We start from the raw sequence: 57,671 nt of genomic DNA on the forward strand, positions 1-57,671 counted from the left end.
GGCCGCGCTGGCGGCAAAGAAGGCGGCTGGAGCAAGCCTTGGTAACCCCCGCAACCTGGCTCACGCCGGCAACATTGGAAGGGCCGCGCTTATCGATGTCGCAGACGAATTTGCCTCGAGTCTAACTCCCGTGATTCAGGCAATCCGTGCCACCGGCGCGCTCACGCTGGCCTCGATGGCTATAGAGCTAAACCGGCGAGGTATCAGATCTGCCCGTGGTGGCAATTGGCACCGGTCATCGGTGCGAAATCTGCTGGAGCGCACGAAGCTGCTGGCCTGAATTCCCCTTTTTATAGTCGGGAATTTGAAAGGGCCGCCCGTTTCGACCTCCCGCAGACATCGTTACGGCCGACGATCATCTGTAACCACATCATGCGCGAATTGTCTAAGCCGACGGAAATTGCCTCGATATCGAAAGCGGTATCGTGCTTCCGATCGATCGTGGATGATAGAATAGGAAATCGCGGTGCCCGCCGTGCCCGAACTTGTAATGCGGTATGTTGTCGGGGTTCGTGTGGGGCAAATACTTATCTCCCAGCAACATGACCCCGAAATAGCCGAGACCTAGAAAGAACGAAAAAAGCTCGGGAGTTTCGGCGGCGACTGCCTCGAACTGCACAACCGGCCGATGACTGCGAATGGTTTGCTCGGCCCCGAGAAAAACATGCTGTTCGTGACCTTCCACGTCGCACTTGATGAATTTTAGATCGCAGAGGCTTCCCATATCGTCCAGCTTCGCGAGCGTGACCTTGATCGTCTCGGAATCTTCCCGGCGCCGGGATGGCTGCAACGACGCGCTGCCGTCCCCAATCCGCTGCCGGGCAAGCAATGCTACGCCGGGGGCGCTCGAAAGCGCGGTTTCGAGTATCGTCACGTTCTGCCAGCCGAAATCCGCCTTGCGGCGCTCAATGTAGCGTCGCATTTCCGGCTGTGGCTCAAATGCAAGAACGCGACCAGTCGCTCCAACAGCTTTGGACATCCAAAACGAATAGATGCCTTTGTTTGCTCCGATATCCAGCACTGTAGCCCCGCTCAAGTTGAGGCTCATCAGCGTTTTGATCGCAAGCCGTTCTGTCCTGTACCGATATCGCAGGCATCGGATCAGAAAGCGCATGTCGGAGTAGTTGAGCATTCTTGGCTCTCGATCATCTGCAGTTACATTACCAGGGTTCTCCAAGGCCCGCGCCACCATTGCGAAAGCAAGCTACTTGCCTCAGCGCCGGTTGGCGAAGTCTTGGGTATCCACCTAATACGACGTGCATCAATCATAGCCGCAATCTCGCTTGGAGTGGCGACAAGTTCATCCATCTTGAATTCGCCAACTGCGAAAGGCTTTCCGGCTTGCCGACAACCCAACTTTACAAAGCAGGCGGTCGATCCGGGCATCTCTGCGATGGCCTTCGCCTCTGGCAGGACGTTGCGCTCGCTGACGTAGAGTGACTGTCGAAACTCGGGACTCATGAGAAGCAATGCAGTTTCGTACCGATCAGCCACGCGCCTCCCGCACATGCTTGTATGCGTGTAGGCATCTACGGGAGGCGGCAACGCGGTACAGAAATTCTCCGTTGCACCGTCGGGCAAATCAGTGATTTATAGGGTGCTGGTCCAATAATCGTACAGGGAACCAGCCCAATGTCGCAGCAGTTCGACACGCCGTCCGAGTTGGTTGCAATTTCCAAGCTCAACGGCGATTTCAGAAGAAATTACGGCAAGCTAATCGGCGCAGTTCTCTATCTGCGTTCCATTAGTGCCGCGCGCGGCCGGTCGCTTCTCTGGTCCGGGCTGATTGTCGCGGCTTTTTCGACTTTGCCGCTGTTGGCGCAGAAGCTTGGGTGGCCGTGCCAACTGTTTCCATGATTTTTTGAATTACGCCTTCAAGGGAGCTAACCTGATACTTCTCGAAACGAGAGTAACGGCATTTCTCCCTTAGTGAGATCCGGAATTTGTTCATTTCGGTGGTGGGGATCAGAAAATAATCCACTATCTCTGAGTTTTCCTTGTCCAGGCGGAGCGCGAGCAAAAGGCCAGGAGGCAATTGCGCCCGACGATGGACATGCCAGACCGGCACCCTGCCGCTGTTGGGATAATATCGAGCAATTCGGAACGATACGGCCAACCTGTCATCGATGCTCAGTGTATGCGCCGCAGCGTCGAAGATCGCCGATGCGCCCAATGCCCTGATGCGTCTGGCAACATCAGAGGCCCTTTCCACCAGTTTCGTGTTCAGTAACGGGCGAGAGTCAATGAATTCACAGTTTCGCTGCGAACGATACCCGATGAGATCGAACGCTTTTCTCAAGCTGCCGAATCGCAACGCGTACAACCCCGCGCACGGCATGCCGCTCATCCTGCCCATGACCGTTGCGCTGAGCCGCCCCTTCTCGGTCAAGGCGTCTCTGAGCCGCTCAAGCAATTGCTGATCGGATCGCCTCACGTACTGCTGCTTCAAAAGCCGTTGGGCTTTCCAGAAGAGAGCATCCTCTATGATGGGCTCAAAGCCCCCGGTGCCTCGAACCCAATGCTCCGGCGGGTTGCTTCTCATGACCTGCCGCAGCCGGAACGACTTTCGGTTGTACACGATATTGCCGATGTAGTTCTCATTCTGCAGAAGATGATGGACAATCCGGCCGTTCCAAGGTTTGCCGCGATGGTTTGGAACGTGTTCCAGGTTTAGTTGACGCGCAATCTTCTCCTGGGAATGCCCTTTACGAACGAAGTTGCGGAAAACACGTCTCACGATGTCGAGTTCGTGTTGAGGCCCCGGTCGAAGTATGACGCGATCGGTTTGCAAATGCTTGCGCTGGCCCTTCTGGAGCGGCCCCTTGGGGCACCCGTTCTCGTCGACCAATTCGCGACGCAAGCCATAACCGGGAGTTGCGCCTGCGCGAAAGCCCAGGCTCGCAACTCGGCACGCGCCGGCATGAACCTTCACTGAAAGCTCTCGGCTATACTCGGCAGCCATGACTCTCTTGAGGTTCTTCACGATGCTCGACAACAGGCTGCCGTCATTGTCGAACTGCTCGGCGCAGTACGCGACCTTGACGCCCGCCTGCTTGCACACGAACTCGTAGTGCGCACTCTCATCGACGTCTTGAAATCGTCCCCACCGGCTCACGTCATAGACAAGGACATGGTCAAAATCCGCTCTGCCCGAGACAACGTCGTTGATGAGATCAATCAGGCCTGGCCGATTGCGAATTCGCAGCCCACTTTGGCCCTCGTCGGAATAGGTGCGGACAATTAAGAGATCGTGCTGGGCTGCGTACACAGCGATTGCTGCCGCCTGATTCTGTATCGAGTATCGCTGGCGCTCCGTCGACATGCGAACGTATTGGGCCGCTCGAAGCGCCCTTTGAGCCTTTGCAGGGTGTGTATTGCGGCGGACGACGAGCGCATTGACCATGGATCGACCCTCCGGATTGCCCGCGGCTAGGCGGACTTACAGCAGATCCAGCATTCGCCAGACGATCGCAACGGCCAGCATCACTGGCATAGCGTACACGGTCCTGCGGCCAATGCGGTTCATCAGTTGCAGTAGGTATGCACCCGCCCCATGCCGACGTTCATTGACTGGCATCTGGTTGGCTGGGCGATTGGTTGGAGCCCTGGGGTACTGGGCTGTGAGCCCCCGCTGTTGTTCACAATAACAGGTTGGGACGCCATGAAGGCGTTGTCTGCATCGTCGCGCGCCTTGGCTTGATGCATACGGCACTGGATGTAGATATCGGTCCCGGGCTTTGCGCCATAGCCCTTGCAGACCTCATCGTCTTTCCTGGCGAATTCCGCCTTCAGGGCGGCCATTTCAGCTTCTGACTGCCGACCTAGGCAGCCGGCCAACGGAAGCAGCAAAAGCAACAACAGCAACCTAACCGCTCGCATCTCGTCCTCCATCCCCTTTGCGTGCAAAATGGCATAAATGGCTGGGCGCCGAAATGACAATTTGTGTGTCGCTGAGCGGTCTGCGCGGCACGCAGCAAGATGTCCGCCTCCTGCCCAGAGCGGACATGCCGAGGTTGGAGCGGCCATGCTTTGATGAGCCGGGAGTGTCGGCCAGTGGCCGGCTTATGTCATAACATCTGATCGGCGAAGGAGTAGCACTGACGATTACGGCTCGCTCAATCTACAACATAGGTTCAAGATTTGACGTTGATGAAAGAGGCGGGCGGTATCCATTCCAAATTAATGCGAGACAACGTCCTCATCGTGCGAGACAGCTCGGATTTGTGGCGCGGGTCCTTTACGTATCCTATTCTTCGCGGTTCTCTTAGCCGCAACAGACGGTGAGGTAGGTTGCTGCAGTTGTTGCGACAGCATAAAGCGTGGGCCGGATGTGGAGAGAACGCTCCGCGGCGCTAGATTATTTTTCGGGTCATGCGAACGTTCATTGTCTGTTGAAGGCATTCGCTCGATTTCTTCGATGAGGATTTCATAAGGCGTTTCGTTTTCGGCGAGCGCGGGCACAACGAAATCGGCGCCCCATCCGTTTGATCCCTGCATTTCGGGAGCGCTCGAGAGCGAACCTCGAGCAACCTCCGCAGTGCAAACGATCTGTTTAACAGGAAGCCCGGCAGCGTTCTTGTGCCCACGCCGCAAAGTGATGAGCATCGTCGAGGTGGGCCCCTCATTTGGCGCCCGATGACTCGATGAATCTTTGGAAGCGATTAAGACGAAGTACTTCCACTTGGCGATTTCGTGTTGCGTCCCTCTGTTCTTCAATTTGTTACCTTGACCGGCGTTCGGCACAGCCTCAACATACACTTTCACTTCGCGTGGAGCGGGTATCTGCGCCCAAGAAGCCAGCGGCGCCGAACATTCAAGGCCGGGCAGCGAATGGTGTTGAAAGCGGACGAGACCGAAACGCACAAATGGTTCAGGTGCCGAACCTGGGTCGACATGCACATCCACGAACCATTTTTCGATATCTGGATGGAAGCGAGGTACAAACGTGCCGAGCGCCACCTGTAGCGTTTCGACCGGTTTTCGCTGTGCGCCCTTGTCTACCGTTTCATCGGTCGCCCGTTCAAAGCCGTCCTGAGCTGCCGGCAACGCGACGCAATCCACAAATGTCGGCAGTTCGTCGTCCTGCTTCAGCGGCACCGCAACCTTGCCTGTGATAGCAGACTTAGGACCGCAAGCTGGCTCTGCGCCTTGTTCGGGAGCGGCGGGTTTCGTACGCAGATCAAGAAAACTGTCGCGTGCCATGAACGGACCGATGGGCCGCGGCGCATTGCTGCCTGCCGTACCCCGCTCGAGCTTTGGATGGAAGCGGATCGGGTCGGCACCGAGCCGGGTAACGAATTTTCCTGCTTCACCCAGATCGGCGTCGTCGAAATTCCACAGGTCCATCTCTCCCATCGTCTTGTCCGAGCTACGTGGCACATAGCCATCGGCAAGATGCGGCGGCTCGATGCCGTTGATGCGCGGCGGCCACAATACGATGCCAAGACGTTCACCTTCGCCGGAGGAATACCAGGGCCGGTCGAGATAGATGCGAAGGCTCGGTTCGCAGCGATAGGTGCGCCAATGGCCTTCTATATGAATTGCTGGCGGTCCAAATACTGGATCGATGGCGTGAACAACCGGCTTATCCGGGCGGCGTGTCGCACGCAGCCAGATGGGCGTCGTCATCTCGGCACTGTCTGCCGTCAGCGACGACTCTCGTTCCGGCACATATTCATCTTCCGGCAGAAATGAATTGCGCTCTAAACTCGGAGTGGGCGAAGACGTGGCTGCCGCCGCGACGAAGCGGAAAAGCGGCGCATGCCGCGAGCCGGAACGCAACGTTACAATCAGCTTCCGCGCTAAATGATCGCCAAAAGGATCGAGGCAAAGCGATCGGTTTGCGGGATTGCCCGACGTGACCTGGCCAAGCTTTGCAGTGGAAGTCCCGTCGTCCGTCGTCCTAGGCAGCGCATTGAGTTGCTCCTGCACCAACTCGACGGTTTCAAGTGCGTGATTCTTTGGTTTATCCGCTCCCGGCGCCCCGATTGCATCGAGTTCAAGCAACGTCACCTCCTGGCGAGGCAGCAAGACGCAGCCCTGCGCATCGACCTCGAAACCATACAGCGCGCGCGTCGGGGGAACATCGCGGGTCTTTTTTTTACCTCCGTCTTGATATATCTGTTTCGGTGTGATCGGTATGACGCCTCGCCAATTTCCGGTCAAACGGTCGTAATGGCTACGGCCGCGTTCCGGATCGTCGATTTTGAGCCCGCGCACGGCGACTGCCTGCGCTCGCACGAGGAGCCGGCGCGACGTGTCACGGTCGAACAACACTTGGCCCGACAACACGAAAGTGGAATCGCCGGGCGTGCCTTTAACGGGTTTGCCTTTGCCAAGATCCTGCAAGGCGATCCTGCGCGCGGCGTCGTTTGCCGCAACGCGGTGAATGTCGATAGGATTGGCGTCGAAGGACGGTGCCGTCGGCTTGTCGATCGCATGGGTGAGGTGGATGGTCTCGACCGATGCGATGTCCGCGATCGGACGGCGTAGCATCGATTGATGCAAGTGGGCCGCAACCGACTTGACGATGTCGCCGTAAACAACGGTATCGCCATGGCCGACCCAGCTCTGCGGACCTGGAGTGGTGACTTTCTTGAAATCCTTGAACATCTCGCTCAAGATCTGATCGACGCCGTTCTCGTTGCCAAATTGTGCCCGGCTGCGCTCTAGTGCGCGGATCGCCAGCGTCTCCGGCAAGTCGAAACACTGTGTCAACATTCTCTCCGAAGGCACTGTCCAGCAGTCGAGCTCGAAAGCATCGCCGGGGTACAAGGCCAACGTCACGATGCGCGCGTCGATGTAAGGGGCATCGGCGGGGTCTACGCCATCGCCGATCTTGCCGGACCTTATGCTCTCAAGGAAATGGGCGTGCTCAGTGACTTTGTTCTCTGGCCGCTTCTTGTATACACCAGCAATCAGCTTCGGCCGTTTGAACACGATCGCAACCGGCTTCGGCCGCCCATTATCATCGGAGATTGCTACTGTGATCGGATCGCCCTCGAAATAAGACGTGCTGGGCTGTGTGCCCGCGGGACGGAACGCCAAGACCAGCGTATGGGCGGCGGGGTCGGCGTAATAAATTCCGCTGCCGTTGGCCTTCATCCGGCCGGCGCGGTTTCTGCTTTCATCGCGTGTCTGCAATTTGAAAACCGTCTCGCCTTGCTGCTTCGGCGGCTGCATCTTCGTTATCCCGTCAGCGCGTTTTTCGACCACGTGCGGCAAAGAAACGCGATTGTGGCGCACAATATCCCCCGGGGCGGTGTCGTCGCCGTAAACCGGAAAACCGCCCCACTCGGCGTCGAAATCGATATTAGCGAAATCACCGGAAGGGATGTCGCCGGTTACATTGCGATCAAAGCGACCGTGGCGCATGGCCTGTTCAAGGCCGAGCTGCGCGGGGAGGATGACGCGCCAGGTTTCCCCCGGTGCAGATCGCTCTTCCGACTCGGCCGGAAGTTTGGTGCCGCGCAAGGTCCGCAGCGTCACCGTACGGGCCGATTGTTTGGCCAGGCGATCCGCTTTCTTGGCGATGCCGAGTGGCAGCAATATCTGTGGTCTTAGCACGCGTTCCAGCCGCAGGAAGCGCCGGAAGCTGTTGGTCCCGCTGCGCGGCATTGGCAGCGCGAGGCCATTCTGTCCGTCGTCGTAAAGCTTCTTCGCCTCTGCAAGCGGAATGCAGGCGCCACCGAGAAAAACCGGCCGCATACCAAATGCATAGGCCCAGCCGAAGCGCAGCTTGGGCGCCAGACGTGGTTCATCTGCCGTATTTCCCCCGTCTCTGTCGCTCGCCGACGGCAAACCGATCCGCCGGCTGATTGCGAGACCCTTGCCGGGATCGATGACGATCCCTTTGTTTTTCTCATCCTCGATGCAGCTGACACCGAGCGGATCGCCCTCCCAGGTCGCGATACCTTCATCGGCATGCAGCATCTCGCTATTGCTATTTTCCATAAATCGACGGCGGCGCACCGTCGGAGCCATCACCGCAGCGTCGAGGTCGCGCCGCCGCGGCGCTTCAAATTTTAGAGCGCCGCTTCCAAGCCATTTCTCGATATCGTCAGGCGCCCCCGCACTTTCCTGGCCTGGTTTGAGGTAGCTGATTTCGCGCTCGCCAAGGCTACGCCACTCTAAGACTGTTCTCGCGACAGTTTCCGCGCCACGCAGCTTTTCGATTTTCGCAGTGCCGACATCAACCCGATAGCCGATCGTCAGGTCGTCGGCGTCCAGGATCACGATACCGTCCGTTTTCCAAGGCTCCACCGCACAGGCCAGTTCGTAGGCGATGGATGACGCACGCCAGCGATCGAGCAGCACGAAACCCCGGGTCATTGCGTTGCTTTCGCTTTCTTGTAGCGCGGCCGGAACCTCGACAGGTGCGCCGGCGTCATTGAGCGCCTTCAGCGCGTTCGTTGCGCGGGTGGCCGCGCGTGACCGAGTTTCTGCCGACTGTCCGGGATCGTTGGTCACGATCGCGAAGCGCCGCACCCGTGTAGACGCTAACTTGTCTTTGATTAGAACATTGGTCGTCGCGCCGAGATCGACCACGCCGTTGAGCGTTGTCGCTTCGCCGGTGTCTCTGATTTTCGAGACGTCGCAGCCTGCGCAAGACAAGTCGAGTTCCTCACGCGTCGCGGGGTAGAACGACATTTGCGGATTCATCTTGGCCTTGAACAAGGTCGCGAACGATCCGCCGACAGTCCGGGGTCCACGCAAGAATCCGAACCACTCTTGCGAAGTCTCCGCCGGTCGCGCCAGACTGCCGAGTTCAACTTCCATATCCACCACAAAACCAAACAGTCGAGCAAGCACTGGATAGCTGCGCATCGCGAAGAGCAATTCGCGCGCGCGCAACTTGGCCTTCGGACTGTAGGTTGAACCCCCATCGATTCTGGGGGAAAATTCTTCCTCAGTCGGCAGATCGTCCGGGTCTTTGCCTTTGGTATCCGGAAAAGTCGCCGCTTCGTGCAGCGAGCGAGTCTCAAAGCAGATCGCCCCAATTTGCGCCTGCTGAAAGATGTGATCGACAAGATATCCGAGCTCGGCGCTTGGTGTATCCTTGAGCAGGATATTGTTGGCTTTGGCCGCATCTCCCTCTTTTAGATATTGCGTACGAGTACTATAGGCGTTTGCCAGGCCCTCGAGCAGAGGGTGAAGCACAGGGTCCAACTCATTAGGCGGCGGCTTCGTGAACCCTTTCTTCTTCTCATCCTTGCGTCTATTCTCTGCTTCTTCCTCGCTTTTTTTGATGTCGTCTTCGAGATTGGTGTCCTTGCCGACTCGCAAAAGTTTTGCTTCGGCTGGTTTGCCGCCTGCCTCCTTTAGCGAAGCCGCTGCACGATCGGCGATATTGATCAGTTGTACCAGCGCCGATTCTTCGCGGCCAAGCGGCACGACGCGCGGTAATTCTTCCCCTGTCGATGAAATTTTTGCTGCGAAATAGGGCTCCTGAACCATATTTGTTTTTCCGAAGCTTGATTCCGCGATGACACTGTAAAGTGCGCTCCAGATATTCTCGTCGTTGCAGACTGATCCGTCGCCGGACTGGACCACTTGGCGCCAAAATTCTGCAATTTGTGTGCGATGTTCGATCGGCGCGTCGACCAATCTCACCTTAATCGAATTGAAATCACCTGGCGTGGCCCGACCTGTTGCCCTAACTCCTGCCACCTCGATTTGTTTCTCGCCGTTGCCGCCCCATTTCTGCACTTCCTCGAATATGGTCTCTGGCCACTTATCCAGATCGATTGTTTCCACATCGCCGTCATCGACTCTGGCCGTCGGGAAGATGTTGACCGTCAGCCGCACTTCGTTGTTCTTCGTCCATCCAGCGGCGACAACTCGCGTCGAGAAACCTACTTTGGTCATACGAACGTCCATTCATTTCCGGACTTACTGAAATAGTTCTTGTATTCGCGATAGTTTCTAGTCTTGCCGACCGCTTCGCTCTGAACTCTCGCGCGAACAACGGTCGTAGCCGCATTTGACGACGTATATTCCGTGGGTGAAAGGTCTAGCACCTTTCCGTCCATGGCATATGCATCGCCGTGCTGCGACAGGTCGGCGAACCGGGTATCGCTTTCTAGTGATGCCGTCTCGGTGCCACCGGAGCCTTTCTCATTGTGTGCGACGCGCACTGAGAACTTGATCGATGCAAGGCCGACGCGGAACGAAAAGGTGAACACGGCAACGCCCGTTAAATTGCCGTCCTTCTGCGTTAGGCGGACGTAAAGTGACGCGCAGCCGAGCGAGAAACCGGCGATCGTCGCTTCGCCGCCGGCAAAGAAGATGCCGTAAAGCTCGGTCGAGCCGACGCCGGTGCGAATGAAAACACCCACGGTGATGCGGCCCGCACCGTTCAAAGGTCCGAAGCTGAAGCCGCCTCCGCCGCCATACTCGAAAGAGGCCTCGAAGCCAACGATGCGCTTGGAGTTGGCGATCAATCCGAAATAGCCACAGCCGGCATACGGTGCAGCAGAAATCAAGAAGGGCGCCTCAGCGCGGCCGATGCCGATCAAGAACCGCGCGTCGCCCTTGTCGAACGGCAATTCAGTCGCCACCTGCAACGACAGATTAGAAATATACATATTGCCGATGCTGAGTGGATTGAGCGCGATGCCGTAGCCGGCGACGATACCGATGCCGCCGCGGCCCGACATCGGCCGAAGGTAGAAGCCGGAGCCGTCTTTCGGACTGCCGAGATACGACTCCAGCTTTTTGATGAAATCGACCAGTTTGCCGAGAATGACGTTGTCGATCTTGATGTTGAAATTGACACCCTCACCCGGGACGGCGGTGAAATGGCTCGGGGCGAATTGGAGCTTGACGATATCGAAGCCGCCGAACAGGGCCAAGGTCATGTCCGGCAAATAGCCTGCCGCCCGCACCGAGGATTGCGATGGATTGAACAGATCGATCACGCCGGTGGCTTCGAGAACCAGCTCTTTCGGTCTACCCTTGGGATGAACGCGATTGCCGAAAGTAAGCAATGGATTACTGCTTCCCGACGGTAGGGCTTCGAACAGCGGAACGCCAAAATCATAGCTTCGGGTGATGCGGGCCGGCACCATCTGACGGACCGCAATCTCGACTTCTTCCCGCAGGCGATCAAAATTGACGAATTGCGAAATGTCGCCGCGCACAGTGTTTCGCAACGTTTCGAAAATTCTCGTGGCCAGTTCGAGCGGTGCGGATTTTCCGTTGGCCCACTGGCTCAGAAGAAGCTTCAGTTTGTTGAAGTTGACGAGGCTAAGCTCCTTCTTCGCCGCTCGAAGCCACTCCAATTCCGACTCGATCCCGTCAAGATTGGGCCGTTCTAATTCAACGTCAGTTTTTCCCGCGAGAATGTCTTTGAACGGTTTATTGTCCTGCTTGAACAGAACCGCGATGAAGCGCAAGAATCCCTTTTCGCTGCTATTGCCAATGCGCGTGTCGAGGTCCTCGCGAGCTCTTATGATCTGCTCGTAGACAAGTTCGAGCGGCGCCAGCAGCGGATTGATCGCGGGCTGCACGATGACCTTGATCAGTGCATTGCAAAATTGCTCGTCGGCTCTGTCCGCGAGCCGCACCAATCGCTCGAACGGCGCGGCCACCTTCGAGCGGATTTCGGTTTCGACCAGACGAAGCTGCTTCTCGAACTGCTTCTGGAAGAGCTCCAATGCAGCGTCGTCCTGGATTACGTTCGGAAAGTCTTCGATCTTTTTTTGCCATGTCTCGACGACGCCTCGCAACGAAGCGGTGTCTGCGGACGCGATCTCGTTGGCAATGGCCTCCAGTTCCTCTCGCACTGGAGCCGGAAGGCCGCGGGCCTCGTCTTTGAGCTTGGTAGCAAGGGCATCGAGCTTGTTCGCCACCGTAGCGGTCACGGCCGTGTTTGCGTCTTTCGCCGCCTGTTTGGCCGCAGCGAGCCACGCATTTGCAAAACGCATACGGACGGCGATAACTACCGCAGGGTCTGTCAGCAGATCGCGGCTGACGTCTCGCGCGAGGGCCGTGACGCGCCGCAAGGCGGCCAGCGGTTCGGACAGGATCCGGAGCACGTCGCGCGCCGCATCCGGATTGTTGCAGGCATCCGGAAGATCGCTCACCTTCGTCGTCGCGAGTTCAAGCGTCTGCACCGCTACCCCAAGCTCCCTGAGCCGTGCAACGAGGGTCGTGGGGGCCGGTGGTTCGGGGATTGCATCGGCAACAGCGGTGATCTCAGTACGCAATGTGCCGAGTGCAGCCGTCGGCGGAGCAATGGCCACCAACGCACCTCTGATCTCGCTGATCAGCGAATTGCAGTATTGCAGCCATGTCCTGCTGACTGCGACCAGCGCGATGGATAAATCCTCGGCCATTGCATCGCCGAGCATTTTGAGCGCCGTCAGCGCGCGTTGAACGGGATCGTCTTTGCTGTCCTGAAAGGCTCGAACGGCTTCCGCAATTTTGCTGATGAGCCCCTCATTCGACAGCAGCGATTCGAGACTGCGCCCGGCAATGGCAACCACTGCCTGCTCGACGCTTCGGCGATCAAAGGGCGGCTTTAGCCGGTCGATGATCGTTTTGATCGCCGGTGCGTTGTTGTCCTTGAGCTTCGCGATGGTCTCGATCTGCGAGTGGTATTTGTGGAGCGTTGCAAGCAACACGTTGGCGGTTGCATCCAAAACCTCTTGCTTGATGTCTTCGATCGCTTCATCCGCTTTTCCGGATACGAACACGGGAAAGGAAGCAAGCTTGTTCTTAGCCATGGCCTGCAGCATCGCCAGCGCAGCAAGGGCTTTGGCTTTTTCCAGCGCGGCGCGCTCTTCCGGTGTTGTCAGTTCGACAAACATCGGGAGGCGCATCAGCGACGCGAGCAAAACCTGGGCGTCGCTCTCGACCTTGGCTTCCACCAATTTTAACACCTGGCCCGCGACATCCTTCAGCGGCTGCTGCAAGGTCGCTTCAAGTCTATCGCGTAAATCCAGTACACCGCCGAGCAGCGTACGCACGCGCAGGCGAACCTCGGTCTTGATTGGACCGACAGGATCGCGCGCGATGATGCGCAACGCATTGAGCAACCGGTGGCCGGAATGCCGGATGGTGGAGAATGCGACGATCGCCTCCAAGGCATCGCTGGTGGCGGCGACGTCGAGCGCTTTGCGCAGGTCGGTCAGACTCGCGTCGAGCTCGGGATACAGCAGTTTGAGGTCGAGTTTGGTGGCGTCGATGTCCGACGTCGTTGTCTTCAAGACTTCCGCGGCCGCCTTGTCCCAGCTCGTCCGGAAGGTGGTGATCGCGGTGACCAGAACCGGGAGCACCTCGCGCCGCAGCAGCGACAAGGTCTCCTCGATTGCAGAGTCGATTTTCTCGCTCATTCGGGGCAGTTGGTCGTTGCCTGTAAGATTTAGCAGGTCGCTGAACGTCACGAGTCCAAGCAGCTTGGCGTCGCTGGAGAAGAAGCTCTTGAAGTTGAACGCCGGCGGCGCGCCACCTGTGTCACCAATGGGTGCGGGAGTTGATGTCGATGCTGGTACAGGCGCTGGTTTCGATGGGGCGCCAACCGGCCCGACCTTGCGTGAGAGCCACTGGACATTCATTGCAGGCTGCGCGAGCCCGCCCGAGCGGTCGCCTGCGCTTCCCATATCGAGCGAAAGCTGTTCAATCAACTCCGCGTAGCCTTCGGGCACGACCTCGTCTTTATCGTCTTTCGAAAATCCCTTCTCGCGATAGAACTTGGGAAAGAAAATATCGACCGCGCGCAGAGAGCGGCCGACGAAGCGCTCGGCCGGGCCGGCTTTCACCTTGGCGCGGGCAATGAACGGATAGAATGGCGGCTGATCCGCGCCTTCGAGGATCGGATCTTTTTCAAACCGCATGTTGAACGGTGTGTCGGTATTGGGCGACTTCCGGTCCAGCAGTTCGATCGGGTCCAGCACATCGGCCTTGCTGCCGGCGCGGCCTTCCGCGCCGATGGTCCACGACAGTGTTTCGAGCGTGCATTGACCCTCGCGCTGCTCTTCAGCGTAACGGCGCCGCGCGCCATCGTGCCAAACCGTTCGAAATTTTCGGGGCGTCTCGTCAGCGCCATTGTAGTAATCGCTGAGCGCCGACAGCACCTCGGGGTCGTTGGCTGCGATGTTATCGACGAACAGCAAGGGCATCCGCACCGACGACGGATTGCCTTCGATCGTGAATTCGAACGAGATGGTGTCCGAGGCGCCGGGTCTCGTTCGCGGCCAGAACACCAGGCCGGGCTTCAGTTCGCTGCGAGGGACAATCGGGATCTCCTTGCCTGAGGCGAAGTCGATTCGTCCGCCGGGAAGCTCGCAAAACCGGAGCTGCTTTTCCACATTTTCTGAATTCTTGAAGCTACGAGGTAGCGGCTTTAATTCGCGGACTCTATCGTTTAGCGGATCGACAATGTCCGGCGTTTGTAGCGTCAGCATTTTCAGCCGCGAGACCGGGAAGCGCCGTCCGTCATCGGCTTGTCCCGCCGCCGGGTATGTCTTGTCGGGATCGCCGATGCGGATGAATTTGCGCTGGATCAGAAACGCGCTGACCTGATTGTTCGCAGGATTGCGGAAAAACAGCCGTTCGGTGAGTTTGACCAGCGATGCGCGTACGCCGAGCGGAAACAAATAGCCCTTGTAGACCACCTCGGTTTCGATATCGCGCCCGATCACGGTGATCTGCCGCCATCGTTCGACCGAGAAGCCGATACTCAGCGGCCGGCCCATTTTGTCGAGCTCGGGCGAAGGCGGCCGGAACGTGGTGTCGAGATTGAGCGTGCCGCCGCGCGCGCTAAGCCGCAGCGCGCGGACGCCCAACGGCTCGGGCATGTAGATCGCCGACTGATCGGTGTCCTTACCTAAGCCTTCGTTCTTGTAGGCCTTAATGCCGGGCAGTTTATAGTTCTCGGGCGGCTCGACCTGCGAAGAGTCCATCAGCCGCAGCGCGGCGCTCCGGCGCCCCATCGCCGGCATTCCGTAGATCGAACTGAGGCCAACAATCTCGTGGCGGTCAAACGCATCAAGGCCGGTCCGGAAATTTGCCGGCTCGCCCTCCTGATTGGCCAGACCCCAGGGCGCGCTGTTGTCCCGGACCGGCGGCGGCGCTTTTGCTGTCACTGTTCCGGGCCTGAAGTCCGGTGACCAGATCGCTCGGAGCGAAGGCGCGCGGCCTTCGAGATCGAGATTGGCCGACCACAGGCTCGGCGCGACGCTCCATTTTTCCCCGCTCGGCCATAGTACCTTGTTGTCGATCGGATGCGGTGTACGGAAGCGGCCGAACTGGCTTGGTGAAAGCATGAGCCGAAACGGCAACTCTATCGAAGTGACGTCCTTGGCCGGCTCTTGCAGCGAGCCTCCGATATCGTCGAATCGGCCCGCGATAGTTCGATCAGGTTGAATTCCCTGATAGCGCAAAATGCGCCCGATATCGGTTTCCGGCGCACGCAAAGTGTCATGGGGTTGCCGCCCGCCGGGGGCGATCTCGAGCATTTCGGCGCGGCGCGTGACGACGAGGTCATGCCGCCCCCAATCAGTCAGGCCGTCCAGCGTGAATGGAATCATCTCATGCGCGGCGTCGAAGGTCAGCGCAAAGACGAGCCGCGATGGACCAGACAGACGCGCCGGCGTAACCGCCTTGAAAGCTTCCGGAGCAAAATAGCACTCGTGGAGTGCAATCAGGAATTTGCGGACGTCTGCGCTGGCGAGCGCTGGCTCCTTTAGCAGTTTGGCAAGCGCGCGCGAGCCAGGATATTCGGCCGGTAGCAGACGCAATTTCGATTTCTTTTCGGGGTCGTCACCAACCCCTTTGTTCTTGAGCTTGGCATATAACGTCGAGACCCTTGCAAATTCAGCGTCGCGCTGCACCATGCCGCGCCGCAATTGCTCCTGCAAATCTTCGGACCAGAGGGTGACGTCCGCAGGAAGCTCGCGATTCAGCGTGTGCTCGAAAAGCGCTCGCAAAGAGGCCGGTGCATCCAGCGGCGGCAGTGTCCAGATTTTCTCCTCGGCAGTGCCGGCCCCATTCCTTACCTTGTCCTGCGCGCGGAGCAAAGCAAGGAAGAACCTGCGCGCATCGGGATCGAGCGCCAATGGATGGGTGCCAATATAGATTCGCTGCGCAGCGGTGAGTGCATCCCACTCCGGAACCAGGGCAAGATAGGAATCGACACAAAACGGATCGTCCCAAACCGCGCCGCTCGAGAACGTCGCGACCAGGTCCAGGAAGGAAGAGAACAATCCGCTGTCGCCCTTTAACGTGCGCTGCTCGTCCTGCAAAGCCCGGCGTCGCGCTTCATTTTGAAGACATCCGTTCTCGGCGAGTGCAGTGAGCTTGCCAAGATAGGTCGACGGGCTGGTGATCCACTCGGGTGCCGGCGGCAATGCGACGCCGTCGTTGATCTGCCGGTAATAGGCCTGCTCCGCGACATGCTGCGGTGGGAAATGCACCAGCAGACGGGGCCGGTCGTCGCTACGGCGAGCGTCGGTTTGTCCCGGCGTTGGTGTACTGGTGGGGCCCGCGGCGTGGCGAATTTGTGCGGGTACGATCCGCGCGTATGGCGTCGTGCTGCCGGCCTTGGCGCGCTTGCCAATTTCAAGAAACAGTCCCTGGAATCCGAACGACAGCGCTAACTGATCGCCGGCACGGCGAGCCGACAGGGTTGCGCCATCAAGCGCGATCCGGATCGGCGCGGTGATCGTCGTGAACTGGCGGTTCTTCACGCCACTGGTCGGGGTCTCGCTCAATGTCAGCGGCGGTTCGCCTAGTGGTATCCAGGCGCGCGCGAATGAACCATCGGCCGCGCGTCGCAGCGCGTCATTTCTCTCTTGCTCGCTCAGTGTCCGGTCGTTCTCGATCGCCAGCCGCTTGTGCAGGATGATCGGCCGTTTTTCGATGTTTGAGATGCTGAACAACGTTTCGGTGGCGCTGAAGTCGAGACGGCTCCACACGTCATCCGGGCTCGAGATTGCCTGCTTCGCCTCTCGCGACACGGCCGATGCCGGCTGCTCCAGCGCGATGTTGAAATTACGCAACAGCGCGCGGGCTTCGAAATTGACCAGACGGTCTGCCGACAGCCGCGCGTAAAATTCGGTGCGGCCGAGTTCGGGAAGATCGATGTCGGCAAAATCTGGTGGAAACTTGCTAGATTGTCCGGACACGACTTTGGGTTTTTCGGGCGGATCACCCTCGATGCCGACTGGCCCATAGGCCGTATCCAGAGTGAACGTCTTGTCGGAGATCCGGCCGCGGATTTCATCGATAACGCCGCCGCCCGCCCTTTCTTCCGCCGCGAGAGACCGCCGCGTCAACAATGCTTCGCGCAACTCGAAACGGCTGGGCGGCACCTGCTTGGACTCGGCGTGGATGAGCGTTACCGTCCCGGCCGCCTTCAGGAGAGACACGGCGTTTGCAGGATTGCCCCAATGCCGGAACGCAAGTTGCAACGGCACACACGGATCATGACTAAACGTAAGTTGAGGCGCAGACTTGTTGAGAGCGGGAGGGTCCTTGACGTTCCATTCCACTCCGTGGGCGACTCCAATTAGGGCTGTGGTGATCGGTTTCTGTGCCGCGGCGGAGTTGCCATCCCGCATTTGTCCGTTCTGCTGCGCTGCCTTTGCCGTCGGGTCGGAGCTTGTCGTGTTTCTCCGCTTTTCCGTGTCCTTACTGGTAATTTCTCCCTGCAACGCCGCGCCCGGCCCCTCGCCATCCGGGATGCGGTGGATTTTCAGATTGCGGAAGGTCACGGCACCCTCAAGCGCGACCAGCCGGTTGCGCGACGAGGGCTTCAGGTCGGTTTGAATTTCCCAATGCCCGTCGTTGAACAGCTTGAGGATGCCGCCGCCCTGATCGACGGAAATTCGTTTTTCGAAGAGACGCGCAAGAATTGCGTCCAGCTTCCTTTCCGAGCGAATGGGAAATTCGAGTGGGATGCTCTTCTTGACATCGAAAAAATCGAATGCAGCGACAGCATCCGACCTGAAACTGTCGTTTCCGAACGCGACTTTGGCCTGCAGATAGGCTACGCTGGCCTTGTCCAGCAATTCGAATGACAGTTTGAAGGTTGCTGTCTCACTGTCTAGAAAACGGGATCTGTTAATTTCAAAGGTACGAAATTTTTGTATTTCGGCAGGCTTGAAAACAATCCCGGTTTCGGCATCTGCAAACGGCGTCGCGTTGAACGCGATGCGGCGCCATACGATATTTTTCCAGACTCGACGTATTGTTTTGCGCTCTCCTGCGGTTAGGTTTCGGTTTTCCTCCGACGTGCAGATGCGCCAATTTGGAGGGTTATCTTTTATCTCGCATTGCTCACAGAGATAGTGTTCGAGCAGCAAGATTTCCGCGAAATAGCGGCGTGGCGCCAAGGGGCGGCCGCGATCATCTCGCACCGACGTAGGCCTTAATGTGAATGCCGGCGGCTTGCTTTCAAAAGCCGTGGGTTCGGTTGCTACCGCACGCGTTGTTGCCGCAATGGCCGAGACAGAAAGTCCGCCCACAATCGCGCGTCGCGACACCAACAACGAGTTCGATTTGCCCGCCCGCCCGCCGCGGGCGTTCACACGCTCGTCCACGCGCGCCCCCCTTTAAAAAAAGAAAGACGAAAAAAATCGCGGCACGGTTCTGCAAGCCGCGCTATCTACAATAATATTTAAGCTGCCACAGGATTTACGTGCGGGCAAGCAATTCTTACAATTGGTAATTGACTCGCGCGGAGATTGCGTTCTCAATGAAGTATATTGGTTTTTTAGGCACTCCATCGGCGGGAGATAGGCGTGCTAAGGATTCTTGACGGTTGCTGTCGCGATTTGCTTTCTAAGCCCGGTTCTGACGTGGGCGGCAGAAGTGAAAATTGAGGTCAAGACGTTCATTGCGAGGATGGGGCCCTCTCCTGATGCGCGAGTCGTACCTCCCGTCGGAAGCAACGAAGAAAGCGCTCGGCTTTGAAGGTCTGATAATGACCCGAACGCAGGCGCTTGCGTTCATGTGCCGGACAGATGATAGCTTTTCAGAGAATCCTGCGACCAGCGATCCCGCGGTGGCCAACTATCGTTTGTGGAGCCGGGTAAAGTTCGATGTGGCCTGTGAAGGAACGTCGATCAGTGAGTGGTCGGTGTCTTCGCTCGAAAGCCGCTTTGGGAAGGAGGGATCTTTGAATGCAGTTGGGGAAACCACGCGGGAGGGCTCACCTTCTCGTGTTCGTCAACGCGCGTGGGCGTTGCAGAACGGGTGCCGGCTCCAAGATGAGCAGCCGCGGGGCGGAGTGGTGCGGGCTAGGCTTTGCCGTGAGAGTCTTGATCTTAAAGCCTCACCGACGAGCAAAAATAGTGCACACCCAGGGAACGCAACTTCCGCAATTGAGGATTATGCAAAGCCGAAACACAGAAAGATGGAGCGTGATCATGCATAGAAGCCGTACAACTATCTACGTTAGCATTATCATCTCTTTGATTTTTCTGTCGGGATACGTGTTGATGTCGCCGCAGACGGCCGCAGCGCAACCGTTGCCGAACGATTGCCTAGCCAGCTTCAAGACCAAGCCGGATAAGTTCATCGTGTATTATGGTTGGTTGCCAGGCGGTTCTGGCGTGGTTAACGCTATGACGTGTACACGCGCCGAGGTCCTACGGGAGCAGCTTTTCAAACCTGGTGGGGCCGCCGCGTTTTCTGATGCCGATATTCAAACGGCCCTCGCTTATGACAGTCCAGCTGTACGCGCAAAGCAACTGCTTCAGCAAAAAATCAACGAGCTTCGTAACGACAAGCCAAGTAATCTGCGACTTTGGTTTGATACGCAAATGATAGCGATATCAAAGACCCAGATTCTGATCGGGTGCTTGGCGATTGAGACGGGAGTGGGTGCCGGCCTGTGCGGACTTGGTGCGCTACAATTCGTTGTCGCCGCATACGACTTGTGGGACAAGTTGCCGGGAGGGCCGGCTGAACAGCAACGAAACACACTTATCGCTGAAATGGAGAAGGCAATTCGTCAGCTAGATATGGCCATCGCTGACGGCATCACAAGGAAGAACAGCCTGAATAAGGCAAAGCAATTATTGCACAGCGCTCAGGTCGGGCTTTGTGTTGAGATAAAGAAATCTTGCCTCTAGCGGGTTGTTGAAGAAGTCTCTGATCGACGCGCGATCGAGCCGGGCCCTGAAGGTTGCTGAAAGGGACCTCCGGCTGGGGCGCCTTTTTCGAAGACCCTCAAGTTCGCCTGAATCCTCCAAGCTACTCTGGGATACTCGGAGAAGGTTCGACCCCAGTTCCTCTCCCTCCGCCAGCTTCATTTAGGCGCTTATTCTCCGTCTAAATGTATGGGCAATTTAGCCGGCAATCGCAGTGACTTCGCGCTTTGGCTCGTACTGCTCCCCGGCCGCGCGCCCGCATTCTTCTCCGATGGCCTATATATCTCTGAAGCTCTGGACTCCGCGGATTCGGTACGGTTCTCGAAATCCGAGTGTTTCGAGAGGCTTAAAAACACTAATGACGTTCTGCGACCATTTTTCGGCGGTGTTAAAAGAAACGACCCGGACCGGATTTCTGTACTGCCCACCCAGGTCAAGACCACGCCCTATGCCGCAGATGGCACCACTGTCAACGGGCCGGTCTTGCTGGTGTATTTCGACCTGCTCGATCGCGAGACCGCGCGCGAGACGCAAGGCTTTGACGGCGCAGCCGTCCGCGCCACGCGGCAATACGATGCGCTGGGGCGGGTGTCGCAGACCAGCCGACCCTACTTCCTGGCCGGCGGCACGCCGCAGCTCACCACCTACAGCTACGACACGCTCGGTCGCGTGGTAACCGAGACCAAGCCCGACGGCAGCGTGACGCAGACCGTCTATCACGGCCTGACCGTGATCGACACCAATGCGCTGAACCAGACCCGCACGGTGACCAAGAACAGCCAGGGCAAGGTGGTCGCGGTCACCGACGCGCTCGGCAATACCATGACCCACGCCTACGACGCGGTCGGCAACCTGGTGCAGACCACCGATGCCGTCGGCAATGTGGTGACGGCCACCTACGACCTGCGCGGCCGCAAGATCGCAAGCGCCGATCCGGATCTCGGCTTCTGGACCTACACCTACAACACGCTTGGCCAGTTGCTTACCCAGGCCGACGCCAAGGGGCAGATCACGAGCGTCAGCTACGACAAGCTTAGCCGCATGGTGCAGCGGGTCGAGCCCGACATGACCAGCGTCTGGACTTATGACACGGCGGCGAACGGTATCGGCAAGCTGGCCTCGTCGGCCATCGTTGCCGGTCCCGGCAGCGGCTTTGCGCGCAGCGTCAGCTACGACGCGCTGGGGCGGCCCCTGCAGGTATCGACCACCGCCGACGGCGCGACCTATGTGATGGGCGCGACCTACGACGCCCATGGCCGCCTGAGCAAGGTGGCGTATCCCTCGGGCTTCACCGCCCGCTACGGTTACAACAATCTCGGCTACGCCAACCAGCTGCTGGACGATGCAACCAACCAGGTGCACTGGACCGCGAATGCGATGGACGCCGAGCAGCACCTGACGCAGCAGACCGCCGGCAACGGCCTGGTCACCACCCGCAGCTTCAGCGCCACGACCGGACGATTGACCGGCATCGGAACCGGTGGCGGCAACGCGGTGCAAAATCTCTCCTACACCTACGACCCGCTCGGCAACCCGCTGTCGCGCAGCGACGCCAACACCAGCCTCAGCGAGACCTTCACCTATGACGCGCTCAACCGCCTGACCTCGGCGACGGTCAGCCTGAGCCCGGCGCCGCTGGTCAAGACCTTCTCCTACAGTGCGATCGGCAACATGCTGTCGAAGTCGGACGTCGGCAACTACAGCTATGCGCCGCCCGGCTCGCCGCGGCCGCATGCGGTAATGAGCACCAGCGGCGGCACGATCTCGACCACCTTCACCTACGACCCCAACGGCAACCAGACCGCGGGGCTTGGCCGCACCATCGCCTACACCTCCTACAACAAGCCCGCGAGCATTACCCAGGGTGCGCGCACTATCAGCTTCCTCGACGATACCGAGCACCAGCGCTTCAAACAGGTGACGCCGGAAGGGACGACGCTGTATATCGCAGCGTTCGGCGTGATGGCGGAGATCAGCAATCCCGGCACGGCGTCGGCGAAGTGGACCGAGTACCTCTCGGTCGGCAACGCCAAGGTCGGCATGCGCACGCTGCAGGCCGGCTTGGAGACGCTGGCCACGCGCTACTTCCACACCGACCACCTCGGCTCGATCTCCGTCATCACCAACGAGTACGGCGTGGTGGTGGAGCGGCTGTCCTATGACGCCTGGGGCAAGCGCCGCAATCCCGACGGCACCGACGATCCCGCCGGCAGCCTGACCAGCCAGACCACGCGCGGCTTCACCGGCGAGGAGCAGCTCTCGGTGTCCGGGCTGGTCCACCTCAACGGCCGGGTCTACGACCCCCTGCTGGCGCGGATGACCAGCGCCGATCCGTTCGTCACCGACCCGATGAACCCGCAAGGCTGGAACCGCTACTCCTACGTCGGCAACGACCCGCTCGCCTTCACCGACCCGAACGGATACTCATGGCTGTCGAGCTTCTTCCGCAGCGTATCGCACGCGATCAGCGGCGCCTTCCAGGCGGTCACCCACTTCTTCCAGACCAACCCGATCGCGCGGGCGATACTGCAGATAGGTACGACGATCGCGCTGAATGTCATTCTACCCGTGCTCGGCTTTGCCGGCATGGCCCTGGCCGCTACCGCAGCAGCAGGGGGCGCGGCCGTCGCCGCCGGTCTGTCCGGAGGAAATCTCAGCCAAGTGTTGCGATCGGCCGCTATCGCAGGGGTAACCGCCGCGGCGTTCTTCGGGGTGGGTAATGCAACCAATGCATTGGCGAACTACAACCCCGTCGGCGACATGCCCGCGCATTTCCAACCGGCGTTCGGAACGGAGATCCACGCATTCAACGTCGCAGGCCATGCTCTGGTAGGCTGTGCCTCGTCGGTCGCCTCAGGCGGCTCATGCCAGTCCGGTGCGCTTGCTGGTGCAGTCGGCGCCGCGGGGGGACCCCTCATGGGCGGTATGAACGGCGCCCAGAAACTGGTCGCCTCTGCCGTGCTCGGCGGTACCGCCTCCGTCGCCGGCGGCGGCAAATTCGCCAACGGCGCCATCACCGGCGCGTTCGGGTATTTGTTTAATGCCGAGGCAGGACGATTCATCGGAGGTATGGTTGGCGGCGCGGTTGCCGGGCTACTCGGCATCGAGACTGGCCCGGGCGCATTTGCCGCCGCATGGGCCGGTCGACTTATTGGAGGCGAACTTGGCAGCAGGCTGGAAGATGCGTTATGGGGAAACCCAAACTCGCTGCAGAAGCACTTCGATGATCATGGGTCTGATTTTGGCGCGACGGATCCAATCGACTATGCCAATAAGGCATCGCAATTCTTCAAGCAGTCCCAGACCGACGGTCTCCCAACCAAGATTGATTCGTATGGTGTCATTCGCGTTTATGAGCCGGCGACAAACACCTTCGGCTCGTATAACCCCGACGGCAGCACGAAAACGTACTTCAAACCGAGGTCGCCCACCTATTGGAGCAGACAGCCCGGCAAGCTACAGTGAGGGCTCTTCCAAAAAAAAGGCTTAGTCTTGAATCGACTGGTGGTTCGCACGCAATGAGGCACGGAAATCGAGAATACCCCTGCCCATGTTGTGGGTACCTGACTTTTGACCTGCCGCCGGGTTCAGATGAAGTTTGCAGGACTTGCGGATGGCAAGATGATGTTTCTCAGTTGCGGTTTGTTTTGAGCGATGGCGGCGCAAATAGTGCCTCGCTAGTGCAAGCGCAAAAGAATTTCGTTAGAGCGGGCAGAATTAGACGGCCGCGATTGAATGGACGAGACCAGCAAAGGATAAATGAACGAGATCCTTCTTGGAGGATGGTTGATCTAGATCGGGACAACGTTGAGCATGCCTTGTCAGGCGTCGATTACGGCTTGACCTACCCGACCGACCGTACAACCCTCTATTATTGGGGCGCCAACTATTGGAGGAAACGATAAGAGGGTGGCGAACTCCTCCAGTACGCGCTTTGTAGCAAGCAAGGGGATATCAGGGTATCGCGAGTAGCGAGTAGCCGAAACCATGATCGAGGCCAAACTTGAGTGATAAAAGGTTCGAAGTACTTCCAGGATTGTTGGGATCTGGCTGCACTGAGAGGGTAATCGGCTGACAGTGCCGCTCGGAGCGGGCGGCGTCAGGCGGGAGAGGCTTCTTGGCCGTTACAGTTTGGCGGGCAGGCCCCCTCAAAGTTGCTGAAGCGACTCTGGCTGGGGCGCCTTTTCAGAAGACCCTCAAGTCCGCCTGAATCCTCCAAGCTGCTACTGGCTACCCGAAGAAGGTTTGATCCCGGTTCCTCTCCCTCTGCCAACACGATCCTGTGCGACTGAGCACCCTAGTCTGCGATGGGCTACCCGGAGACGGTTCGATCCCAGGTCCTCTCTCTCCGCCAGCTTCATTTAGGCGCTTATTCTCCGTCTAAATGTATGGGCAATTTAGCCGGCAATCGCAGTGACTTCGCGCTTTGGCTCGTACTGCTCCCCGGCCGCGCGCCCGCATTCTTCTCCGATGGCCTATATATCTCTGAAGCTCTGGACTCCGCGGATTCGGTACGGTTCTCGAAATCCGAGTGTTTCGAGAGGCTTAAAAACACTAATGACGTTCTGCGACCATTTTTCGGCGGTGTTAAAAGAAACGACCCGGACCGGATTTCTGTACTGCCCACCCAGCAGGTCCTGGATAACGGTTTCGAGGTCCGTCGTTTCGGCATCGGTTTCCCGCCAGACGCGCCCGTGCCGGCCGAGATCGTCGACCACCAGGTAGACGTTTTGATCTTCGTCATTTGGAACGATCGATGGCGTTCAATGGGACCTACGCATTACAGCAACTCCACGCAACAGAACCGGGATTCAAGTACGGCTTTGGTGATTCGTTCCGCCGCTGGAACCCTCTGCGGCCAACCGAATTAGTTTTCGGCAACAAGGGAGGCGAGGATGGCAGTAAACAAGCCGAAGGGCGATAACGCTCGAAAAGGAGCGGAAAAAAGCGGACCCAGCTTAAAGCCAAGCTCGGCGGCGTGACAGCCTGGACCAAGCGCAGCAAGAAGCCCGGGGAGTTCATGGCTGTGAAAAAATCCGCCGCCAAGAAAACAGCCGCCAAAAAATTCAAAGGCGTAAGGCGGGAGAAGTAGTCCGTGAACAAAAGAGCTGCCGATCAACGGGGTTGAGCCCGACAAGTCTGAGGACGATATCCAGCGCGAACAGCTCGGACCTCGCGGCGTGCCAGTGCTTCTGATCCAGCAAAAATGACGTTTCGCTATCGTCCCGATAGAAGACAGGAGGGCGGATGTACCCCTCTTAGGAAAGGCCTCGTTCCCCAACGGGGCCTTTCGCACGAGTGTTAGGTCATCTCCGGCTTGAATAGCCCACTCGACTGCGCTTTGATCGCCCGGCCGTATTCCGAATACTCGCCGCCGGCCGGGACGGTCTTACGACGCGGATATGGTTTATTCGTCGGCCGTGTCTGCGAGCTCTTTCGATCCTTGCTCGCGCATGGCGATCAACTTTAATTCTAGCGCCCGGACGATCCCCTCGTAGCTCTCACGGGTCAGATGCTCGTCCACCAAATCGGCAAGGACTTCTTAAAACTTTATGGTCGCCTCCATTTTGGACGACGGGTTACGCCGGGCTACGCTCGCAATGGGCGGTCCACATCGCGCGATAGGCGGCATCGACGGCTTGCGCGTAGATCTGGGGATTGCCCGCTGGCGCAGCCTCAATGAGTCTGGGTAGTTCGCGGCGGAGACGTCGAAGATCGTCGAATCCTGTAGCTCGCGTTGCCGCGATTTCGACATAGGCCTGTCCGCTATTCGCGACCCAGTCCGGCAGGCCCAGCGCGGCGAGGATGGCGCCGGCGGCGCGGCCGGGTAAACTGTTGCCTAGCTTTGCCACAACCGGCACGCCCATCTGCAAGGATTCCCAGGTGCTGGCACCGCCATTTTGCGGGAAAGGATCGAGGCAGATATCAACGCGGTTGAATGTTGCGAGGTGGTCGGACCGCGAGCTAGCCCCAATCAGCTCGATACGTTCGGGGGGCAATCCGCAACGCGCGAACCGCGCCAGCAAATTGTCGCGGACAAGCCCATCGTCAAGCGCGAAACTCTTGATCAGCAGTTTCGACTGCGGCACCCGATTGAGGATCTGGGTCCAGGTTTCCGCGGCATTATCCGAAATCTTGCTGATGCGGTTGAATACGCCGAAGGTGATGAAACCGTTGGAGAGCGCCGGCGGTTCCGTATGCGGAATCCCGGATGGCAACGGTTCCAGTGTCACAAAGCAAGGCAGATCGACAATCGCTTCCGCGAACAGGTGCCGAACCTCGAAGGGAATCGCGATCGGGTCAGAGAACAAATAGTCGATCGTCGGCAGTCCGGTGCCGGTGCCATGGCCCCAGCCATGCACCTGAACCGGTGCCGGCTTGCGCGCAAATACGCCGAGCCGGTGCCCCTCGGTATGTCCGGACAGGTCGATCAGGATGTCGATGTTGTCGGCGCGGATCTGTTCGGCGAGACGCGCGTCGCTCCATTGCGATGCGTCGCGCCAACGGTCTGCAATCAGTTGAAACTCCGACGTCGTTGCATCCGCGAACGGCGAGCAAGAGTAGCAGACCGACTCATACAGCGCCTTGTCGTGGTGTTGCAGAACGGGCTTGAAAATGAGCGCCGCGGAATGCTCGCGGAAGTCCGACGAGACATAGCCCAGCACGAGGCGGCGCTGCGGATCGCGACCATTGTCGTGGGCGCCGACGTGCGCTGCCGCGACCTTCGCGCCGACCTGCTCCCACCATGTACGCCGGACCTGCTGATGTTGCGCAACGTCGGCGTCGGCGACGAAATCGAGGGCGAAGATCTTGTTGGAAATCGCTTCCGGGAAATCCGGCTTGATTGCCAGGGCCTTGTCGAAACTGGCGATGGCATCGTCGAACCGGCCAAGCGCCGCGAGGCATTGACCGAGCAGGCTGTGCGCACGAAAGGAATCGGGTGCGATCGCAAGTGCCCTCTCGCAATCGGGCAGGGCTTCGGCAACTCGCTTCGCCTGGATCAAAAGATTGGCGCGCCCGAACCATGCCTCCTCGTTGCCAGGCGCCAACGCGATCACCCGATCAAAGTCTGCCATGGCGTCATCATACCGGTGAAGGTCGAGAAATGTGGCGGCGCGGTTCGCCAGCGCTGGGATATAATCAGGCATGATCGACAGCGCGCGGCTAAAGCTCGCGATCGCTTCGTCATAGTTCCGAAGCTGGCGCATCGTCCCGCCTCGGCCGTTATGGGCCTCGGCAAAGCGTTCATCGATTGCCAGCGCTTTGTCGTAACTTGCGAGCGCCTCATCAAGACGATCAAGCACGAATAGCGCGTTGCCGCGATTGTTCAGCACATGAACGAGGTTTGGATTGATGCCGAGTGCCCGGTCGTAGGTTTCAAGGGCGTCAAGCGGGCGGCCCGCGTCGTAAAGCACGAGGCCTTTGTCGTTGATTATGTCGAGGTGGCGCGGATCGATTGCCAGCGCGCGGTCGAAACTCTCCAGCGCCTCTGTAATGCGCGAAAGTTGCGAAAGCACTAGACCGCGCGCGTGCCAGGCGTTGGCAAAGTCTGCTTTGGCGACGATCGCCTTGTCGTAGTTCTCGACGGCTTCATCGAGATGATTAACGGTTCGGCACAGGTTGCCGAGATTGAACAGGGCAGCGGCGTAATTGGGCCGCAAGGCGATGGCCTTTTGATAGCTCTCGCGAGCCTCCTCATGGCGTTGTAGCCAGTAAAGCGCCACCCCCCGGTTCAATTGGGCCTGGGCGGATCGCGGGTCCACCGTAACCGCCCGGCTTAGCAGGACTTCGGCCTGCTGATAGTTCTTGGCCTGCGACTCTATGGTTCCGAGCAAATGAAGCGCATCGAAATGGTTGGGCGCAAGCTCCAGCAGTTGGTGATAGACGGCCTTGGCATCGGGAAGCAGTCCCGTTTGATGCAGCTGGAGGGCGCGCTCGAGTAATCGCGCCACGTCGGCCTTTTGCCGTTTTTGAAGCCGGGCATTTTGAAATGCCCGCTGCCCTGCTCTGTCGCGCATCAATAGACAGCCCGAATCACCGAGCAACACTCTAGGTCAACGTGTAGAAAAAGGCGATCCAAGGCTTGATTAGAGAGTTCAGGCAACAAATTTGCTCGCGGGGCGCGGGGCGCGGGGCGCGGGGCGCGGGGCGCGGGGCGCGGGGGTGGCGGCATAACGCCCTAAAAATGGGTACTGGCCGAATTAGGCCACTCGCAGATTCAAGACAGGCCACTGAATTTGAACAGCCAGAATGCGAAGGTCCACAGCCCGATGACCACGACGGCCATCGTAGCGTTCTCGCGCCATGAGAGGGGCTTCCTGTCCATCCCGCGACCATAGACGAGAGCTTGGCTTTTCGTCTGTCCGATTTCCGTCTCAGGGGACGGTTAATAGGGCTGTTAAGCGTCCTACGGCGGCGGGGTCCATCCTTGCGGCGGGTCATAGCTCGGGGGTCGCGCGCTAAGGAGGCTGCTCGTGAAGCAGACCGAGCCGAGGCCTACGCCTGGTCGATCCGCATGGAGGGCTATGGCGGGCCAGCACAGCCGTCGCCGACGATCGGGCAATGCCTCAATGGCGGCTTGGGCTGGCTAGAAGTCGAATGCAACCGCTGCAAGACCAGGGCGAGCTTACCGCTCAACGCCATCCGCCGGCCGCGGGACACGCCGATCTGGAAACTGGAAGCCGCGCTGAAATGCCGGTCCTGCAAAAAGGGCCGGTATGCGCCGCCGGTGCACATGATCAAGCTGACCCGCGACGCAGGAGATCACGCCTTACAAGTGGGTGCATCCCGACGAGGGCAGATGAGAGCCCGGCCGCCGGCCCCACCCTCGTGGCAGGGCCTTTTTTTTTGGAGTGCCGCAACACAAGACCCCTTATTTCAGTACCGTTGGGGCTCCGCTTCGGGCCCCATTTGGACCTAGAATCGGAAGAATCCTCGCCCGGCCGCCAGGGGTCTTCTAAACTTGTCTCGCAAGCGGAGAAGGTTGGATCCCAGTTGCTCTCCCTCCGCCAGTCGCTCAATGTGTCCGGCCCGGACACATAGGTAACAATTTGGACCTGAGACATGGGTGACAACTCGTGCCGAACGGGTTGTCGAAGGGTTGGGATGCAGGCAGAGACGTCCGCAGACGGTGACGAGTACACAGTACCTCGCAGTCGTGGCGCGGGCATTCGAGCTTGAACTCGCGAAAGAAAGCGTGACGCCTGCCATCTTTTTTGGAGGCGGTTTCCGGTGCGGCCTTTGCGTCGCAATTCGCCGTCGCAATTCGCCGCTATCGCCGCTCGTCCGGCGTCGGAAGGACAAAGATCTGGCCGGGGTAGATCATGTTGGGATTGCGGATCTGTTCCCGGTTGGCCTTGTAAATGATGGCGTACCGCGTGCCCGCGCCATAGGTGTCGCGGCTAAGACGCCAGAGGCTGTCGCCACGGGAGACCGTGGTGGTCACGATCTTCGGCACGACCACGGTGGAAGTCGAACCCGCGCCCGGCGGGGCGGTCGCGACGGCCGCCGGCGGTGGTTGTCTTGCAGCGCTGGCAATGTCCGGCCGCTCGGCCGCCGCGGCCTGCGCCGGCACGGACGCGGTGACCACCGCGTCGGGAATATTGAACGGCACCTCGGCGCGTGCGCGGACCGCGCCTGAATTCGGCTCCACTTCGTCCAGCCGGACGCGGTAGCGGCCGGGCGTCGCCCCTTCCTTGATCGTGACCGCAAAACGTCCATCCGCGCCGGCCGTCACCGACGCCACAAAGCTGTCGTTGAGATAAAGCCTCACCGCGGCGCCGGGGCGCGCCTGGCCGCTGACATGGAGCTTGCCGTCCGGCTCGGTCTCGACCGTCTCCACGACCACGGCCCCGGCCGTCGGCGTTGGCGCGGCCGGCTGCGACAGCACGACGGTGGGTTTGCCCGGAGTCATCAGCGCCACGACCGGCCGGTCGGTCGGTCCCGGCTCAATGGCCACTGCGACGCTTTGCCTGGACGAAGCCTGCGTGCCGTCCGGCCGCTTCAGGCGCAACGTCAGATCGTAAGTGCCTGCGGGAAGCCGCGGCGGGACCATCACGAATTGTCCGGATTGATCGGCGACCGCGCGATCATGCACCTCGCCGTTGCGCAGCAGTTCCACCGTTGCGCCGGGAGTCGCCCGGCCTGCGATCACGGCTTCGCCCGTCGGCTCGATGCGGGCGACGTCGAACGCCGCCACGTCGTCGCCGCTGTCCGGCGGTACGGGCGATCCGGCCAGCGCGGCTGCCACGGCGTTTGCTTTCACTTGCGCTGCGGCCAGCGCGGCCGGACCCTGATCCCGCGCGTCCGCTGCCGGCTTTGAGACGGCTGGGGCCGCGGTTGCAGCGTTGGTGTCAGCAGGTCGTTCTCGGCGGACGTGCTGGATGGCGAAGACAAGCGCTATGCCAAAGGCGGCAAGCGCCGCAGAGAACACGACTACTCGGCCCATTGATTTCGAAGTCATCACGTTACTCCGTCGGTCGGAGCGTTGGCTCCCCGACATTATACAGCATTTTCCAGCGGAGTGCGTACCGTTCAAATGCCGCGAATCGGGCCAGACCCGCCTGCGCCGGGATGGTGCCAGGTGGTTGGCCTTAAAGACGGGGTTGTCGTTGTTTCGTCCGCCGGGGCCCATCGAAAAAGCCCTGCCGGCCGTTCCACGCTTCCAGTATGCCGGGTTACTCCCCGCCACGTCGGCCTACGCGGAGAGGTTCGATTCATGTTCCTCGCCCTCCGTCATCGCTCAAGAATCTATGCATGCGCCGCTCTGGCCGAGCGCCGCGGATGTTGCGATCCACGGTCGTTTTCGGCGCCATTGAACGGGTTGAACACGGATGCGCCCAGACCGGCGACGTTGCGGTCGTTGCGCGTCACCAGCGTCAAGCCATTGGTCAACGCAGTCGCCGCGAGCAGACCATCGATAGCCGGAACGGGCCTGATGGCGCTCATACGCCCCCATTGATCGGACACCGCGTTGTCGATGCCGAGCACGCGCCCATTGAATGCCGCCTCTATTTCCCCCAACCAGCGTTCGAGCGCGGCTGCCCTGCCCGGGTCCCGAGGGCGCGCAAGTTCAATGCCCTTTCGGATCTCACCAAGGACGAGCGTGCTCAGGAACAGATCCGCATCGGCAATAGAGGCATACCAGGCCGACACATGGAGGTCGCAACGCGCGCCCTTTCGGACCTCGGAAATGATGTTGGTATCGATCAGGTAGCTCATAGATCGACGTCACGTCCGGGAGCGGCGCTACGATCGAGGTCGATCCCGTCAAGCGGCGCGGACGCAAGAAGCGCTTTCAGACTCACTTTGGGCGGCTCGCCAAAACGTTGTTGAAGAAGCCTGCGCGCCTCAGACTGGCGCAAAGGATCGGACAAGGCCGCGGCAACACCGCGGACCAGGCTCGCATCGTCCTTGCGAACACGGACCTCGACCCGCACGAAACCCCGGCGCTCCATGCGTGCGCGGTGCGTCGCAAGAGGGGATTTTGCCTTGCCCATTTCTGTCCCTCCAGATTTCCGGAAATAGTACCGGAAATCGTGAGAAGGCGCAAGTCAGCAGTTGCTGCGCCTCGGCCAGTTCCGGTTAGCACCGGCTCGATCGGAAGCTGGCACGAGCCGCATCACACACTGCCGGATTGGAGAACGAGGCGCCAAACCATTTGCTGGTCAACGAGCCATCGTTGTCGATCCAGGGGATCGGGGGCATTTGCGGCAGGTAGGAGGCGTACGGCATTACCATCGCAAGCGTCACTCTGCCTGGAAACCGTGCGAGGAAAGCCTTGTTCATTCCGCCGTCCAGTCCGCTGTAGATCGGGGCAACTGGCAAATTGTCTTCAAGCAATTGCGCATAGGCGATCTCGTCGGCGCGCCTCTTCACCTGGGCTCGTCGCGCGATTTCCGGATTGACGACGAAGGGGGGGCATTTTCCGGCGGGATTGAACACCGGAGGGTGCGGCGAATTTGGGGGAGGCTGCGCATCGAATACATAGCGGCGGTTGCACACATCCACCTTGGGTTCGAGTTGCGTCGTCTCGAAATGATCGTTGCCGACCTTGAGCATTTTCCAGAAGGCCAGGTTGGGATTATTTCGATGCCGCGCCAGATTCGCCGGCGTCAGGCGGAACGGATAGGCCTGGACCTGGAACGACGGCCGGCCGCTGCGGAATGAGTCGCGCGCCAGCGAATAGATCTCGCTGATCTGCTCGTCGGTCATGGCATAGCAACCGCTCGACCAGCAGTCGCCGTGGATCATGAGGAAGCTGCCGTCGCGCTTGTTCGCCTTGTCGAATTTATTGGGATAGCCGAGGTTGATCGAAAGATAGAAGTTGGAGTTGGGATTCATCATCTCAGGTGTGACTGCATAGAATCCTTCCGGCGCCTGTCGGTCGCCCTCGTACAATTTCGGCCCGAGATCGCCCGACCACCGGCAGATCGGATAGGTCTTGAGGATCTGGAAGCGGCCGGTGGTGTCCTGTTTCCAGACTTCGAGCTCCGCCTCTTCCTTGAAAAGACGCACAACGATCGGCGAATATTTCGGCATCTTCTTCTGTTCGAGCAGCGCGAGCAGTTCGGCCGGCAGTTCCTGTGTCGCCTTGGCCGGCAACGGCTTCTTGCTTTCGCCAAGGCACGTGACCGGCGTCAAGGCCGCGGCAAGAGCCGCCGCCAATACGAGTGCACGTCGGGCCATGGTGAGGATCACTGCTGTATCTCCAGCCCTTCCGCCCGCGCGCCGCTATTTCTCGAACCCGACGAACACCGTTGCCTCCTCAACCGACTTCCGCTCCGACACCACCGCATTTGCCGGAAAAGTCTCATCCGGCCAGCCCAGCGCGATGCTTTTCATGATGACCTGATCGTCGGCTATTCCGGCGTGCTCGCGCACCACGGGGGATTGCATGATGCCCTGGCTGTTGATCACGGCGCCGAGCCCGCGCGACCAGGCGGCATTGACCAGGGCGGTCGCCACGGCGCCGCAGTCGAACGGCGTATCGTCGCTGCCGTCAAGCACGCGGTCATAGGTGATGATCACGCACACAGGCGCGTCGAACTGGCGGAAGCCGCGTAGCACCCAGTCCTGGCGCTTGTCCTTGTTGTCGCGCTCGATTCCCATCGCGGAGAATAATTGCTTGGCGACGCCGACCTGCCGGTCGCGGTGCTTGCCGGCAAAGGGCTGGCCGGTGCGGAACTCGCGCGACTGCGGGATGCCCGCCACCATCCGTTCGGTATTGCCGGCGCGGATCCGGTCCAGCGGCTCGCCGGATATGACATAGAAGTTCCAGGGCTGGGTGTTCATCGACGACGGCGCGCGCATCGCCAGGCCGATGATTTCCGCAATCAGCTCTTTCGGCACTGGATCGGGTTTGTAACCGCGGATACTCCGGCGGCCGAGGATGACGTCGTCAAACTGCATCGGTTTGGGATTCTCCGGATAACGTCTCAGAAGCTGCCACGATGCAGCATCCGATCACAGGTGAGGGGGCGCCCGACGTGACACCGGACAGCATCCGTTGCGTTCCTGCGGTCGTTCATCGGATTTTGCGATGATGAAATTGTGCTGCTGATTTGCCCGACGAGTCAAGTTTTCGGTCCAAACCGTCGGCCGCGGCCGCCGCCGGCTACTTTGCATGGGGTTGTTTTCGATATTTTGGCGGTACCGTGCCGGAGCGTACCCAAGAAACGTACCCAAGAAACGTATCCAAGACATGGGTGACAACCCCGTGCCCCCGGGTCGCCGAGGGATTGCAGGGCCATCCGCGCCAGGTCGCTTTCACAGCCACAGCACCTTGCGGCGGAGGTCGAGGTCGTGGCGGAGGTCTTTCGACGGCCCCTGATGGATCACCCGGCCGCGCTCCAGCGCCACCGTGGTGTCGGACAGCGCCAGTGCCAGATCGAGATGATGATCGACGATGATGATCGCGATCTCCCGGCGCAGCCGGTCGAAGGTCTCGAACAGCTGCTCGACGATGTTGGGGGCGAGCCCTTCGAAGGGTTCATCGAGCAGCAAGACCCGGACGTCGCCTGAAAGCGCGCGAGCCACCGCGACCATCTGCTGCTCGCCGCCCGAAAGATAATCCGCCGGGCTGTCGAGCCGTTCGCGAATCCGCGGGAAGTATTCGTAGATGCGCTCCCGGGTCCAGTGCACGCCATTGCCGGTCTGGCGCTTCAGCCCGCCAAGCTCCAGATTCTGCTCGACGCTCATGCCCGCGAACAGCCCGCGGCCCTGCGGCACGTAGCCGATCCCGAGCCTCGCATTCTGCGCCGACGATTGGCCTATAAGCTCGCTGTCGGCGAGCTTGATCGATCCGTTTGATGCCGGCGCGATGCCGACCAGCGTCTTCAGCAGCGTGGACTTGCCGGCGCCGTTGCGGCCCAGCAGGGCCATGATCTCGTTCTCGTGCAGCGTGAAGCTGACATCGTCGAGAATGTGGCTCTTGCCGTAAAAAGTGTCGACATGGCTGACCGTCAGCAGCGCGTTGGCGCGGGCGGCGGTTTCCCGCGGGCGCGCCGCAACCGCGGTGGCGCCGGAACCGATATAGACTTCCTGCACCTTGGCGCTGGCTCGCGCTTCCTCGACGGCGCCGTCGAGCAGGACCCGGCCTTCGTTCATGACCGTGACATGATCCGCCAGTTGAAACACCCGGTCGATGTCGTGCTCGACCAGCAGCACCGGCAGATCCGCCGAGATACGCTTGATGATGGCGCCGATCCGCTCCCGCTCCGCCGCAGCAAGCCCGGCCAGCGGCTCGTCCAGCAGCAGCACGCGCGGCGCGGTGGCGAGCGCCACGCCCATGTCGAGAAGGCGCTGGCCACCATAGGACAGGTTGCCGGCTTCGACCGTTTCAATGCCCGCCAGACCGAGATAGCGGGTCACAGCGTCGGTCTCGGCATTGATAGCGCCGATCGACAGCGCATTGGTGAGCGGATCGAAGCGGCGCGGATGCCGCGCCTGCACCGCGAGGCGGATGTTTTCGCCGACGCTGAGCGCCGGAAAAAGGTTGGTGATCTGGAACGAGCGGCCGATGCCTGCGCCGGCGATCTCCTCCGGCGTGTGTCCGGCGATCGGCCGGCCCATCAGCGACACCGCGCCGTCGTCCGGCGGATACATGCCCGACAGCAGGTTGAACGCCGTGGTCTTGCCGGCGCCATTCGGGCCGATCAACGCATGCAGCGTGCGGTCGGCGATCGAGATGTCCATGCCCTGAACGGCCTTGATCCCGCCAAAACTCTTGATGATGTGACGTGCGGCAAGCACCGGTCCGTCAATGCGGGTTTGCGGCCGCAAGAATTCAGGCAGCGGCAGGGCTTCGATGCGACGCGCGGACATCGCGGCATCTTCCGTCGTCTTCTTGCGAAACGGCGCCATCAGCCGCTCGCCGACACCGATCAAGCCGGTCGGTGAAAACACGATGAAGCCGACAAATACCAGACCGAACCAGAACAGCCAGTTCTCGGTATAGATCCCCAGAAATTCGCGGAACAGGATGAAGAACAGCGCCCCGAGCGCCGGGCCGAGAAAACTGCGCATCCCGCCGATCACCACCATCGCCAGCAGTTCACCGGAGAATGCGACCGAGATCGGATCCGCGGAGGTCATGCGGTTTTGATAGAGCAGCAGGACGCCGGCAAGTCCGGTGATCCCGGCGGACAGAACGAAGGCGGCCAGCTTGTAGCGGTTGGTCGGGTAGCCGAGAAAACGCGCGCGCTGCTCGTTCTCGCGGATCGCCACCAGCACGCTGCCGACCGGCGAGTTGTGGAATCGCCACAGCAGGACCAGCGCGGCGAGGGCTATTGCCGCGACCAACCAGTAGTAGTTGGTGGAGGATTCCAGATTGAAGCCGAACAACGTCGGCCGCGTGATGCCGCCGAGACCGTTTTCGCCGCCGGTGACCTCGGTCCAGCGAAACGCCACCGCGTACAGCATCGCCGCCAGAGCCAGTGTAAGCAGAGAGAAATAGACGCCGCGCCGTCGGAGAATCAGGAAGCCGAACGCCGCCGCGATCACGATGACGCTCAGGACGCCGACCAGGGCCGGGCCGAAGAAGGAGTCCGGCATCCAGTTTCGCTGCAGCAGGGCGGCGCCATAGGCGGCAAGGCCGAACCACGCGCCATGGCCGAAGGACACCAGGCCGGTGTGGCCGACCAGAATGTTCAGCGCCATGCAGGCGAGCGCGTAAATGACGACCTCGGAGGCCGAGGTCATGGTCAGGCCAAGCCCGAGCAGCACCGGCGGCAGCAGCAGCAGCCCGACGGCGGCGATCAACAGCGGCAATGGCAGGTGCTTGGACATTCCGGCGCCTACTCGAACCGCGTGATGCGTTCGCCGAACAGACCGCGTGGCCGGAACAGCAATACCAGCAGCATCAACAGATAGATCGCCGCGGTGGAGGCGGCGGAATAGCCGATCCCGACCATCACGCCCTTGACGAGCCCGACCAGCAACGCCGCCGCGACCACGCCCCAGAACGATCCAAGGCCGCCGATGACCACGACCACGAACGCCGGAGTGATGATCTCCTGGCCCATCGCGGGATGGATCGAATAGATCGGCGCCAGCAACACGCCGGCCAGGCCAGCGAGCCCGATGCCGAGCGCCGCCACGGCGGACATGTAGGGCTGCAACGAAATGCCGAGCGCGCCGACCATGTCCGGATTTTGAACGCCGGCGCGGACCACGCGGCCAAACGAACTCCTTTGCAGCAGCAGCCACAGGCCGGCGATGCAGGCCGCGGCAATGCCGAGCAGGACCACGCGATAGAACGAGTAGATGAAGCTGCCCAACTGCACCTGTCCGCGCAGCCATTGCGGAATCGAATAGGACAATGGCGGTGCGCCGAAGATCATTCGCAGCGCCTGCTCCGCCACCATGGCAAGGCCGAACGTCATCAGCAGCGAAAGGATCGGATCGGAACGATAGAAACGGCTGAACAAGGTGCGCTCGATCACCACGCCGAGCAGCGCCACCACGACCGGCGCCGCCACGAATGACCCGCCGAAGCCGAGATAGGGCGACAGTACCAGCGTGAGATAGGCGCCGATGGCGTAGAACGCGCCGTGCGCGAGATTGACGATGCCGCCAAGCGAGAAGATCAGCGAGAGGCCCAGCGCGATCAGCAGATAGTACACGCCGTCGAGCAAGCCGTTGAGGATTTGCTGGGCCAGTAGTACGGCGGACATCAAGCTGGTCCCGTTGCTGAATGTGCGGCGGCGCGCGCCGGGGGATTGTTGACGAGATAGGGAGGTGACGTCGCTCCGGAACTCCGGAGAGACGTCACCATCGGCCCGTCAGCTCGGGAACGTGCAGCTGTTCTCCTCTTTGGTAGCGGCGATCACTTCGAGTTCCTCGGAAGGACCCGGGACCGCCGGACTGGAAGAGTAGATGTCCCACTGGTTCTTGATCTTGTCGGCGGGCAGCGCTGTGACCGTGTACATCTCGTGCATCAACTGATGGTCCGAACCGCGGAAATAGCCGGGCCGGGTCTTGAGCAGGTCGAATTTCGCGCCCTTCTCGAAATGCTCGATGATCTTCGGCGATTCCGCCGATTTGAGTTCGTTGATGGTCTGCGCCACGATCTTCAGGGCGATGTAATCGCCCCAGGCCTGGTTCTCCGGCGGCTTGTTGTATTTCTTGGTGAAGGCCGCCACGAACGCCTTGCTGCCGGGGGTGTCGATCAGGTGATGCCAGACCACTGGCCAGGTGCCGACGAAGTTGCCCTTGCCCGCCGCCCAGGCCAGTGCGGTATCGAAGCCGAACCCCCCGACCGGGATGGTGAGGCCGAACTCCGCATACTGCTTGAGGAAATTGGTGGTCTGGTTGCCGGCCAGATTGATCGCGACGAGGTCAGGTTTGGCCTCGCGGATCTTCAGCAGATAGGCCGAGAAGTCGGCGGCGTCGGTCGGCACCAGGTCGTCGCCGGCGAACTGGCCTCCATTGGCTTCCATGAAGCGTTTGGAAACCTTGAGGAGATCATGGCCGAAAGCGTAGTCCGCGGTCAGCGAATACCACTTCTTGCCCTTGACCAGGCCATCGCGCAGCAGCGAGCGGCCGACGGTCTTGACGTACATCGAATTCTGCGACTCGACGTGGAACATATAGCGCTGGCAATCCTTGCCGCGCAACGCGTCGGAGTTGCCGCCGGTGTTGATGTAGAGGGTCTTGGTGCGCGAGGCGACCTGCGCGATGGTCAGGCACGAGGCTGATGAAATCTCGCCGATGATGCAGGCGACCTTGTCGCGCTCGATCAGCCGCTCCGCCTTGGTCGAGGCGGTTTGCGGATTGACCGAGTCCTCTTTCAACAGCTCGACCTTGCGACCCGCCATGCCGCCGGCGGCATTGATTTCCTCCACCGCAAGGTCGGCGGCCATCACGGCATACTCGCCGAGCGGTCCGAGAAAACCGGTGCGGGGAGTCAAATGGCCGATCTTGATGACCTCGGCGGTTTGCGCCCGCAGAACGGCCGGCGCGGAAATTCCTGACAGCAGCGCAATGCCGCCGGCGGTCTTCAACAGCCTGCGGCGCGTGACTTGATTGTTGGACATCGGCCTTCATCTCCCTGGTGCGGCCGCATGGGCTGCCGCTATTTGTTCTTTCGGCGGGTACCGCGCGGTTCGTCATGAACCGCTTTGCACCGCTTGCCGTGCTCTCCGTCTCAGCAGTACGAGGGTTGCAAAAGTCTGAGCCGTTGTCGAGGAGGATCATCCGCAAACCCGGATGCACGGGGCAAGTGAAACCGATCAAATCCCTCCCGCCTGATCGCGGCTGGACCTCCCATTCTGTCAACGAGGTTGCGGGCCTGCCGACCGTGGGGTCGTTCGCTTGCTCAGGTCTCTTGCACGGCTTCGATCGCCTGCACCATCGCATTGACGGCGGCGGCCTCCTTCAGTCCGGCCTCCTGCACCAGCGTCCGCCAGGTGTGAAAGCTGAGCGCAAGCTGCAGCATCGCGCGCTGCTTCGCATCGAGATTCGCGCCGAGCACCTCGTGCCAGCCGACGACAACAGGTGCAACCCGCAAGCTGACCACCTCGCGCGTCGTCGCATGGTGTTCCACGTCGCGCACCAGGCAGGTCATCAGCGAGGCGTGGCGTCCGTACCAGCCGTAAACCGCGGTGAGGCCGGCGCCAAGCCGCTCGCTGGTGCCGGTGATGCCGGACCATGCCGCAGCGTCGGGAAGCGGATCGAGCATGTAGACATGCCCCGAGCAGGCCATGGCGAGCGCGAGTTCGTCGGGGAAATGCGCATAGAGGGTGTGGCGCTGCACGCCGGCTTTTTCCGCCACCATGCTGAAGGTGGTGCGGGCCGGGCCGAGCGTCGAGTGCAGGTCGACCGCCGCCTCGACAATGCGGTTGCGGGTCTCGGCCTGCTGCTCGGCGCGCTTTTTTAGCGTGTAGGACCTCGCCATATTTTCAGTACACAATCTTGTGCAGTCATATTGACAGCCGCCTCAGATATCACTACACACATATGTACTGCCAAATTAGGCGATTGTCCACCCCTGGTGGCCGCCCCAATTGCTGGAGAAAAGTCATGGAAACCAAGATCGCTGAAATCGCCGCCGGGATCTACCGGCTCTCGACCTTCGTACCCGACATCGCGCCGCCGGCGGGCTTTGCCTTCAATTCGTTCCTGATCCGCGGCGAGCAGCCGCTGCTGTTCCACACCGGGCTGCGCAGGATGTTTCCGCTCAACCGGGACGCCGTCGCCAGGCTGATGCCGGTCGAAAAGCTGCGCTTTATCGCGTTCGGCCATTACGAGGCTGACGAGTGCGGCGCCATGAACGAGTGGCTGGCGGTGGCGCCGAACGCGCAGGTCATCCATGGGCAGACGGGCGTCATGGTGTCGCTCAACGACATGTCCGACCGTGCGCCCCGCGCGCTGGCGGACGGTGAAGTGACGGACCTCGGCGGCGGAAAGCGGGTGCGCTACATCGACACGCCGCACACGCCGCACGGATGGGATGCCGGCGTGATGTATGAGGAATCGACCGGCACGCTGTTGTGCGGCGACCTGTTCACGCAGCTCGGTGATAACCCGCCCTTGACCTCCGGCGACATCGTCGGTCCGGCGATCGCAGGCGAAAACCTGTTCCAGTATTCGGCGCTCAGTCCCGGCATGGGTTCGGCGATTCGCCGCCTCGCGCCGCTGAAGCCAACGACGCTCGCGCTCATGTACGGGCCCTCGTTCCAGGGCGACGGCGCGGCCGCCCTCAACGCGCTGGCCGACGACTACGAGCGGCGCGCCGGCGAGCGCTGGGCCGAACTGATGCAGACCAGGGCGGCGTAGCCGCCGCTCTTCCCACCACAGGAGAAATCCAATGTCTCGCAGATCCAAGCGTTCGATCGCGTCCGCGTTGGCCATTCTATTCGCGAAGCTGGCGCTGGCATCGCTGTTCATTCCAGAGGCAGGACGTGTCGACGCCTCGCCGTCACTGCGGTCAGGCGAACCGGGCCGCCCTCACGTCTGCCGCGGCAAGAAAATACACCGCGGCAGCGAGCTGGTGTTCGCTGAAACGTATATCCGCCTTCCCGCCGCAACGTGCGGGACCAACGGCGCGATGTGCAAGACGAAGACGCCGGACGCCATAGGGATCGACCCTGTCCGGCCTGAGATGCCCGGCACGGTGTATTGACGCGAACTGATGGAGAGCGAGGTGGTGCGCCTGTGATCACGCCCCGGCGCACCACGCGACGTCGTCACCAATCGGACCGACGCCGGCCAGATTCTCGCCCTTCAGAACACGGCCGGTGTAGCGCGAAATCAATCGCTCTCTGCGAGGCGGTGGCTTTACCTCGGCGCCACCAGCGCTGGGTTTTCGGTGACAATCGGTGCGATGGACGCCGTCGTCAAATCGGGGTCACTGTCGGGGCTGAAGTGCACGTCCTCCAGGAGCGAGGAGGATACCGACGGCATCTGCGCGCCATTGGAGGAGCGAAAGACGGCGACGCGGGTCTTGTTGAAGACGCCCTCAGCGCTAACATGCACATTGAGTTCGTTGAGCAACTCAGTAACGAGCACGCTGTGATCGCCCTCCGTGTCATCGGCGACCTTGCCAGGCGTGTTCGACGAGATGATGAGCGCGTTGTTGGGCGCGTTGACTGGCGCAAGCCCGTGCGAGTAGGAGCGGAAACGGCGTTCATAGGGATTGCGCCGAGACGCGTCGAGGACGGCCAACGTGGCGCGAGCGCCCCGCTCCTTGATGGCGTGGAGCACGGTTTCGACGGACATGCCCTCGTGGCGCACATCAGCTTCCTTCCAGATCACCGCATCGGTCGGGATCATGTAGGTTTCGTGGCGGGACTGCACCCCATAGCCGCCGAAAAACAACATCACGACGGATCCCGGCTTGATCCTGGATTTTAGCCGCTCGACCGCGCGAGCCATATCTGCCTTGGTGGCGTCCTCCACCACATCGACATCGAATCCGTGGCGGCGCATGGCATAGGCCAGACCGGTGGCGTCGTTGATGGGTTGGTTTAGTGGTTCGGCGGCGTCCGGGTAATTGCTATTGCCTATGATGAGCGCGAGCTGGATCGCGCTGACGGTTTCCTCGGTAGACACCACCTTTGTGGCTTCTGGGGTGTGCAGGTCAAAAGCTGCACTCGCGCCGATCGCCAGCAATGCCACGCCGATAAAACTGCAAGTAGCGGCAAGCAAGTGGCGAACACTGTAGAGCTGCGTCACTTTCATTTCATCCCCCAACTGAACTGCGAGAACTCCCATACTTCAAAAGCGTTTGTGGCATGATCGCGCACGAAGATCACAATCAGTCGCGAACAGCCATTTCCCCCGTCACTCGAAGAGCATGCGTCAAATTTCTTGCGCCCAGGTTAGGCAACGTGGTTTCCCGTCATCTGCAGTGTTTGGTAAATAAACCATGCGAGATGCGCTACCTGGACGCTCGCAGCGGCAATAACACCCCGGGCACAAAGGTGAGTTCACCGATGTGCCCGGCGGCGCCGATGGCCGGATCAAGCCGACTGTTTTTGACGTTCGCCACGATCCTTTGCCATTGCCGGCCCAGTCCCGTGCGGGAACATGACGACCTTGACGCAGCCGTCGTCCTTGGCACGGAAGGTCTTGTACAGATCAGGCCCGTCGCCGAGATCGGCGGTGCGGTGGCTGATGATCATGGTGGGATCGACCTTGCCCTCCTCGATTAGCCGCATCAGCTTGTCCATGTACTTGTGGACGTGAGTCTGACCGGTCTTCATGGTCAATCCCTTGTTCATGAAGGCTCCTACCGCGGTCGGCACCGCGGATCCCATGTAGACCCCGGGCACCGAGACGACGCCTCCGGGCCGGCATGTCAGGATAGCGTCATTCAAAGCGTAAGGACGATCCGCTGCGGAGACGGTCTCCTGCACAGCCGAGGTCACCTTCTGCATCATCGTTTCCGTCGCCGTGCTTTCCATGCCCACCGCCTCGATCACGGCGTCCGGCCCCATTCCCCTGGTCAGCGCCAGGATCTGCTCGTGGACGCTGCCCTTCGTGAAGTCGATGACCTCGGCACCGAGCCTGCGCGCCAGGTCCATCCGTTCCTTGATCGAATCCACGGCAATTACCCGGCCCGCCCCGAGCACGAAGGCCGACATGATCGCAAACAGGCCGACCGGACCGCAGCCCAACACCGCGATGGTCTGCCCCTGCTTGATGTCGCAGTTCTCGGCCGCCATGTAGCCGGTCGGAAAGATGTCCGACAAGAACAGGACCTGTTCGTCAGAATACCCATCCGGGACGATAAAGGCGCCGAAGTCGGCAAACGGGATCCGCGCGTATTCCGCCTGCCCGCCGGCATAGCCTCCCGTCATGTGAGAATAGCCGAGGGCGCCGGCCACGCCGTAGCCCAGCGCCTTCGCCTGTTCCTTGGCGTTCGGGTTCGACCGTTCGCAGCAGGAATACAGTTCCATCCTGCACATCCGGCATTTCGCCGCAAGCTAGGCAGAACGGTATCACCACCCGGTCGCCAACCTTCAGGCGCTTGTTGTCGCGACCGACCTCGACCACCTCGCCCATGCATTCGTGCCCAAGCACATCGCCCGACTTCATCGTCGGGACGAAGCCGCCCATGAGATGGAGATCGGAACCGCAAATCGCGCACGCGGTCACCTTGATGATGGCGTCGCGTCCGTCCTCGATTTTGGGGTCTGGAACGGTGTCGCAACGGATGTCACCGCGACCGTGGTAGACCAAAGCTTTCATGACTAACTCCGGGATTGAGCAATACCCCGGAGCTAACATGGACGTACGAACGAGGTTCCTGTCGCGGCGTCCGATTTAGCGATAGTCGCCGTGGGCCCTATTTCGTCACGGTACCCTGCAGCAGCCTGATGCCATGGGCGAGCGCTCCCTGCATCAACAGAGTGTCGACGCCGTAGGCGATCATGCGAAAGCCCTTGCCGCGGAAATCGCGCGCCCATTGCTCGTTGCCGGCGAGAAAGCCGGGCGTCTTGCCGTGCTTGCCGCAGGCCTTGACCAGTCGGTCGACAGCCGTATGGAACTTCGGATGGTCGAATTCGCCCGGGATACCCAGAAAATTGGTCAAGTCGTAGTGACCAAGCCAGACCACATCAACGCCGTCGACCGCCGCAATCGCATCGACGTTCTCGATGCCTTTGGCGGTCTCCACCAGCGCGATCACCATCGTGCGCGCGTTCGCTTGCGCGATTTTGTCGGCTTCGGGCCCGCCCGAATAGTCGTCGTGCGCGGCCACATTGAAAGCGGCGCCGCGCCGCCCCGCCGGCGGATACCGGGTGCAGTCAACGATTGCCCGGGCCTGCTCGGGTGTTTCGACCATCGGCACCATGATGCCCATCGCGCCGATGTCGAGCGCGCGCGCAATGTGATGGTAGTCGCCGGAGGGAACGCGCACCAGCGGCACCAGGTCGAGCCCGCGGCAGAATGCGAACTGCGCCTTCATGGTTTCGAAGCCGACGCCGGAGTGCTCCATGTCGTAGAGGATGAACTCGGCGCCAGCCTCGCGGCAGATCGCGGGGTAGCCGGGCGTGAAGAATTCGAACGTCATCGTTCCGAACGCACAGCCGCCGGCCGCAAGGCGAGGCTTCAACAGGTTTGGGCGCAACGCATTTCCTCCGAGCTGCTCCATGGTCACCCGGTTATGGCGAAGAAGGTGACGATGATCGGCAGTCGAAGCAACTTACGTGGGCCGCTCATTTCGATCAATCCTTCGGTTTCCGGACTGGCGGCCACGCTTTGCATTTGATTTTCCGGGGTGCATTCAGCATGATCGCAGGCCAGCGGCCACGCAGCCTGCCGCGGCGGGACTGCGCACGCAGGCGCGCGCCGCGACAATGCGATGCGGCAAGAAAAAGAAAAACCTTGGAGGGCGCCATCGTGTTCAGCCGGTCTTGCGGAAGCGCGTTGATAGTGCTCGGCCTGTGGTTGGCGGCGCTCTCGGCGCAGGCCCAGGCGCAATCACCCTCCAGGACGGTGACGCTGGTCGTCCCCTACGCGGCGGGCGGTGGCACCGATACGGTCGCGCGGCTCATTGGCGAGCGGATGTCGCGCGCGCTAGGCCAGAACGTCATCATCGAGAACGTGGTCGGCGGCGGCAGCACTCTGGCCAACGATCGTGTTGCCCGTTCGGCGCCTGACGGCTCCACGGTGCTGATCAATCACGTCGGGCTGCTCGCGGCGCCCAGCCTGTTCACCAACCTGCGGTACGATACCGCGACCGCGTTCGAGCCGGTGGGCCTTGTCAACACCGCCCCGATGGTCTTGATCGGCCGCAAATCGATCCCCGGCGCGGGGCCAAAGGATTTTGTGGCCTGGATCAAGGCGCAGGGGGACAAGGCGAATTTCGCGCATGGCGGCCTCGGCACCAACAGCCATTTGTGCGCGGTGATGATGGGTAATGTGCTCGGCTTCAAGCCGACGGTTGCGGCCTATCGCGGATCGGCGCCGGCGATTACCGACCTGCTGGCAGGGCAGATCGATCTCTTGTGGGATCAGGTCACCAATGCGCTGCCGCAGATCCAGGCAGGAACGCTGCACGGCATCGCCATTACCTCACCGGAGCGGCTCGAACAGTTGAAGGACGTGCCCACCACCGCCGAACTCGGCATGCCCGAGGTCAGCTACTCGATGTGGCATGGGCTCTACGTCGCCAAGGGCACACCCCGAGAAACCGTCGGCGCGTTGAATTCGGCGCTCCGCAAGGCGTTGTCCGACCCCGGCCTGCTGGAGAAGCTTACCCAGCTCGGAACCCTGCCGTTTCCCGAGAACGAGCTGACGCCGGAGGCGCATGCGCGCCTGTTCGCCGCCGACCTGCCGCGGGTGGCAAAGCTCGTCGAAAGCTCAGGTATCAAGGCAAGCGAAGCCAGGTAGGCGCCTCGCACGACCCCCAAACAGGAATGCTGAGGTCGGCACGGATCGGTCACACCAGGAGGTCGTGCCATCCATGTGAAGCGCGGTCATTTCCGGCGTGATCGAAATCGAAAGTGTCGGATGAGGAATGCCTCGATGCGAACGACTCGCTCGTTGCCTCTGGACCCTCCCGTGGTCCGCCAGACCCTGACCTGTCTTCATCGCGGTCGCTCGACCTCGGAATGCGGTGGGCATCCGCGAAGTCTGAAGCCTCGGAGCTGGAAAACCTGCCCCGGAAATGGAACGAGTCGTCAAGCCTGTGCGCAATATGATCGTTCCAACCGCCCGCGTTCGACCTGTGATCTTCCGATCGGTGATCCTCGTTGTGCCACCTTGTGTGGCTGCGCGTTGCAAAACCGAACGTCCAGTCGGTGTGAGATCGCGCGGTCAAGCTATCCTCATCCGGCGTCTGGCCATGTTCGATCCGCCCCGACGCGAACCTGCCGTCGTGCGGCGCGTCAAAATCCGCGCCACGGCTGGCGCAGCCGCGCGCCGGCGTCTGATCCGGCGTGAGGTTGCTCTCCGTTGACGCCCTAACGTGAACGCGCGTCAGTTCGGCTGACTGCCTGCCGACCGAAATGATATCGGCGTCGTCACTGCCGCATTCGCCCGCGGGGGTCCGGACTTCGCCGTTGCCGGAAAGATCGGAGTCGCCACCCGTGCCGGCCATTCGCGTCGTCCAGTTCCCGCCGGCGAGGTGCGCGCCGTCACCGTCGGTCCAGTCGAACGAAGCGTCGGCCTTGACCGTCGCGTCGATTTCCACCGTGGCCGCGAACTCGGGATGGACGGCTTCGCCGGCGGCCTGCGTCGCGGTCGGCTCGGGGGCGAAATCCGCGGCCTGAAGGGCGACAAATCCCTCCAGATGAATTTCCACCAGGGCGGAATCGCCGATGCTCAGGGTGTGGTCGGTCGAATTGACGTACACGATGGTTTGATTCGCCGTGCTGTCATAGAACCAGGCGATCGTATGCGCCGGCACCGATGTGCTTGAGGACGTCAGCGCCAGAAACGCGAGCGCGCCGAGGGCGGCCAAATCGATCCTGTCGTAGCCCGATCTGAAATCGGAGACGACGTCGAACCGGGCGGCGTTGGAATCCGCCGCGGACAAGAAGACGAAACGGTCGTTTCCCTCGCCGCCGGCAAGCTTGTCCGCGCCATATCCACCGACGATGACATCACAGCCATGGCCGCCACTGATCACATCCCTTCCCGAACCGCCATAGATCGTATCGTCGCCGTCGTTGCCCTTGACCCTGTCATTGCCGGAGCCAGCGTAGATCAGGTCGCATTTCCCAGTCGCGTCGATGGTGTCGTCGCCGGCGCCCGTGTAGATGATCCGACCGTGGTGACCCCACTTCTCGACGACGTCGTTGCGGGGGGTGCCGAAGATGTATGGCGGATCGGATACGATGAATTTGCCCGCGGCCAAATGGTCGAAATCGTTGGGGTCGGCGTCCGATGCGCCGTGGATGGTAATCGTCACTACCTGCGGGGTGCCGTCGATGGAGGTGACCGTGAATGTGTCGGTCAGCGTGTCACCGAAGTCGAGCGCCTGCACCGCGCAATTGTCGTCATCCAATTTGTAGGTCCACAACCCGTCCGCCGTCATCGTGAAGGTGCCGTAGCCGGCATCGCTCGCCGTCGGGCAACTGACCGCCGTGAAGGTATCGGGCGCATTGTCGACGTCGGCGGCGGTGAGCGTGCCGGTCGCGGTCGGGCCGGCATACTTTTCGCCGCCGTCCTCGGTGACCGCGCCGGTCTTGGCCCCGGAAATGACGGCCGCGTCGTTGGCGCCCCGGATCGTGACCGTCACCACCTGTGCGGTGCCGTCGATGCTGGTCACCGTAAAGGTGTCGGTCAGCGTGCCGCCGACATTGAGTGCCTGAATCGCGCTGTTGTCCTGGTTGATGGTGTAGGTCCACACGCCGGCCGCCGTCATCATGAACGTGCCGAAGCCGCCCGCGCTCGCCGTCGGCGAGCTTACCGCCGTGAAGGTGTTGGGTGGATGGTCGACGTCGGCGGCTGTGAGCGTGCCGGTGGCGGTCGGAGTGCCCGGCGAGCTGTTGTCGACGTCGCCGGCCTCGATCGCCGCGCCGGTGATGGTGCCGGAAATGAGCGCGGCGTCGTTGGTGCCGTTGATGGCGATCGTGAAGGCCTGGCTGGCTGACAGCGAGCCGTCGGAAACCGTGATGATGAAGAGTGTCGTCGCGGGCTCCGTAAGTGCGTTGATAGCATCATTGTCGGGAACAAAAATGTACGCACCGGTCGAACTGGCGACGTAGAGCGTGCCATAGGGCCCGACCTGCGATACGTCATAGGTCACCCCCTCCACCACCGTTGTCCCGGCGGTTCCCCCGCTGATGCCGAAGGTCAGCGCGGCGTCGCCATTCGGACTGCTGGCCACGAAAGCTCCGGTCGTCGCGGTGAAGACGTCAAATGCCACGGTGTCGATTTCGGTCGGCCCCGCAATCGCGTTCAGCGTCGGTGGTTGAGGCGGCGGAGGCGGTATACGTCCGACAATGATCTCCGGTATCGAGACGAACAGCACCGAGGGCGCGGCAAGCGGATCCAGATCCGGGAGAGAATTGTCGGCCGGGATAAAATTGATCGGCTGCACCGGCAGCGACTCGACCAAAGGAGGTGTGCTTGACCCGGTTGAGTTCAGTCCTCTCTCGAGGGTGGCGCGCGCCTCCTGCTCGGCCGCCTGCAACTCGGCCATTCGCGCTGCGGAATTAGCGACCTGGTTCACGCTGATCGTGGACCCTTCCGGCCGCAGGACGATGGTCTGTCCGGGATCCTCGACGAGAAAGCGCCGCGGGATCGCCTCCTTGGTGACAAGCTCGAACACGCCGTGCTCGAAATCCTTGTAGGTGATGCTGCCGTCGTCGAGGACGGTGGCGTTCGGATCGGCCGCCCGAACCTCCTTCGGCAGCGAGAAGGTGAGGGCCGTGAGCCAAAGCATGCCGAGCCCGCCGGCATGGACACGGCTTCGAGGATCGCTGATGATGCGGGGAAGTGTGGCCTTCGCGGCCCTGCGTTTGTTTCCGGTTTCGGCGCGGGACCTGATGGGCATGCTTGCAACCCCGTTGTGCAGTTTCAATACCCCGAGGTCTGGCTTCGTCCAGGCCATCGGACCAACACATCCTGCCCCGCCAGCTCAAAAGCCGGCGAGAGCGATGGTTTTGCGATCCAGAGTAAACCAGGCCGTGGGACCCAGGCTTTAGGCTCAAAAGGCGTAATCCTCTTGAGCAAATGGCGGGCGATGCCCGTGCCTGACATAATTCATGGCGTTGACTCGGCGTTCAAAGAGCCGTTTATCGCCGCAGCCAGACGAGCAAGATCTTCCCGCCAAGGGGATCACCTGCATGCATGGGTTTGCTGTATTGTCGATGGGCTTGGTTCTGGCGACGGCCGGAATTGTCGCTTCTGCGCCTGCCCTTGCACAGGCCGATTCCGCCGGGCCCAGTTCGGTCAGGCCCGCTGTCCTGAATCTTGAAGTCAAACCAGTCGGAAGAGTTGTTGTCGCCACGGGCGAGGTCACCCTGGAGCGGGCGAGTGCGGCGGTCGTTCAGGCAAGTATCGCCGGTCCGGCCGGTCGAGCGAGAGTGGGCGACCTCGTCTATCAGGGCGACGTGGTCGCAACCGGCGCCGACGGGCGGGTTGGCATCAACTTCATCGACGGCACCTCGTTCAATCTGTCGAGCAACGCGCGGATGGTCCTGAACGAGTTCGTGTACGATCCCGGCAGCACGTCAAACTCTACCTTGCTCAATCTCACCAAGGGGACGTTCACTTTTGTCGCCGGCAAGGTCGCCAAGACCGGCGACATGAAGGTCGATACCCCCGTGGCGACGATGGGTATTCGCGGCACCACGCCACGTGTCGAAATTGCGGATGATGGGACGGTCAGGTTTTCAACTCTCATCGAAGAGAGCAAGAGCAAGCCGGAGCGCAGGTCGGCGGCGACCCCGGCGCGGCAGCCAATGGAACAGAAGCCCGGTCCCAGGTGGAATCCGAGCATCTGCCGGGGGTGCTAGCCCGAGAGCGTGCGTCAGCCGTTCACGCCGCGACATGATCGAACGGTCAACGAGGTCCGGGCGAGCTGCGTTGATTTCGACAACCGCCCTCGGTGAACATCGGAAAGCTTGCTATGGTATCTGCTGCACTCCGGCGCTTTCTCTACGGGTTGGCGATTGTTGCTGTTTTGCCGTTGATCGCATCGATGGCCGTCGCGCAAGATCCGGGGAAGGGCGACTATCTCAGGAACATTGAACTCTGCAACGGCTCGGGCCGCACGTCATTCGCAGCCCGGATCGACGGGTGCACGGCCCTGATCGATTCCGGCCAAGCCAGGACGGCAGCCGTAGCCATCGCCTACAATAATCGCGGTAATGCCCACGCCGCGAAAGGTGATCTTGATCGCGCCATCGAGGATTACGATCAATCCATCAGGCTGGATCCGGCTTACGCCAAGCCCTTCAGCAATCGCGGTGCGGCGTACTTGCGGAAGGGCGATTACGATCGCGCACTGCGGTCCCTCGATGAGGCGATCGGACTCAATCCGAACTACGGCGGTGCGTTTGCCAACCGCGCCGGGGCCTATCTTAAGAAGGGCGAATATGATCGCGCGGCGCAGGATTTCGACGAGGCGATTCGTCTCCAGCCCAACCTGGAGGCCGCGTGGAGCGGACGTTGCTGGGCCCGAGCCGTCGTCGGGGCGTTACAGGCGGCGCTCGGGGATTGCGACAGGGCGCTTCAATCGCGGCCAGACGACGCCGCCGCGCACGATTCCCGCGGGCTGATACACCTGAAGATGGATCAGTATGGCGCTGCCATCGCTGACTTCAATTCCGCGCTGAGGTTTGATCCGAAGCTGGCGAGCGCGCTCTACGGGCGCGGGCTTGCCAGGCTGAAGAACGGCGACGCCGCTGGCGGCGACGCCGACATCTTGGCGGCAAAGACGATCCAGGCCGGGATCATGGACGACTTCACGCGCTACGGCGTGCGGGGCATCAACTGATTCCACCATTGCCAGCGTTTCGAAGCGGCGGGCCCGCCATGAAACAAATACGTCGGGCACCGCGTCTGCAGGATTAATCCAGCTTCACATTCGCCTCGGTCACGACTTTCTTCCAGCGCGCGATTTCGGAGGTCACCATGGCCGCAAACGCGGGGCCGGTCACGTTGGGAACATCGGAGCCGTTGCGCTCCCAGGCTTCCTTGATCGTCGCGGCCTGCATCGCTTTCTGCAACTCCCGGGTCATCTGCTGGATGATTTCCGGCGGCGTGTTCTTCGGCGCGAACAGGCCATACCAGGTCGCCACTTCAAAACCGGGCAGGCCCGCTTCTGCGGCCGTAGGCAGATCCGGAAAGGCCGCTACCCGCTTTGGCGCGGCGACCGCCAGCGCGCGGAGCTGGCCGGCCCTGATCGGCCCGGCCGACGAGCCCATGCCGTCGAACACCACGGGCACATGGCCGGCAATCAAATCCTGCATCGCAGGCCCCGCCCCGCGATAGGGGACGTGCTGGATGTTCGTCTTGGTCAGAATCTTGAACAATTCGCCCGCAAGATGATGCGTGGTGCCCGCGCCGGCGGAGCCGTAGTTCAACTGGGCCGGGTTGGCCTTGGCGTAAGCGATGAACTCAGCAAGCGTCTTGGCCGCGACCTTGTCCGGATTGACGACAATGACCTGCGGCGGCCGCGCGATCAGGGCAACCGCAATGAAATCCTTCTCGATATTGTAGTCGAGGTTGGGATAGAGCGATGGCGCGATCGCGTGGTGCGCTGCGCCCATGAAGAAAGTGTAGCCGTCCGGTGCGGCCTTGGACGCGGCCGAAGCGCCGACGGTGCCGCCTGCGCCAGCACGGTTTTCGATCAGGACGCGCTTGCCCAACTGGGTGTCGAGCTGGGCCGCGAGCGGGCGGGCAAAGGCATCGGTGCCGCCGCCGGCCGCGAACGGCACGATAAAGGTGATCGGCTTGTCCGGCCATGATTGGGCATCCGCCTGGCTTGGGGCACTGAGAACGCCGGCGATGAGCGCAAGCACGGCGAAACGAACGATCTTGGAATTCACGGCATTCCCCTCCCGAATACTGCACGATTACATCCGCGCCTTGCCGCGCGGTTTGATGTGGCCACGTTGTTCCAGGCGATCATTGTTCCAGGCGATCATTCGGAAATCAACAAAGGCGACGACGCACTTTGAGTGTATGCAAGATACCACGGGTGATCCAGCGGAAATGAGCCGTCCTGACGAAGCGCTTCGCTCTCGCGCCTGGTGGACTTCCAGGCCCATGGGAGCCGACTCCCGCTTGCCGTTCTGAAATCAAAACGTGACTGCAACATGACCTGTCGTTGTCCGCCACGCCTCAATCTGCCAAATTATCGGTTTTGGAGCCTTGCACAGCGGTTGCAAGGCTTAATATGCTCGCCCAGGCTTCATTGGGGGGCAGTTTATGAAATGCCGGACTGTTGCAGCCGCCGCGCTGTCGGTGTTTTTGCTTGTCGGAACGGGCGCGTCGGCGCGCGGGCCCTACGGTTCGATCAGCGTCGGAAACTGGAAGGGTGGCGCCTACACCAACGACCAGACCGGGGCTTTCACCCATTGCGCGGCTGGCGCCCAGTACGACAGCGGCATCTATTTCATGGTGACCATCGACGAAAAGGGCGGGTGGGGACTGGCGTTTGCGCATGACAAGTGGACGCTGGTTCTCGGGCAGGCGTTTCCGCTCACCCTGACCTTCGACGGCCAGCAGCCGTTCAACGTCCATGGTGTGCCGATTGCCGACAAGCTGGTTCGCGTTCCCCTGCCGATGAACTCCGCGCTGATCGCCCAGTTCCGGCGGGCGAAGGCCATGACCGCCTATACGCAAGGCCAGCTATTCCAGTTCAACCTCGACCAGACCGGGCAGCTGTTGCCGGTGCTGGCGAATTGCGTCGCCAAGACCAAGCAGTTCGGCGTGGCCCATGCCGGGGATTTCTCGGTGCTTCCCGCCGCCAAGACGGCGGTCGCGGCGACGCCTTCAGATCCTTCGCCGGCCAAGCCCGACAGGCTGCTCGATAATACCGGCACCGGCTTCCTGGTGAGCGCGAATGGACACCTCGTGACCAATCAGCACGTCGTCCAGCGATGCGTCGGCGACATCCAGGGCAATCTGTCAGGCGAGGCGCCGGCCAAGCTGCGCCTGGTGTCGAGCGACGAAACCAACGATCTCGCGTTGCTTCAGGTGCAGGGTTCGTTCAAGGACGTCGCCAAGATCAGGGACAGGGCCATTCAGTCCGGCGACAGCGTGGTGGCGATCGGCTATCCCTACCATGGCCTGCTCACATCCGATTTCACGGTCACGACCGGCATCGTCAGCTCGCTCAGCGGCGTCATGAACGATACGCGGTTGCTGCAGATCAGCGCGGCTGTGCAGCCCGGCAATAGTGGCGGGCCGTTGCTGGCCGCCAGCGGCGACGTGGTCGGGGTCGTCGCGGCAAAGCTGAATGCGCTGAAGTTCGCAAGGGCGACCGGCAACATTCCCGAAAACATCAACTTCGCCATCAAGACGGGAGCCTTGCGCGACTTTCTCGACAATAGCGTGGTTCCCTACCAGGTGTCGGATGCCAAGACCGAACTGAAGACGGCCGAGATCGCCCGCAATGCAAGGGCCTTCACTTTCCTGATTTCCTGCAAGGCCAAGGCGAAGGAGAGCGCCAGGAACTAGAGCGCGAACCGGAAAAGTGTGAAGCGGTTTTCCGAAAAGATCGTGCTCAGACAAAGAGCTAAAGCGCGATGAAGATTCATCCCAATCTCATCGCGCTTTAGACCGGCTGCGGTGGCCCGCAGCCTATCGCGAATTGTTGCTGCGGGTGGGGGCAGCCTGGGCATTCCAGTTGCTCCAGCTCGCGCTGGCGAGGGTCTGCCGGTCCGTCGTCAGCGGCCGTCTGGTCTGGCGCTCATGGGCGGCGATGATTTGCTGCGACTGCCGGATTTTCTGCTGGAGGTCGGCAATCGTCCGTTGGGTCTTGCCGGTCCTGGTCGAATGGGCAGGTTCGCCGACCGTAAAAAGGGCGGCGTCGATGTTCTTCAGGGTTTCGCGGAGCTTCCTGAGTTGGGCCCGGTGCCAAGCAATGGCGCTGTCGCTGTCTACCGCCATGAGGGCTCCTGATTCGTCGCCAAATCTAGAGCCTTTTCCGCTTGGATGGAATCCCGCATCTGGCGAGGGGGCAGGTTTTCGCCTGAAAACGCTCCTGCCAAACATAAGGTCGGCCTTGCCGGGGTCGGTCGGCGACTGGATTGCGCAGATCCAGCCTTCCCGATTTAGACCCGATTCTGCCACCGAAGCGACCGCGGCCGAGCCTTCTAACAACAAACTTGCGTGGCGATCTCTCATCAGCGCGGTTCTCTCAACGTCCTGGCGGCTCAATGCCGGCCTGGCGCAATGGAGCGTGCGATGTACGAAACTGACTTCGATCGGATTATCGACGCCGTGAGAAAGGAAATGGCGCTGGCTCCGGGGCAGATATCACTGCTCAGACTTTCCCGCGCCCGCGAGTCAACAATGGCTGCCCACGAGACCGGCGCGACGAGGCATCAGGCGCGCAGCGTTGCCGTGACAAGAATCCGCCGGTTGGGCGAGAGGCAGAAGCGTTACAGATGAGGCAACGGAGCTTTCGGGCGTCGCGGTTTCAGTCAAACGGCGAAAGCGCCGGGCTGCCGACGCGCATCCGCTTGATCCGACGCACCTCCATCAGCGCGCCGGCCGACTTGTACTGCAACTCGTACGTCTTGCCGTTGCGGTCGGTTGCGGTGCAGGAGATGGTGGAAACCTCGAGCGTCACGAAATTTCCCACTTGCCTGCACAGGCCGGCCGTCGATTCGACGAACGGGATCGGCAGCCCGTAGGCTTTCGGCCGGTGCTTGGATTTGAGCAGCATCCGGTCGATCGGCAGTTCGTACAGGTTGGCTTCCGGCCTTCGTCCGTTGTCACCGGAGAATGTGATGGTGTGACTGTCGTCGTTGGGATCGTCGAGCGCCACGGTAAAGTGGGCGCGGCCTTCCTCGGTCTGGAAAAAGGCGACCGCCCTGCAGGCGAACTCCCGTCCCGCCACCTTGAACCCGCTGCACTTGCCCGGCATCATCGCAAAGATGACGGTATCGGGGGCCTCCGAGGCGAAGGTCGGCGTCGCAACGACAAGACCGGCGAGGACCAAAGCCTGCCGAAAGTGGCGGATTTTCATGTTTAGCTGATACGCCATCGGGAGCCTTGTGACCAGAGAGGCAGGGTTCGGAACCGAGTTACAAGGCGAGATTCAGGCCCAGATAACGTCCGTTTTGTGGTGCCGGAGGGCGGGGTGGTCTCAGCAACCGACGGGCATCCACTGCCCGCGTGCCGGACCGCGCTCAGGCGAGCGCCTCTCTCACCAGCAACAGCAATTCGTCGCCGTAATGTTCGAGTTTCTTGTCGCCGATGCCGGGGATGCCGCGCAGTTCGCCCAGCGTGGCCGGGCGGGCGGCGGCAATGCCGTCGATGGTCGAATCGTGCAGCACCACATAGGCGGGCACGCCGCGTTGACGCGCGATCTCGGACCGCCAGGCCCGCAGCGCCGCCTGCAGCCCTGCATCGGCGGGGCGGCCTTCGCCGGCGGAGCGGGGCGCCAGGTCGCCGCGCCTTGACCTGACGCGGCTGGCGCGACTGCGCGTCCCGGCGGCGGCCTCGCGCAGCATGATCGCGGTTTCGCCCTTCAAGACGCCGCGCGCGCTTTCGGTCAGCTTCAGTGCGCCGAAAGCCTCGCTATCGGCCTGCAGGTGGCCCATGGCGACCAGCTGACGAACAACGGCGCGCCACTGCTTTTCGTTGAGCTCGGCGCCGATGCCGAACACGGAGAGCTTGTCGTGTCCGAATTGCGTGACGCGCTCGGTGACGCGGCCGATCAGCACGTCGATCAGGTGCATGGCGCCGAAACGCTGGCCGGTCCGATAGACGCAGGAAAGCAGCTTCTGCGCGGCGACCTTGCCGTCGCGAAGCTGCGGCGGCGAAAGACAATTGTCGCAATTGCCGCAGTTGGTTCCGTGCCCCGCTTCGCCGAAATAGCCGAGCAGGCGGCTGCGCCGGCAGCCGGCGGTCTCCGCCAGCGCCACCAGCGCATCGAGCTTGCCGATCGAGACGCGCTTGAAGGCCTCCGATGCCGTGGATTCGTCGATCATGCGGCGCTGTTGCACGATGTCGGATAAGCCGTAGGCCATCCAGGCGCTGGAGGGCTTGCCGTCCCGCCCGGCGCGGCCGGTTTCCTGATAATAGGCCTCGATGCTCTTGGGCAGGTCGAGATGCGCCACGAAGCGCACGTCCGGCTTGTCGATGCCCATGCCGAACGCGACGGTGGCGACGATGACGATGCCATCCTCGTTGATGAAGCGGTCCTGGTTGCGGGCGCGCAGCCCGGCGTCGAGGCCCGCGTGATAGGGCAGCGCCGCTATCCCGGCCTTGGTCAGCGCATTGGCGGTATCCTCGACCTTGGCCCGCGACAGGCAGTAGACGATGCCGGCGTCGCCGGCGTGGCGTTCGCCGATAAACGCCTTGAGCTGGACCGGCGCATTCTGTTTCTCGACAATCTCGTAGCGGATGTTCGGTCGGTCGAAACTCGCGACGAACGCCGGTGCGCCGACAAGCCCGAGCCGCTCGACGATCTCCTTGCGCGTCACATCGTCGGCGGTCGCGGTCAGCGCGATACGCGGCACGTCTGGAAAGCGCTCGGCGATGGCCGAGAGCCCGATGTATTCGGGGCGGAAGTCGTGGCCCCATTGCGATACGCAATGCGCCTCGTCGATCGCAAACAGCGCGATGTTGGCCCGGCCGAGCAGGGCCAGGCAGCGCGGCGTCAGCAGCCGCTCCGGGGCGACATAGAGCAGGTCGAGATCGCCGGCCAGCAGCCGGCGCTCGACTTCGGAGGCCTCGTCAAACGACAGCGTGGAGTTCAGCACCGCCGCGTTGACGCCGGCCTCGAGCAACCCCGCGACCTGGTCGCGCATCAGGGCGATCAGCGGCGACACCACGATGCCGCAGCCTTCGCGCAACAAGGACGGCAATTGGTAGCACAGCGATTTGCCGCCGCCGGTCGGCATCAGCACCAGGCAACTACCGCCCGAGGTGACGTGCCGGACGATTTGCTCCTGCGCGCCGCGGAAAGCCGGCAGGCCGAATACGGAATTGAGCACCGACAGCGGGTCAGGCGCACTGCCAACGGAACGCGCTGCGGGAGCCGGCATTACTGATAGCTCGCCACGATATCCGAAACCGCGCGTTCGAGTTGCCGGGCGGTCGCGCACTGGCGGACGACGCTGCAGAAGGTCGAATAGCGCGGCATCTCCGAATCGCCCCAGCCCCAGGCCATGCGTCCCTCGGGATTGAGCCACACCAGCCGCTTCGAGCGCTCGGCGATGCGGCGCAGAATGTCGGCGCGGGGATCGAGGTTGTTGCTGCGGGCGTCGCCGAGCACGATCACGGTGGTTTGCGGCGTGATCGCGCTCATCCAGCCACGCTCAAAATCGACAAAGGAGTTGCCGTAGTCGGACGAGCCGAAGCCGACCTTGGACATGATCTCGGCCATCGCCGCTTCCGGTGATTTGGATTCCAGGATGTCGCTGACTTCGATCAGATGTCCCGAGAACGCAAAGGAACGGACGTCGTCCACGACCTCATGCAGGCTGTGGATCAACAGCAGGAAGAAATCCGAAACCCGCGCCACCGAACCGGAGACGTCGCAGATCGCGACGATCTTCGGCCTGTCGCGGTGCCGGCGCTTCCAGGCGGTGAGGAACGGCACGCCGCCCCACGCGGCGTTACGGCGGATGGTGCGGCGGACGTCGAGATGGCCGCGGCGCTGCCGCTTGCGCGGCTTGCTGTAGCGCTCGCGCAGGCGGCGGGCGATCTGGCGGATGAGACGCCGCATCTGCTCGACCTGGCGCGGCTCGATCCGCGACAGCGGCGCGTTGCGCAGAATCTCGTTGCGGAGGTTTTCCGATTCCTCGCGGCCATAAAGCGTGAGCGCCTGGGAGACCGTGTCGCGGACCGTGCCGCGCAGCCCGTCCAGCGCGTGGGTCAGCCGTTCGGCTAGCGCCGGGTTGCTGGCCGCGAGATCGTCGAGGTCGTCGCGGAGGCGCTGGATACCCATCTGGTCGAGGATGCGTCCGGAGAAAATGCCGCGCTGGG

The 57,671-nt window shown here is 61.2% G+C and carries 34 protein-coding genes and 4 pseudogenes (1 of these 38 running past the window's edge); 14 read left to right on the forward strand and 24 right to left on the reverse strand.

The window, feature by feature from the left end:
- Window positions 1-280 (forward strand): annotated as a pseudogene (locus Q0D31_RS09905) (resolvase); the annotation flags it as partial.
- A gap of 105 nt (window positions 281-385) precedes the next feature.
- Here Q0D31_RS09905 and Q0D31_RS09910 read toward each other — a convergent pair.
- The 5 genes from Q0D31_RS09910 to Q0D31_RS09930 form a co-directional block, all read right to left on the reverse strand.
- Window positions 386-1,132, reverse strand: a complete 747-nt coding sequence (locus tag Q0D31_RS09910) for an FkbM family methyltransferase (RefSeq protein ID WP_291849228.1) — start codon at window positions 1,130-1,132, stop codon at window positions 386-388.
- Between the two features lie 612 nt (window positions 1,133-1,744).
- Window positions 1,745-3,403, reverse strand: a complete 1,659-nt coding sequence (locus Q0D31_RS09915) for a recombinase family protein (protein WP_291849232.1) — start codon at window positions 3,401-3,403, stop codon at window positions 1,745-1,747.
- Window positions 3,404-3,525: 122 nt separating this feature from the next.
- Complete coding sequence (locus Q0D31_RS09920; RefSeq protein WP_291849235.1) at window positions 3,526-3,801, reverse strand: hypothetical protein; 276 nt, start codon at window positions 3,799-3,801, stop codon at window positions 3,526-3,528.
- 378 nt (window positions 3,802-4,179) lie between these two features.
- Complete coding sequence (locus tag Q0D31_RS09925) at window positions 4,180-9,867, reverse strand: hypothetical protein (protein WP_291849238.1); 5,688 nt, start codon at window positions 9,865-9,867, stop codon at window positions 4,180-4,182.
- Window positions 9,864-18,545, reverse strand: coding sequence for a hypothetical protein (locus Q0D31_RS09930; RefSeq protein ID WP_291849241.1), 8,682 nt, complete (start codon window positions 18,543-18,545; stop codon window positions 9,864-9,866). The genes Q0D31_RS09925 and Q0D31_RS09930 overlap by 4 nt, the downstream gene beginning before the upstream one ends.
- A 900-nt stretch (window positions 18,546-19,445) precedes the next feature.
- Here Q0D31_RS09930 and Q0D31_RS09935 point away from each other — a divergent pair.
- The 5 genes and pseudogenes from Q0D31_RS09935 (at window position 19,446) to Q0D31_RS09950 (ending at window position 25,404) form a co-directional block, all read left to right on the forward strand.
- Complete coding sequence (locus tag Q0D31_RS09935) at window positions 19,446-20,081, forward strand: hypothetical protein (RefSeq protein WP_291849244.1); 636 nt, start codon at window positions 19,446-19,448, stop codon at window positions 20,079-20,081.
- Window positions 20,082-20,288: 207 nt separating this feature from the next.
- The gene (locus Q0D31_RS09940) at window positions 20,289-23,564 is read left to right on the forward strand and encodes an RHS repeat-associated core domain-containing protein (protein ID WP_291849246.1); all 3,276 of its coding nucleotides are present in this window, start codon (window positions 20,289-20,291) and stop codon (window positions 23,562-23,564) included.
- Window positions 23,565-23,617: 53 nt separating this feature from the next.
- On the forward strand, window positions 23,618-24,004 hold the full coding sequence (locus Q0D31_RS23990; RefSeq protein WP_366518511.1) for a CPCC family cysteine-rich protein: 387 nt from the start codon (window positions 23,618-23,620) through the stop codon (window positions 24,002-24,004).
- A 483-nt stretch (window positions 24,005-24,487) separates the two neighbouring features.
- Entirely contained in the window at window positions 24,488-24,970 is a 483-nt protein-coding gene (locus tag Q0D31_RS09945; RefSeq protein ID WP_291849249.1) for a hypothetical protein, read from the forward strand.
- A gap of 237 nt (window positions 24,971-25,207) precedes the next feature.
- Window positions 25,208-25,404 (forward strand): annotated as a pseudogene (locus Q0D31_RS09950) (hypothetical protein).
- A gap of 274 nt (window positions 25,405-25,678) precedes the next feature.
- Here the strand turns inward: Q0D31_RS09950 and Q0D31_RS09955 are convergent.
- On the reverse strand, window positions 25,679-28,117 hold the full coding sequence (locus Q0D31_RS09955) for a glycosyltransferase family 41 protein (protein WP_291849252.1): 2,439 nt from the start codon (window positions 28,115-28,117) through the stop codon (window positions 25,679-25,681).
- A gap of 410 nt (window positions 28,118-28,527) precedes the next feature.
- Between Q0D31_RS09955 and Q0D31_RS23995 the strand changes: the two are divergent.
- Window positions 28,528-28,903 (forward strand): annotated as a pseudogene (locus Q0D31_RS23995) (hypothetical protein).
- A 467-nt stretch (window positions 28,904-29,370) separates the two neighbouring features.
- On the opposite strand, the gene Q0D31_RS09960 reads toward Q0D31_RS23995, so the two are convergent.
- The 9 genes from Q0D31_RS09960 to Q0D31_RS10000 all read right to left on the reverse strand — a co-directional run bounded on the left by Q0D31_RS09960 (window position 29,371) and on the right by Q0D31_RS10000 (window position 39,495).
- A complete protein-coding gene (locus tag Q0D31_RS09960) occupies window positions 29,371-30,561 on the reverse strand; it encodes a LysM peptidoglycan-binding domain-containing protein (protein WP_291849255.1) in 1,191 nt (396 codons plus the stop codon).
- Window positions 30,562-30,848: 287 nt separating this feature from the next.
- Complete coding sequence (locus tag Q0D31_RS09965) at window positions 30,849-31,319, reverse strand: type II toxin-antitoxin system VapC family toxin (protein WP_291849258.1); 471 nt, start codon at window positions 31,317-31,319, stop codon at window positions 30,849-30,851.
- Window positions 31,316-31,597 carry a hypothetical protein gene (locus tag Q0D31_RS09970; RefSeq protein ID WP_291849261.1) on the reverse strand — a complete coding sequence of 94 codons (282 nt, stop codon included), beginning with the start codon at window positions 31,595-31,597 and terminating at the stop codon, window positions 31,316-31,318. Before Q0D31_RS09970 ends, Q0D31_RS09965 begins: the two co-directional genes overlap by 4 nt.
- An 85-nt stretch (window positions 31,598-31,682) precedes the next feature.
- Complete coding sequence (locus tag Q0D31_RS09975) at window positions 31,683-32,786, reverse strand: murein L,D-transpeptidase family protein (protein ID WP_291849264.1); 1,104 nt, start codon at window positions 32,784-32,786, stop codon at window positions 31,683-31,685.
- Between the two features lie 45 nt (window positions 32,787-32,831).
- Window positions 32,832-33,509, reverse strand: coding sequence for a nitroreductase (locus Q0D31_RS09980; protein WP_291849267.1), 678 nt, complete (start codon window positions 33,507-33,509; stop codon window positions 32,832-32,834).
- Between the two features lie 357 nt (window positions 33,510-33,866).
- Window positions 33,867-36,386 (reverse strand): branched-chain amino acid ABC transporter ATP-binding protein/permease, encoded by a 2,520-nt coding sequence (locus Q0D31_RS09985; protein ID WP_291849270.1) that lies wholly within the window; start codon window positions 36,384-36,386, stop codon window positions 33,867-33,869.
- Between the two features lie 8 nt (window positions 36,387-36,394).
- Window positions 36,395-37,273, reverse strand: coding sequence for a branched-chain amino acid ABC transporter permease (locus Q0D31_RS09990; RefSeq protein WP_291849273.1), 879 nt, complete (start codon window positions 37,271-37,273; stop codon window positions 36,395-36,397).
- Between the two features lie 108 nt (window positions 37,274-37,381).
- Window positions 37,382-38,635 carry an ABC transporter substrate-binding protein gene (locus tag Q0D31_RS09995; RefSeq protein ID WP_291849276.1) on the reverse strand — a complete coding sequence of 418 codons (1,254 nt, stop codon included), beginning with the start codon at window positions 38,633-38,635 and terminating at the stop codon, window positions 37,382-37,384.
- 281 nt (window positions 38,636-38,916) lie between these two features.
- Entirely contained in the window at window positions 38,917-39,495 is a 579-nt protein-coding gene (locus tag Q0D31_RS10000) for a TetR/AcrR family transcriptional regulator (RefSeq protein ID WP_291849280.1), read from the reverse strand.
- A 125-nt stretch (window positions 39,496-39,620) separates the two neighbouring features.
- Between Q0D31_RS10000 and Q0D31_RS10005 the strand changes: the two genes are divergently transcribed.
- Window positions 39,621-40,376, forward strand: coding sequence for an MBL fold metallo-hydrolase (locus tag Q0D31_RS10005; RefSeq protein WP_291849283.1), 756 nt, complete (start codon window positions 39,621-39,623; stop codon window positions 40,374-40,376).
- Window positions 40,377-40,407: 31 nt separating this feature from the next.
- Window positions 40,408-40,722, forward strand: coding sequence for a hypothetical protein (locus Q0D31_RS10010; RefSeq protein ID WP_291849286.1), 315 nt, complete (start codon window positions 40,408-40,410; stop codon window positions 40,720-40,722).
- 155 nt (window positions 40,723-40,877) lie between these two features.
- Here Q0D31_RS10010 and Q0D31_RS10015 read toward each other — a convergent pair whose 3' ends face one another.
- The 3 genes and pseudogenes from Q0D31_RS10015 to Q0D31_RS10025 all read right to left on the reverse strand — a co-directional run bounded on the left by Q0D31_RS10015 (window position 40,878) and on the right by Q0D31_RS10025 (window position 44,172).
- Entirely contained in the window at window positions 40,878-41,780 is a 903-nt protein-coding gene (locus Q0D31_RS10015; protein ID WP_291849289.1) for a caspase family protein, read from the reverse strand.
- A 281-nt stretch (window positions 41,781-42,061) separates the two neighbouring features.
- A pseudogene (locus Q0D31_RS10020) lies at window positions 42,062-43,292 on the reverse strand (zinc-dependent alcohol dehydrogenase).
- Between the two features lie 97 nt (window positions 43,293-43,389).
- The gene (locus Q0D31_RS10025; protein ID WP_291849292.1) at window positions 43,390-44,172 is read right to left on the reverse strand and encodes an aldolase/citrate lyase family protein; all 783 of its coding nucleotides are present in this window, start codon (window positions 44,170-44,172) and stop codon (window positions 43,390-43,392) included.
- 305 nt (window positions 44,173-44,477) lie between these two features.
- On the opposite strand from Q0D31_RS10025, the gene Q0D31_RS10030 reads away from it, so the two are divergent.
- Window positions 44,478-45,437: a tripartite tricarboxylate transporter substrate-binding protein gene (locus Q0D31_RS10030; protein ID WP_291849875.1), complete on the forward strand. Its 960-nt coding sequence runs from the start codon at window positions 44,478-44,480 to the stop codon at window positions 45,435-45,437.
- 49 nt (window positions 45,438-45,486) lie between these two features.
- Here the strand turns inward: Q0D31_RS10030 and Q0D31_RS10035 are convergent, their stop codons facing one another.
- Window positions 45,487-48,549 (reverse strand): VCBS domain-containing protein, encoded by a 3,063-nt coding sequence (locus tag Q0D31_RS10035; RefSeq protein WP_291849295.1) that lies wholly within the window; start codon window positions 48,547-48,549, stop codon window positions 45,487-45,489.
- A gap of 211 nt (window positions 48,550-48,760) precedes the next feature.
- On the opposite strand from Q0D31_RS10035, the gene Q0D31_RS10040 reads away from it, so the two are divergent.
- Both Q0D31_RS10040 and Q0D31_RS10045 read left to right on the forward strand, forming a co-directional pair.
- A complete protein-coding gene (locus tag Q0D31_RS10040) occupies window positions 48,761-49,513 on the forward strand; it encodes a FecR family protein (RefSeq protein WP_291849298.1) in 753 nt (250 codons plus the stop codon).
- 92 nt (window positions 49,514-49,605) lie between these two features.
- Complete coding sequence (locus Q0D31_RS10045; RefSeq protein ID WP_291849301.1) at window positions 49,606-50,496, forward strand: tetratricopeptide repeat protein; 891 nt, start codon at window positions 49,606-49,608, stop codon at window positions 50,494-50,496.
- Between the two features lie 73 nt (window positions 50,497-50,569).
- On the opposite strand, the gene Q0D31_RS10050 is transcribed toward Q0D31_RS10045, so the two are convergent.
- A complete protein-coding gene (locus Q0D31_RS10050) occupies window positions 50,570-51,550 on the reverse strand; it encodes a tripartite tricarboxylate transporter substrate binding protein (RefSeq protein ID WP_291849304.1) in 981 nt (326 codons plus the stop codon).
- A gap of 382 nt (window positions 51,551-51,932) precedes the next feature.
- On the opposite strand from Q0D31_RS10050, the gene Q0D31_RS10055 reads away from it, so the two are divergent.
- Complete coding sequence (locus Q0D31_RS10055; RefSeq protein ID WP_291849307.1) at window positions 51,933-53,186, forward strand: trypsin-like peptidase domain-containing protein; 1,254 nt, start codon at window positions 51,933-51,935, stop codon at window positions 53,184-53,186.
- 123 nt (window positions 53,187-53,309) lie between these two features.
- On the opposite strand, the gene Q0D31_RS10060 is transcribed toward Q0D31_RS10055, so the two are convergent.
- Window positions 53,310-53,855 (reverse strand): hypothetical protein, encoded by a 546-nt coding sequence (locus tag Q0D31_RS10060; RefSeq protein WP_291849310.1) that lies wholly within the window; start codon window positions 53,853-53,855, stop codon window positions 53,310-53,312.
- A 60-nt stretch (window positions 53,856-53,915) separates the two neighbouring features.
- On the opposite strand from Q0D31_RS10060, the gene Q0D31_RS10065 reads away from it, so the two are divergent.
- On the forward strand, window positions 53,916-54,122 hold the full coding sequence (locus Q0D31_RS10065) for a hypothetical protein (RefSeq protein ID WP_291849313.1): 207 nt from the start codon (window positions 53,916-53,918) through the stop codon (window positions 54,120-54,122).
- Between the two features lie 28 nt (window positions 54,123-54,150).
- Here the strand turns inward: Q0D31_RS10065 and Q0D31_RS10070 are convergent, their stop codons facing one another.
- From Q0D31_RS10070 to Q0D31_RS10080, 3 genes are all read right to left on the reverse strand, one after another.
- Window positions 54,151-54,702 carry a hypothetical protein gene (locus tag Q0D31_RS10070; protein ID WP_291849315.1) on the reverse strand — a complete coding sequence of 184 codons (552 nt, stop codon included), beginning with the start codon at window positions 54,700-54,702 and terminating at the stop codon, window positions 54,151-54,153.
- Between the two features lie 163 nt (window positions 54,703-54,865).
- Window positions 54,866-56,728, reverse strand: a complete 1,863-nt coding sequence (recQ, locus tag Q0D31_RS10075) for a DNA helicase RecQ (protein WP_291849317.1) — start codon at window positions 56,726-56,728, stop codon at window positions 54,866-54,868.
- Window positions 56,728-57,671, reverse strand: the 3' portion of a protein-coding gene (locus Q0D31_RS10080) for a VWA domain-containing protein (protein WP_291849320.1). Its footprint extends 418 nt past the window's final position; only the last 944 of its 1,362 coding nucleotides appear in the window; the start codon falls outside the window, past its right edge; it ends in the stop codon at window positions 56,728-56,730. The genes recQ and Q0D31_RS10080 overlap by 1 nt, the downstream gene beginning before the upstream one ends.

Origin of the sequence: Bradyrhizobium sp. (genome assembly GCF_022844465.1) — a bacterium.
Classification (GTDB): domain Bacteria; phylum Pseudomonadota; class Alphaproteobacteria; order Rhizobiales; family Xanthobacteraceae; genus Bradyrhizobium.

Coding starts and splice junctions, on each gene's coding strand:
- Q0D31_RS09945 (WP_291849249.1), top strand. CDS start 24,488: ATGGGCAATTTAGCCGGCAATCGCAGTGACTTCGCGCTTTGGCTCGTA.
- Q0D31_RS10000 (WP_291849280.1), bottom strand. CDS start 39,495: ATGGCGAGGTCCTACACGCTAAAAAAGCGCGCCGAGCAGCAGGCCGAG.
- Q0D31_RS09960 (WP_291849255.1), bottom strand. CDS start 30,561: ATGACTTCGAAATCAATGGGCCGAGTAGTCGTGTTCTCTGCGGCGCTT.
- Q0D31_RS09985 (WP_291849270.1), bottom strand. CDS start 36,386: ATGTCCAAGCACCTGCCATTGCCGCTGTTGATCGCCGCCGTCGGGCTG.
- Q0D31_RS23990 (WP_366518511.1), top strand. CDS start 23,618: ATGAGGCACGGAAATCGAGAATACCCCTGCCCATGTTGTGGGTACCTG.
- recQ (WP_291849317.1), bottom strand. CDS start 56,728: ATGCCGGCTCCCGCAGCGCGTTCCGTTGGCAGTGCGCCTGACCCGCTG.
- Q0D31_RS09980 (WP_291849267.1), bottom strand. CDS start 33,509: ATGCAGTTTGACGACGTCATCCTCGGCCGCCGGAGTATCCGCGGTTAC.
- Q0D31_RS10005 (WP_291849283.1), top strand. CDS start 39,621: ATGGAAACCAAGATCGCTGAAATCGCCGCCGGGATCTACCGGCTCTCG.
- Q0D31_RS09915 (WP_291849232.1), bottom strand. CDS start 3,403: ATGGTCAATGCGCTCGTCGTCCGCCGCAATACACACCCTGCAAAGGCT.
- Q0D31_RS09910 (WP_291849228.1), bottom strand. CDS start 1,132: ATGCTCAACTACTCCGACATGCGCTTTCTGATCCGATGCCTGCGATAT.
- Q0D31_RS10040 (WP_291849298.1), top strand. CDS start 48,761: ATGGCGTTGACTCGGCGTTCAAAGAGCCGTTTATCGCCGCAGCCAGAC.
- Q0D31_RS10055 (WP_291849307.1), top strand. CDS start 51,933: ATGAAATGCCGGACTGTTGCAGCCGCCGCGCTGTCGGTGTTTTTGCTT.
- Q0D31_RS10065 (WP_291849313.1), top strand. CDS start 53,916: ATGTACGAAACTGACTTCGATCGGATTATCGACGCCGTGAGAAAGGAA.
- Q0D31_RS09940 (WP_291849246.1), top strand. CDS start 20,289: ATGGGCAATTTAGCCGGCAATCGCAGTGACTTCGCGCTTTGGCTCGTA.
- Q0D31_RS09920 (WP_291849235.1), bottom strand. CDS start 3,801: ATGGCCGCCCTGAAGGCGGAATTCGCCAGGAAAGACGATGAGGTCTGC.
- Q0D31_RS09935 (WP_291849244.1), top strand. CDS start 19,446: ATGTCGCCGCAGACGGCCGCAGCGCAACCGTTGCCGAACGATTGCCTA.
- Q0D31_RS10060 (WP_291849310.1), bottom strand. CDS start 53,855: ATGAGAGATCGCCACGCAAGTTTGTTGTTAGAAGGCTCGGCCGCGGTC.
- Q0D31_RS09995 (WP_291849276.1), bottom strand. CDS start 38,635: ATGTCCAACAATCAAGTCACGCGCCGCAGGCTGTTGAAGACCGCCGGC.
- Q0D31_RS09970 (WP_291849261.1), bottom strand. CDS start 31,597: ATGGGCAAGGCAAAATCCCCTCTTGCGACGCACCGCGCACGCATGGAG.
- Q0D31_RS09965 (WP_291849258.1), bottom strand. CDS start 31,319: ATGAGCTACCTGATCGATACCAACATCATTTCCGAGGTCCGAAAGGGC.
- Q0D31_RS10035 (WP_291849295.1), bottom strand. CDS start 48,549: ATGCCCATCAGGTCCCGCGCCGAAACCGGAAACAAACGCAGGGCCGCG.
- Q0D31_RS10015 (WP_291849289.1), bottom strand. CDS start 41,780: ATGAAAGTGACGCAGCTCTACAGTGTTCGCCACTTGCTTGCCGCTACT.
- Q0D31_RS09925 (WP_291849238.1), bottom strand. CDS start 9,867: ATGACCAAAGTAGGTTTCTCGACGCGAGTTGTCGCCGCTGGATGGACG.
- Q0D31_RS09955 (WP_291849252.1), bottom strand. CDS start 28,117: ATGCGCGACAGAGCAGGGCAGCGGGCATTTCAAAATGCCCGGCTTCAA.
- Q0D31_RS09975 (WP_291849264.1), bottom strand. CDS start 32,786: ATGGCCCGACGTGCACTCGTATTGGCGGCGGCTCTTGCCGCGGCCTTG.
- Q0D31_RS10010 (WP_291849286.1), top strand. CDS start 40,408: ATGTCTCGCAGATCCAAGCGTTCGATCGCGTCCGCGTTGGCCATTCTA.
- Q0D31_RS10070 (WP_291849315.1), bottom strand. CDS start 54,702: ATGAAAATCCGCCACTTTCGGCAGGCTTTGGTCCTCGCCGGTCTTGTC.
- Q0D31_RS09990 (WP_291849273.1), bottom strand. CDS start 37,273: ATGTCCGCCGTACTACTGGCCCAGCAAATCCTCAACGGCTTGCTCGAC.